The sequence below is a fragment of the Gammaproteobacteria bacterium genome (assembly GCA_013697705.1).
Taxonomy (GTDB): domain Bacteria; phylum Pseudomonadota; class Gammaproteobacteria; order UBA6002; family UBA6002; genus UBA6002.
In genome coordinates this window covers 57,672-98,427 of record JACCWJ010000008.1, presented here as the reverse complement: position 1 = coordinate 98,427, position 40,756 = coordinate 57,672, and the positions used below count along the sequence as shown (strand labels likewise).

44 protein-coding genes and 1 other RNA gene (1 of these 45 running past the window's edge) are annotated in these 40,756 nt (G+C 42.1%); 33 read left to right on the top strand and 12 right to left on the bottom strand.

Annotated elements, in window-relative coordinates:
* Positions 1 to 126: 126 nt before the first annotated feature.
* Both H0U71_02920 and H0U71_02915 read right to left on the bottom strand, forming a co-directional pair.
* Positions 127 to 1,452, bottom strand: a complete 1,326-nt coding sequence (locus H0U71_02920; protein MBA2654003.1) for an MFS transporter — start codon at positions 1,450 to 1,452, stop codon at positions 127 to 129.
* 83 nt (positions 1,453 to 1,535) lie between these two features.
* Positions 1,536 to 2,126: a hypothetical protein gene (locus H0U71_02915; protein MBA2654002.1), complete on the bottom strand. Its 591-nt coding sequence runs from the start codon at positions 2,124 to 2,126 to the stop codon at positions 1,536 to 1,538.
* A gap of 150 nt (positions 2,127 to 2,276) precedes the next feature.
* Here H0U71_02915 and H0U71_02910 point away from each other — a divergent pair, with 150 nt between their 5' ends.
* Both H0U71_02910 and ubiA read left to right on the top strand, forming a co-directional pair.
* Positions 2,277 to 2,855, top strand: a complete 579-nt coding sequence (locus tag H0U71_02910; protein ID MBA2654001.1) for a chorismate lyase — start codon at positions 2,277 to 2,279, stop codon at positions 2,853 to 2,855.
* A gap of 22 nt (positions 2,856 to 2,877) precedes the next feature.
* Entirely contained in the window at positions 2,878 to 3,702 is an 825-nt protein-coding gene (ubiA, locus tag H0U71_02905) for a 4-hydroxybenzoate octaprenyltransferase (protein ID MBA2654000.1), read from the top strand.
* Positions 3,703 to 4,346: 644 nt separating this feature from the next.
* On the opposite strand, the gene H0U71_02900 is transcribed toward ubiA, so the two are convergent.
* On the bottom strand, positions 4,347 to 6,686 hold the full coding sequence (locus H0U71_02900) for a penicillin-binding protein 1A (protein ID MBA2653999.1): 2,340 nt from the start codon (positions 6,684 to 6,686) through the stop codon (positions 4,347 to 4,349).
* 248 nt (positions 6,687 to 6,934) lie between these two features.
* On the opposite strand from H0U71_02900, the gene H0U71_02895 reads away from it, so the two are divergent.
* The 10 genes from H0U71_02895 (at position 6,935) to H0U71_02850 (ending at position 14,378) form a co-directional block, all read left to right on the top strand.
* A complete protein-coding gene (locus H0U71_02895) occupies positions 6,935 to 7,771 on the top strand; it encodes a hypothetical protein (protein MBA2653998.1) in 837 nt (278 codons plus the stop codon).
* Positions 7,765 to 8,274 carry a hypothetical protein gene (locus H0U71_02890; GenBank protein MBA2653997.1) on the top strand — a complete coding sequence of 170 codons (510 nt, stop codon included), beginning with the start codon at positions 7,765 to 7,767 and terminating at the stop codon, positions 8,272 to 8,274. Before H0U71_02895 ends, H0U71_02890 begins: the two co-directional genes overlap by 7 nt.
* Positions 8,271 to 8,762, top strand: coding sequence for a hypothetical protein (locus H0U71_02885; GenBank protein MBA2653996.1), 492 nt, complete (start codon positions 8,271 to 8,273; stop codon positions 8,760 to 8,762). Before H0U71_02890 ends, H0U71_02885 begins: the two co-directional genes overlap by 4 nt.
* An 8-nt stretch (positions 8,763 to 8,770) precedes the next feature.
* Positions 8,771 to 9,079 (top strand): hypothetical protein, encoded by a 309-nt coding sequence (locus tag H0U71_02880; protein ID MBA2653995.1) that lies wholly within the window; start codon positions 8,771 to 8,773, stop codon positions 9,077 to 9,079.
* Complete coding sequence (locus tag H0U71_02875) at positions 9,079 to 10,311, top strand: secretin and TonB N-terminal domain-containing protein (protein MBA2653994.1); 1,233 nt, start codon at positions 9,079 to 9,081, stop codon at positions 10,309 to 10,311. The genes H0U71_02880 and H0U71_02875 overlap by 1 nt, the downstream gene beginning before the upstream one ends.
* 38 nt (positions 10,312 to 10,349) lie before the next feature.
* Entirely contained in the window at positions 10,350 to 10,859 is a 510-nt protein-coding gene (gene aroK, locus H0U71_02870) for a shikimate kinase AroK (protein MBA2653993.1), read from the top strand.
* Positions 10,860 to 10,901: 42 nt separating this feature from the next.
* The gene (gene aroB, locus H0U71_02865) at positions 10,902 to 11,978 is read left to right on the top strand and encodes a 3-dehydroquinate synthase (GenBank protein ID MBA2653992.1); all 1,077 of its coding nucleotides are present in this window, start codon (positions 10,902 to 10,904) and stop codon (positions 11,976 to 11,978) included.
* 41 nt (positions 11,979 to 12,019) lie between these two features.
* The gene (locus tag H0U71_02860) at positions 12,020 to 13,024 is read left to right on the top strand and encodes an ATP-binding protein (protein ID MBA2653991.1); all 1,005 of its coding nucleotides are present in this window, start codon (positions 12,020 to 12,022) and stop codon (positions 13,022 to 13,024) included.
* A gap of 55 nt (positions 13,025 to 13,079) precedes the next feature.
* Positions 13,080 to 13,724: an alpha/beta hydrolase gene (locus H0U71_02855; GenBank protein MBA2653990.1), complete on the top strand. Its 645-nt coding sequence runs from the start codon at positions 13,080 to 13,082 to the stop codon at positions 13,722 to 13,724.
* A gap of 69 nt (positions 13,725 to 13,793) precedes the next feature.
* Positions 13,794 to 14,378 (top strand): hypothetical protein, encoded by a 585-nt coding sequence (locus H0U71_02850; GenBank protein ID MBA2653989.1) that lies wholly within the window; start codon positions 13,794 to 13,796, stop codon positions 14,376 to 14,378.
* A 5-nt stretch (positions 14,379 to 14,383) separates the two neighbouring features.
* Here the strand turns inward: H0U71_02850 and H0U71_02845 are convergent, their stop codons facing one another.
* Together H0U71_02845 and H0U71_02840 are read right to left on the bottom strand one after the other, a co-directional pair.
* Entirely contained in the window at positions 14,384 to 16,405 is a 2,022-nt protein-coding gene (locus tag H0U71_02845) for a hypothetical protein (protein MBA2653988.1), read from the bottom strand.
* A gap of 363 nt (positions 16,406 to 16,768) precedes the next feature.
* Positions 16,769 to 17,152, bottom strand: a complete 384-nt coding sequence (locus tag H0U71_02840; GenBank protein ID MBA2653987.1) for an HU family DNA-binding protein — start codon at positions 17,150 to 17,152, stop codon at positions 16,769 to 16,771.
* Between the two features lie 310 nt (positions 17,153 to 17,462).
* On the opposite strand from H0U71_02840, the gene rplM reads away from it, so the two are divergent.
* The 6 genes from rplM to H0U71_02810 all read left to right on the top strand — a co-directional run bounded on the left by rplM (position 17,463) and on the right by H0U71_02810 (position 20,990).
* A complete protein-coding gene (rplM, locus tag H0U71_02835) occupies positions 17,463 to 17,894 on the top strand; it encodes a 50S ribosomal protein L13 (protein MBA2653986.1) in 432 nt (143 codons plus the stop codon).
* Positions 17,895 to 17,907: 13 nt separating this feature from the next.
* Positions 17,908 to 18,354: a 30S ribosomal protein S9 gene (rpsI, locus tag H0U71_02830; protein MBA2653985.1), complete on the top strand. Its 447-nt coding sequence runs from the start codon at positions 17,908 to 17,910 to the stop codon at positions 18,352 to 18,354.
* 159 nt (positions 18,355 to 18,513) lie between these two features.
* The gene (gene sspA, locus H0U71_02825; GenBank protein MBA2653984.1) at positions 18,514 to 19,119 is read left to right on the top strand and encodes a stringent starvation protein A; all 606 of its coding nucleotides are present in this window, start codon (positions 18,514 to 18,516) and stop codon (positions 19,117 to 19,119) included.
* Positions 19,109 to 19,504 carry a ClpXP protease specificity-enhancing factor gene (locus H0U71_02820; protein ID MBA2653983.1) on the top strand — a complete coding sequence of 132 codons (396 nt, stop codon included), beginning with the start codon at positions 19,109 to 19,111 and terminating at the stop codon, positions 19,502 to 19,504. The genes sspA and H0U71_02820 overlap by 11 nt, the downstream gene beginning before the upstream one ends.
* A 5-nt stretch (positions 19,505 to 19,509) precedes the next feature.
* Entirely contained in the window at positions 19,510 to 20,268 is a 759-nt protein-coding gene (locus H0U71_02815) for an ABC transporter ATP-binding protein (protein MBA2653982.1), read from the top strand.
* Complete coding sequence (locus H0U71_02810; GenBank protein MBA2653981.1) at positions 20,262 to 20,990, top strand: ABC transporter permease subunit; 729 nt, start codon at positions 20,262 to 20,264, stop codon at positions 20,988 to 20,990. Before H0U71_02815 ends, H0U71_02810 begins: the two co-directional genes overlap by 7 nt.
* 21 nt (positions 20,991 to 21,011) lie before the next feature.
* Here H0U71_02810 and H0U71_02805 read toward each other — a convergent pair whose 3' ends face one another.
* Positions 21,012 to 21,875, bottom strand: a complete 864-nt coding sequence (locus tag H0U71_02805; GenBank protein ID MBA2653980.1) for a hypothetical protein — start codon at positions 21,873 to 21,875, stop codon at positions 21,012 to 21,014.
* A gap of 83 nt (positions 21,876 to 21,958) precedes the next feature.
* On the opposite strand from H0U71_02805, the gene H0U71_02800 reads away from it, so the two are divergent.
* Complete coding sequence (locus H0U71_02800) at positions 21,959 to 22,891, top strand: ABC transporter substrate-binding protein (protein ID MBA2653979.1); 933 nt, start codon at positions 21,959 to 21,961, stop codon at positions 22,889 to 22,891.
* A gap of 61 nt (positions 22,892 to 22,952) precedes the next feature.
* On the opposite strand, the gene H0U71_02795 is transcribed toward H0U71_02800, so the two are convergent.
* The 5 genes from H0U71_02795 to H0U71_02775 all read right to left on the bottom strand — a co-directional run bounded on the left by H0U71_02795 (position 22,953) and on the right by H0U71_02775 (position 25,879).
* Entirely contained in the window at positions 22,953 to 23,609 is a 657-nt protein-coding gene (locus H0U71_02795; GenBank protein MBA2653978.1) for a site-2 protease family protein, read from the bottom strand.
* 106 nt (positions 23,610 to 23,715) lie between these two features.
* Positions 23,716 to 24,282, bottom strand: a complete 567-nt coding sequence (locus H0U71_02790) for a BON domain-containing protein (GenBank protein MBA2653977.1) — start codon at positions 24,280 to 24,282, stop codon at positions 23,716 to 23,718.
* Between the two features lie 18 nt (positions 24,283 to 24,300).
* Entirely contained in the window at positions 24,301 to 24,882 is a 582-nt protein-coding gene (locus H0U71_02785) for a BON domain-containing protein (protein MBA2653976.1), read from the bottom strand.
* Complete coding sequence (locus tag H0U71_02780) at positions 24,857 to 25,477, bottom strand: phosphoheptose isomerase (protein MBA2653975.1); 621 nt, start codon at positions 25,475 to 25,477, stop codon at positions 24,857 to 24,859. Before H0U71_02780 ends, H0U71_02785 begins: the two co-directional genes overlap by 26 nt.
* Before the next feature lie 30 nt (positions 25,478 to 25,507).
* Positions 25,508 to 25,879 carry a YraN family protein gene (locus tag H0U71_02775; GenBank protein MBA2653974.1) on the bottom strand — a complete coding sequence of 124 codons (372 nt, stop codon included), beginning with the start codon at positions 25,877 to 25,879 and terminating at the stop codon, positions 25,508 to 25,510.
* Between the two features lie 19 nt (positions 25,880 to 25,898).
* Here H0U71_02775 and rsmI point away from each other — a divergent pair, with 19 nt between their 5' ends.
* Together rsmI and rnpB are read left to right on the top strand one after the other, a co-directional pair.
* The gene (gene rsmI, locus H0U71_02770) at positions 25,899 to 26,759 is read left to right on the top strand and encodes a 16S rRNA (cytidine(1402)-2'-O)-methyltransferase (GenBank protein MBA2653973.1); all 861 of its coding nucleotides are present in this window, start codon (positions 25,899 to 25,901) and stop codon (positions 26,757 to 26,759) included.
* 136 nt (positions 26,760 to 26,895) lie between these two features.
* An RNA gene (gene rnpB / locus H0U71_02765) (RNase P RNA component class A) lies at positions 26,896 to 27,237 on the top strand.
* A 243-nt stretch (positions 27,238 to 27,480) separates the two neighbouring features.
* Here the strand turns inward: rnpB and H0U71_02760 are convergent.
* Positions 27,481 to 27,714, bottom strand: coding sequence for a helix-turn-helix domain-containing protein (locus H0U71_02760; protein ID MBA2653972.1), 234 nt, complete (start codon positions 27,712 to 27,714; stop codon positions 27,481 to 27,483).
* A gap of 257 nt (positions 27,715 to 27,971) precedes the next feature.
* Here H0U71_02760 and mraZ point away from each other — a divergent pair, with 257 nt between their 5' ends.
* The 12 genes from mraZ to H0U71_02700 all read left to right on the top strand — a co-directional run.
* Entirely contained in the window at positions 27,972 to 28,427 is a 456-nt protein-coding gene (gene mraZ / locus H0U71_02755) for a division/cell wall cluster transcriptional repressor MraZ (GenBank protein MBA2653971.1), read from the top strand.
* Positions 28,428 to 28,429: 2 nt separating this feature from the next.
* A complete protein-coding gene (rsmH, locus tag H0U71_02750) occupies positions 28,430 to 29,356 on the top strand; it encodes a 16S rRNA (cytosine(1402)-N(4))-methyltransferase RsmH (GenBank protein MBA2653970.1) in 927 nt (308 codons plus the stop codon).
* Positions 29,353 to 29,685, top strand: a complete 333-nt coding sequence (gene ftsL, locus H0U71_02745; GenBank protein MBA2653969.1) for a cell division protein FtsL — start codon at positions 29,353 to 29,355, stop codon at positions 29,683 to 29,685. Before rsmH ends, ftsL begins: the two co-directional genes overlap by 4 nt.
* Positions 29,686 to 29,704: 19 nt before the next feature.
* A complete protein-coding gene (locus tag H0U71_02740; protein ID MBA2653968.1) occupies positions 29,705 to 31,414 on the top strand; it encodes a penicillin-binding protein 2 in 1,710 nt (569 codons plus the stop codon).
* Positions 31,401 to 32,894, top strand: a complete 1,494-nt coding sequence (locus tag H0U71_02735) for a UDP-N-acetylmuramoyl-L-alanyl-D-glutamate--2,6-diaminopimelate ligase (protein MBA2653967.1) — start codon at positions 31,401 to 31,403, stop codon at positions 32,892 to 32,894. Before H0U71_02740 ends, H0U71_02735 begins: the two co-directional genes overlap by 14 nt.
* A gap of 17 nt (positions 32,895 to 32,911) precedes the next feature.
* Entirely contained in the window at positions 32,912 to 34,255 is a 1,344-nt protein-coding gene (locus tag H0U71_02730; protein MBA2653966.1) for a UDP-N-acetylmuramoyl-tripeptide--D-alanyl-D-alanine ligase, read from the top strand.
* Positions 34,256 to 34,258: 3 nt separating this feature from the next.
* Complete coding sequence (locus tag H0U71_02725) at positions 34,259 to 35,341, top strand: phospho-N-acetylmuramoyl-pentapeptide-transferase (protein ID MBA2653965.1); 1,083 nt, start codon at positions 34,259 to 34,261, stop codon at positions 35,339 to 35,341.
* A gap of 9 nt (positions 35,342 to 35,350) precedes the next feature.
* On the top strand, positions 35,351 to 36,694 hold the full coding sequence (locus H0U71_02720; protein ID MBA2653964.1) for a UDP-N-acetylmuramoyl-L-alanine--D-glutamate ligase: 1,344 nt from the start codon (positions 35,351 to 35,353) through the stop codon (positions 36,692 to 36,694).
* 23 nt (positions 36,695 to 36,717) lie between these two features.
* The gene (gene ftsW / locus H0U71_02715) at positions 36,718 to 37,857 is read left to right on the top strand and encodes a putative lipid II flippase FtsW (protein MBA2653963.1); all 1,140 of its coding nucleotides are present in this window, start codon (positions 36,718 to 36,720) and stop codon (positions 37,855 to 37,857) included.
* A 98-nt stretch (positions 37,858 to 37,955) separates the two neighbouring features.
* Positions 37,956 to 39,389 (top strand): UDP-N-acetylmuramate--L-alanine ligase, encoded by a 1,434-nt coding sequence (murC, locus tag H0U71_02710; GenBank protein ID MBA2653962.1) that lies wholly within the window; start codon positions 37,956 to 37,958, stop codon positions 39,387 to 39,389.
* A gap of 5 nt (positions 39,390 to 39,394) precedes the next feature.
* Complete coding sequence (murB, locus tag H0U71_02705) at positions 39,395 to 40,309, top strand: UDP-N-acetylmuramate dehydrogenase (protein ID MBA2653961.1); 915 nt, start codon at positions 39,395 to 39,397, stop codon at positions 40,307 to 40,309.
* A protein-coding gene (locus H0U71_02700; protein MBA2653960.1) for a D-alanine--D-alanine ligase crosses the window boundary here: on the top strand, positions 40,296 to 40,756 show its beginning. The gene runs 493 nt beyond the window's last position; the window shows 461 of its 954 coding nt (coding positions 1–461); its start codon is at positions 40,296 to 40,298; its stop codon lies off the right edge, out of view. The genes murB and H0U71_02700 overlap by 14 nt, the downstream gene beginning before the upstream one ends.

Sequence of the window (40,756 nt, the reverse complement as noted above, 5' to 3'; positions counted from 1 at the left end):
GCCTGGATGTAGCGTAGCGAAATCCAGGGCTATTCAGTTTGATGCGGCTGCGATGATAAACTTCCTTCATACTTCCTCCCGCGACGACGTGGAAGGGCGGTCCGTCGCGGCTCCCTGAGCGATTTATCATTTCTGCAAATCATACGCCAGGTTTGAGGTCGGTTCACTGAATTGGGGTTGGCAGTGAGTTTCTTTCACTAAAAATATGCTGGCAAATATGCCAATCACAGAACAGATAGGAAGTAATATCAATGCGCTACGATAATTCTCAAGAGAATAAAAATGTAATCCATTGATAATGGTGCCATCCCAGAGATTATTTAGAATAAAGCCAACTAGGGGCTGGAATAAAAGGCCCCCCAAAATAACCGCCATATTATTGAATCCTACCGCGGTACCCGCTACTGAGATGTGATTATTGTCTTGAACCAAGCCAAATGACACGGCTTGGGAAGACGCCGCAGCCCCAAAAACAAAAAGCGCTAAATACATGAAAGGCCAAGGTAATCCCGGAACATAGAGGATGAATAATGACGAGATTAGGCCCAGTATAGAGCAAAGTAGGAGTGGCGTTCTACGATTAGCAATTTTATTCGACCACCAGCCTACCACCGGTCCGGCAACAGCAATTCCGATCCAAACAACTGCAATAGCGGTAGCCGCGGTAGCCACGCTGGTATTATAAAACAGCTTTAAATAAGGGATGCCCCAAAGATCAGCGAATATGGCAATTGGTGCCCAACATGCAAATGCATAGAGGCCAACTGTCCACGTTTGAGGATTCTTAACTACCTGGGATAAACGCTGTAGTTCATTAGGTTGATGCTCCGTATGGGCGGTTGAGTCTCTGTCGCCTTCCGGGCGATCGCGAATAATGACCCAAAACAGAATGGCAAATATTGCCCCTACGCCGGCTGACCAAAACATTGTGCTGCGCCAGCCTATGTGCTGAACCATGATAGCAACGGGTGCTTCGCCCACAATTGCGCCTATGCAACCCATCAGCTGGATCAAGCCTACAATTAATGCGAAGTAACGTGCAGCAAACCAGCGGGTTGCCAGAACTAACGCTCCCACGAAGGCAAAAGCAGAAACAAGGCCAATAAATAACCGAGCCATTGAAGCGACAATGGCGCTATTGGTGAGGCCAAACGCAAGTGCACCCACCGCGCATACCATCATGGATAATGACAATAATATTCGAGGACCATAGCGATCCAATAACAACCCCGCTGGAATTTGCATCGGAGTGTAGCCGTAATAGAAAAAAGCGCTTAAGACACCGAGGCCACCGGCATCTATCTGAAAGCTTCGCATCAGTTCATCAGTCATTGCGCTCGGCATTACACGAAGGAAAAATTCATAGACATAAAAAAAGGCCCCTACACCACAGATGAGGAAGGGTAGTAGGCCTGCTTTAGAATAACTCATTTGGCTCGTATTATTATTCATGAGCATCTCTTTTCTAAATTAAAACAGACGATTATATATCAATCTAACTATCCGCAGTAGTTATAAAAGCCTGCCCTCAAAAGTTAAGGCGAGGTAATCTTTTGCGGAAGGTTGGTAATAATTTTCCCCGCGGAATTTTTGTAAATGGCAACGCCACCAGGTTGGTGGATTTCGTATAAGGTGCGAGTTGAGCCGTCGGACATAATGACTTTATGATTACCATGGGTGGTAAGGTGCTTAATTTGTATTCCCCTGATGCCTGATGCGGGTAAGTTTTTTATGTAATAACCTTGGCCGTTGGGATTGAAATAAAGGATGTGGAGATATCGATAAATATCATCTTCCTGATTAAGGACGCCATCACCATTGGTATCAAAATCGCCAATTTCAAATTCCGCTAAGGCCATGAGCGGTTTGTCGAGAATGGTTTTTTGTACAATCCCTCGGAATAGCGGATTGGCGTAGTCAACGACAAGTAAAACATCTTCGCCTTTGAGGATTCTGTTAACATCCACCCCATGATCATAATCCATGTCAATGATACCCGCCCATCTTTCCTGTGGAGAGATACGGTAGACCGTATGTGGGCCCTGTAACTTTACATAAATTTCATAGACACCAATGATAATGAACATGAAAATTAGCATTGAAGCCGCTAGAGGTCTTAAGGGCATATTTTCCACTCCTATATCAATAAGTTAGTATATGCCGATTGTTGTATCAAGTAGACTAGCTATATTCGTTAAAGCACTCTTTTAGCTCGGTAAAAAATCGTGGGCTTCGCCCCTCGATCCTGATTATGAATACCTAAAGTATGGGTTTTTATGTTGCTTACACCAGTTTGGAAAAACCCAGCCTGCATTTCAAGGCTTGAGCTCGCACCTGCGGTGTGGAGCTGGTTAGTGTATTCGGGGTCTTTCACGAAAAAAATTCTCGCATTAAAGGGAGCTGAAGCGCGTTTTAATATTAAAATTCTGGGTGAACAATTAGAGCTGGCAAAAAAATCCTCGTATGAATTTTCAATTTTTAATTGTCACTATGTCTATAGTCGTGAAATTCAGATTTTTTTAGATGATTACCTCTTAATGTATGCCCGCAGTGTGATGCCACAAAATGTTGCGCCTTTCTATAAGCGTCAATTTCGAGGTTTGGGCGCGCGTCCGTTAGCAGAGATGTTGTTTTCGGCATTTCCTTTGCAGCGTAGTCCCTTTGAAATTGCTAAAATTCATCCTATGCAGCGAGAGTATGTACTGGCTAATGAGGCTAATGTCTCATCGCCCCGCTTTCTTTGGGCGCGCCGATCTGTTTTTTCTGCGGCTCAAGATTTACTATTGTTAACAGAAATTTTTTCGCCTTCATTAATAGAGCTAATATCCAATTGTGAAACACCTATACACAAATAATATAAAACCCTTCTTGCTATTAATGCGCTTAGATAAACCCATAGGCATTTTCTTGCTTCTCTGGCCAACTCTCTGGGCGCTTTGGATTGCAGCAGAAGGGCCGCCGCCCCTTAGGATACTTATCGTATTTATTCTGGGGGTGATCGTTATGCGAAGTGCCGGTTGCGTAGTCAATGATATTGCAGATAGACATGTTGACGGCGCGGTGGAGCGTACCAAATCTAGACCGCTGGTAGTGGGAACGCTTACGCTTAAGCAGGCGCTAGTATTGTTTCTAGTACTTTCGCTCGTAGGATTAGTTTTAGCACTGCAACTTAATAGCTATGCACTAAGCCTGGCGCCGATAGGGTTACTACTCGCTATCATCTATCCTTTTACTAAGCGAGTCACTCACCTGCCTCAATTGGTGTTAGGGGCGGCTTTTGCCTGGTCTATCCCTATGGCTTTCGCTGCCGTGAGTAATGATATGCCTGCTGTGGCATGGCTGCTCTTTGGTCTCGCTGTGTTATGGCCTTTCTGCTACGACAGTATTTACGCGCTAATGGATAAAGAGGATGACCTTAAGGTTGGAATAAAATCGACCGCAATACTTTTTGGTAAATGGAACATAGCCATCATCAGCGCATTACAAGTGACCCTTATTCTAGGGTGGTTAATGTTAGGGCTTAGTCTTAACTTCAATTGGTTTTATTATTTTGGTGTTCTTGGTGCAGCGATAATGATGGGATATCAGGGGGTATTAATGACGGCGCATACTCCTCAAAACTACTATCGCGCTTTTTACAATAACCATTGGGTCGGTTGTATTATTTTTGCAGGTATAATTTTTAACTATTTACATGTCTAATTTTAGGATCAATTAGCAATATTTCTTATTCTTTGAAAAGAAGCACCGGTGCAAATTGACAAGGCAAATAGAATAATTGTAGGATGAGCGCCAATGGAAATGTACTAATATCAAAACGGAACACTTCCTTAATAATATATTTAAAAGCTAAGCAATCAATCCGTATAACATTCCACTCGTTTTAGGTTCCCGCGCCAGGCGGGAATTTTTTTTCTGCAAAAAATTCCCCAACTACTACTTCCATATGGACTATAAACAGCTTCATTTTGAAGAAAGGCGGTAAGTGATCTCTATCTAAGGAAGGTAGGTGTTAGGTTGAGGGGTTTCTACCAACTACTACGCTGTGGAAATCCGCAGCAGCATTTCCCCAACTCTATGCTATGTAAGCCTGCAGCTCCATTTCCCCCTCTCCCGCGTAAATTACTATTTTAATTGGTCCGACCCGGTCACTTTCATTACCGATGTGACCGGGTCGGACCTGGAGCTGCTGGCTTCCATCGCTCAGAGTTTGGGGGAAATGGGGCTGCGGATTTTCATAGCACAGAGTTTGCGCATTATTTGGAGGGCAACAGGCTAAAGTAAATGAGAAGGTTTCATTGGGTTTTACGTTGAAATTCAGCCATAGGTCTAGAGGCTGAATCCAATTAAAATAACTCTTCTCCCTGTTCTCCGTCTTCGCTTTGTAAAGCAGGTTTATCCAGTTCTAGCGTAGTTGAGCTTTCGGTATCCGATTCGGATTTGTAATTCGGTGCATCGAGTTCTTCTGTAACGGGAGCGGATGCTTCATTATGGTCAGAGTTTTCTTCGCTACCACTTTCGGCCGGGAGATGGGCTTTATCAAATAATTCATAGTAACTATTTGGATCGTTGTCATCACTATTGTACCCCGTGCCTGCGTTCACTCTCGCCCGCACAATATTGGGCGGTTGGCTTAAGGTGTGCTCAGGTTTACCTTCCAGCGCTATGCGCATGAAATCTATCCATATAGGCAGCGCAGCATCTGCACCATATTCTGAAAGTGAGCGTTGCTGATCGAAGCCTACCCAAACCGTAGTCACTACATCACCATTGTAACCTGCAAACCAACCATCCATTTGATCATTGGTTGTGCCAGTTTTGCCGGCGATATCTTTTCGGTTTAGCGCTAACGCGCGATGACCAGTGCCTTGTCGAATTACATCTTGCAATACCGTATTCATTAAGTAAGCATTTTCAGAAGTAATGGCGCGTTCTAAAGAGGGGGCATCGGCCTGATAAAGTTCTTTATCATTATCATCAGTAATGCGATCAATAAAATAAGGTTTTATTCGATAGCCGCCATTGGCAAACGTTGCGAAACCCGAAGCAAGTTGCATTGGAGTAACGGAATTTGTTCCTAGTGCTAAGGTTAAGTTATGTGGCATATCTATAGGATCAAAGCCAAACTGGCTAGCATAATTTATGGCAAAAGAAACACCAATGGCTTGTAAGACGCGAATAGAAACCGTGTTTCTAGAGTGGACCAAGCCAAATCGGAGTCGGGTGGGTCCATAAAATTTCAAATTAGAATTTTGTGGGCGCCAGATTGTATTGGAGCCGGGAATATATTGTTCAATGGGGGCATCATTAATGATACTTGCGAGGGTGAAACCCTTTTCGAGTGCAGCAGAATAAATGAAAGGCTTAAAGCTGGAGCCTGGTTGGCGTTTAGCTTGGGTGGCTCTATTATAAGGACTTTGACGGAATGAAAATCCCCCTGTTAAGGCTAATATGCTGCCATTATTTGGATCGAGGGAAACAATCGCTGCTTCGGCTTTAGGCACTTGGGCTAACACCCAGCCTTCTGGTTTATGGGAAATTCTAACAAAATCTCCCCGTTTCAGATGGTGTTTATTCCAGCTGCCGCAATCGATGGCTACCTTGGTGCGATTGGTCAGCATGGCGGTGAGATAGCGATTAGAGTCAGAAAGAACCACCGCAGGTACCATGCCATTAATGGTGGGTGTGTTGCGTAGTTTCACTAACCATTGTGAGGGTTTATTGAAATGTTTTTCAGCTCCTCGAAAACCGTGCCGACGATCATAGCTCAGCAAACCATTTTTTAATGCAGTGTTAGCCCCATTTTGTAGGCGAGAGTCAATGGTAGTGTAGACTTTTAGTCCATTGGTGTAGGCGGCATCGCCATAAGCTTCCACCATGGCTGCGCGTACCATTTCTCCGACATAAGGGGCTTCTATTAAATTGGTTTTTTTATGGAGTTGCGCATTAAGCGGCATGATAACAGAGGTGTCGTATTCTTTTTGGGTAATATAGCCACTGGCGAGCATGCGTTCCAATACGTGATTACGTCTTTCAAGTGCTGCACGAGGATTGTCAATCGGGTTGTCGCGAGAGGGCGCTTGGGGCAAACCTGCTAACAGTGCAATTTCAGAAAGGTTCAATTCTTTTAGTGTCTTGCCAAAATAAACATCGGCGGCAGCGGCCACACCATAGGCTCTTTGCCCCAAATAGATTTTATTTAAATAAAGCTCTAATACCTTTTCTTTGCTTAAGGTAGCGTCTATTTTTAAGGCTAATAATATTTCATTCAGCTTACGACCAAAGGTTTTTTGTCGCGATAAAAAGAAGTTACGTGCGACTTGCATGGTAATGGTACTCGCGCCTTGAGACTTTCTGCCTGTTACGAGTAATTCTCTTGAGGCCCGTGCAAGACCAATGAGGTCGACGCCGGGATGCTCAAAATAACGTTGGTCTTCAGTGGCCAGAATGCCTTGGATAAGCTTTGTGGGGACTTGGTCTAACCCCACGGGTATGCGGTGGTTTTCTCCATATTCAGCAATGAGCTTGCCATCTTTGGTAAACACGCGAAGTGGGACTTGCAGCTGCATATTTCGTAAAGTGGTTACGTCAGGGAGTCCTAGATAAACGTAAAAGATGAGGCAGCCGAGAAGGAAAAAACCAGTGATGATAAGGCTGAAAATAGCGAGGAAGCCGTTTTTGAGCATTTTTTGTATTAAATTCATAGAAATAACTGCGGTGTGTTTTATTTATTTGTTATTGAGCGTTTAAATTAACGCCAACCGTTACAATTAATTCTGCACCATTAGCAGAAGCGGCGTATGTTAGCACAGATGTTAACTATTTGATATAAAGTGGTTGGTTAATTTTTAAACATAAAATACCGTATTTTTGACGAATTGTGGTCCCCAAAATTAACGCTAAAATGGCATAACATTTCATTGAGATTAAAGTTATGTTAAGAAAAGCGTTGCAGAAAAATAAAAAAGGAGTGGGGGTAGCCATAACCGAAACGCAATTTAATTTCTTGGTTGTGGAACAAGACCCTGCTGGAATAAATATTATTGAGGAAGGCTGTTTTCGTACAGAAGAGCTAGATAAAGCCATCCACTATCTCCAAACGCATTATAAGGACATTCCCTGCCATCTCGCATTGCCTAATCGTTTTTTGGTCTTGAAAATTTTAGAGTTTTCCAGTTATTTCAAGGAGAGAGATGTACGCAACCTCGTGCAATATAATGCAGAAGAATATTTCGCATGCCCTGCAGAAACTATGTTTTTTGATGTTGAGTTTTTATGTGCGTTACGTAAAAAGATACGTGTGCTAGCAGGTAAAAGAGACTATATCGACAAGTGGCAAAATATTTTTGTGCGTGCGGGCTTAAATATAAAGACGATTACTGCCGATATTTTAGCGGTAGAAAAGATCCTCACCTATTACGGGGTGATAGAGTCTGACAAAGTTTATGCGCTCTTCATCGTCACTGCCACTGAGTGTTTGCAAGCCATAATCATTGACTGTCATATGTGCATTTTAGCCAATAACTTAGTCATCAAAAACACACTCGAATCCTATCAAGAAGAAATGCTGACATTTTTTAGAAGGTATGAGTCGAGTAAGACATTTATGCAGCCGATTACAGATATAATCTTATTAGGATGTGAAGCAAGTCTATTTAAAAAAATTCACCACAATGTTTCCCTGCCCATAATTGGTGAAGAAAAATTGGGAGACATCGTTGCAATGCATCCTAATCGTCTTATACCGTTAGGAATGGTTTTGTCATGTTGAATTTGTTGCCCTGGCGAGAGACGCAGATTCAACGAGAGCAACGTTATGTCATCCTAATGTTAACAGTTGGAGTGGTGGTAACAGCAATTTTATTACTCGGTTATAGGGGGTGGGTCGGGCATAAACTGAGTAATCTCAAAAAAACAAATTTGATGTTAGAAAGGGATATCTGCCATCAACGACTAGAGGTGGTTTTTTTAAAAGATAAGTTAAAACTTGTTAGCGCTTGGGTAAAAAGATCTGGCCAATTTGAGAGGCAATACAAGCTGAAATATATCTTACAAGAAATTGCGCATACTTTCCCAGGTAATGCGTATCTGTTTTCGCTCGGTTTCAGGGAAAATGAAATAGTGATGCAAGGTTTTTTGCTAAGTGCCAATTCACAGTCGTTAAAAAATTTTCTTGATAATCTTCAAAAGAAACACTCGATAAAGATTGCGGTAAAAAATTTTTCAGTGTGCGATGTGCAAAAGACAGAATTTAAGATCGTAATACTGTTATGAAACTAACCTCTTTCTATTTTGAGTTGTCGAAGACGAATAAAATCTTGATCGTGACTGCTGTGATGTTGTTGCAGTTTTGGGGGCAATATTGGATGGAGGTGTCCACAAAAAAGATGCAATATTATCTGGAGCGAGAAGTCTGGATTAAAAAAACTTATACACTTAAAGGTTTGCGCCAGGAATTTTCTGAATTACAAAGAGAGTTGGCGAAAGGGTGGCGATTAAAAGAAGCTGAGCATCCGGCGACTGTCAATGCTAACAAAAGCACGTTGTTATTAAGTGCATTCAAATTAACTCATATGAGTGTGCTTGAGTTCACTTCAAGTTCCGTCAAGTTTAAGGTGGTTGCTGAGGGTGATTTTGGGGATTTTTTTGATTTTTTGGTTGCCATTAATAAAGACAAAATATTTCTTGCGACCAATTTCATCCTCCAAAAATCCAATAATCAAAATCGATTGTCTATCTTTATTAATCTTGTGACTTTGTAATGAGATATGTGAGTTGGTTGTCGGTCATCATTATTGCAATCTTGCCTGAAAATTGTTTAGCACTGCGTGATATTTTTAATGTGGATGAATGTAATTATGCAATTCATCCACTGTTAACTGTAGAGGTGGAAGATTTAGTTTTTTTGGGCTCAATTATACAATCCAACACGAGTCACGGTTTTGTGCGAGATCCGTTGGGTAATATTTCCCAGGTTTCATTAGGCCAGAAGATAGGCAGAAATGGTGCAAGAGTTATTAAGGTGCTCATTGATCAGATTGTTGTTGCAGATGATTTAAATTACGTGGTTATAAAATAGTGAAAAATAAATTTTTTTGGGCGGTGTTAATTACCGTTGCGTTACTTATGTCAATTGCCTTCTCTGCGACCAAAAGTGAGGTGAGGCAATCGCCTGATAAAATTGTGTCCCTCGATTTTAAAGTGATCCCTGTAAGAGAGTTGTTGCAGTTCATCGCTGAAACGATGGGGTATAACATTATCATGAGTGAGCACGTGACGGGCAACGTATCATTGCACTTTCATGATATTACTTGGCAGAATGCATTGAAAACAATTTTAGAAATGGCGGGGCTCGTCAAAAAACAAGAGGGAAATATATTGCTCATTGGAACGCCCCACGAATTTGCACTGAGACAGAAGATTTTATCCGAATCCTCGCCGTATAAGGTGGTAAAAGTGAAAATTCAGCACACAGATGCTGATTTTGTAAAAAACACGCTCAAAACTCAAACCGATCTATTCACTGCGAACTCAAAAATTAGCTTAAATCCGCGTGAGAATAGTTTGACTATCAAGGACACCACAGAAAATCTACCCTACTTAATTAATTATCTGCATGAAATTGATCAGCCAGAAAAACAGGTTTTAATTGCTGCCAAAATTATTAATATTGACGACAAAAAAATTCATGAGTTGGGGGTGTGTTTTAAACAAAACACAAGACCACATTCAGCACAAGGATTGAATATTTCAACTCCAGAGCTAAACATGAATAGCTTTCAATTTGCTATTGCATCAATTGGCCAGCAACAATTGTTAAATTTGCAAATCCATGCATTAGAAACAACGGGTCAGAGTAAAATAATTGCAGACCCCACTCTCATTACCCAGAATCGCAAACCTGCTGTCATCGAGGCGGGAGAAGAAATTCCCTACCAAGAAAGCACTTCTAGTGGGGCAACGAGTGTGACGTTTAAAAAAGCCGCGTTAAGCTTAAAAGTTACTCCAACAGTATTACCTGACGGGCGTATTGTTTTAGAGCTTGAAATTCATCAGAATAAAATTTCTCCCATCGCTGTTAATGGGACTCCAGCTATCCAGACGCAAGAGCTCAAAACCCAGGTGGTCATTCACGATGGGGAAACATTGATATTGGGTGGGATATTCGAAAAATCTGAAGCAGAGGCCACCCATGAAATTCCTGGCGTATGCAGGGTGCCGTTACTGGGGAGTTTGTTATCACAAAAAAATAAACATTTTGTACGGAAAGAGTTATTAATATTCGTTTCTCCACATATACTATCTAGCTAAGACTTAGGTAAATGGTAGTTAACCTCAAATTTGAAAATATGACCGACAAAACCAATATTTTTCTAATAGGCCCGATGGGTGCGGGCAAATCCTCAGTGGGCAAACTATTGGCTAAATGCTTGGATTATGATTTTTTCGATTCTGACCAGGTCATTGAGGAACAAACCGGAGCAGATATCCCCTGGATTTTTGATATTGAAGGCGAAGAAGGGTTTCGTCTTCGTGAAATAAAAGCGATCGAAACCATCACTCAAAAAAATCACATTGTATTGGCCACAGGGGGCGGTGTAGTGCTGAAAGAAGAAAATCGTCTGCATTTAAAGGCGAGCGGTCAAATTTTTTACTTATATGTCAGCTTAGAAGAACAATTACGCAGAACTTCCCGAAGCCGAACCCGACCCTTAATTCTAAATAAAAATGCCAGAGAAGCATTTGAGCGATTAAAAAATGAACGAGAACCTTTATATTTTGAAATAGCTGACCATGTAATTGACACTAATCATGGCTCTATAAAAGGTATAGTGGACAGTATCCTTGAAAAACTATAGTGCGTTATCTTGAAATAGATCTAGATTTTTCGGAATAAACTAATGCGAACATTAACTGTCGATTTACGGGGTCGATCTTATCCTATTTATATTGGCGAAAGCATTCTTTCCGCGCCGCTGTTAAGTCAGCATATTACGAATAGCCAAGTTTTTATAGTGACTAACACGACAGTGGCCCCTTTATATCTCAATACGTTAAAGCAGAGTTTGAGTGACTATGCCTGTGATGAATACATATTGCCCGATGGCGAAGAGCATAAAACCCTTGCCACACTCAGTTTATTATTTGATGCATTAATAATGAGAAAACACCGCCGCAATACAACGTTGATTGCATTGGGGGGCGGTGTGGTAGGCGATATTACCGGTTTTGCGGCAGCGTGTTATCAACGCGGTGTGGCGTATCTTCAAATTCCGACGACCCTGCTTAGTCAAGTCGATTCATCGATAGGTGGCAAAACCGCAGTGAACCATGTATTAGCAAAAAATATGATTGGCGCATTTTATCAGCCGAGCGCTGTTCTCATCGATATTGTTACGCTGCAGACGCTGCCCGATCGTGAGTTTTATGCCGGGCTTGCAGAAATAATTAAGGTTGCCCTTATCGCTGATGAGGGTTTTTTCGCTTGGCTTGAAATCAATATGCCCAATATCTTAAATAAAGAACGATCCGCCCTAATGTATGCTATCGAGAAGGCCTGCGCTATAAAGGTGAATATTGTTGAGGCGGATGAGAAAGAAGTCGGTGTTCGGGTTTTGCTTAATCTAGGGCATACGTTTGGGCATGCGTTAGAACATGCCTTGGGATATGGTGAGTGGTTGCATGGGGAAGCAGTTGCAACGGGGATAGTTTTGGCTGCGAGCTACTCTCTTAAGTTAGGCTTAATAGATACTGGTATTTTCAATCGCATTAAAAATATTTTGACAATGGCCAAATTACCGATAAGATTGCCCAATTCGCTATCAGCTGGCCAAATGATTGAGCCAATGAATGCTGATAAGAAAAAGGATACTCATCAATTGAAATTGGTGTTACTCCAAGGGATTGGTCAAGCGGTAATATGTTCGAATATAGATCTAAAACTTCTTGAAGCAACGATAATCGAAAATCAGCTCTAAATTAAATTTGCCATAAAATAGAGCGCTGTGGAGATTGGCGGATGCAAGAATTTGTCATTAATAATGAAAAAGGGTTTATAGACAAGGGTGAAAAACCCCTTGCTCCAGACTATTCTCTTCTACCTAGAACCAAAACATTATTAGCAAAATTAAATGATTTTAGGCGAGGGGATCAAGCAACTGCCATTATCACTGGCCCTATCGGCAGCGGCAAGAGTACGCTGATTAAATCTTTTCAATTAGAAAACCAAGCTATTTGTTACCTCATTCAAGCCGGATCAAAAATAAATATATTTAGTCTACTCGCTGAGCGTTTGTTAAATTTAGATTCTTCAGCCCCGCTTGCCAATGATTTTGATTCTTTACTGCATATTATGCGTAATGTATATCAGGAGTTTGTTTTAATCATTGATGACGCTGAAGCTTTATCTTTAGAAAATTTTAATACTATGGTGCTCGCATTTAATCGACAATCGGTTGCTAAACTGAAGCTTATAATAGTGGGCGAAACAATTCTAAATAAAAGAATAGACACCTTGCTTGAAAGAAATAATATCGCCAGTTCTTGTGCGTTGTTGTCTTTAGAGCCGCTTTCTTTCAAAGAAATGAAGCATTATCTGAAACAGTCGTTATTACAAACCTCTCCAAAAAAAATTAAACCCCTCTCAAAAAAGACACTAAAAAATATTTTTCAACTTTCCGAAGGCTATCCTGGAAGGATCAACCGTATTGCGTTGCACTTTACTTCTAAAGGAAGTTTGCATCAACGCCCTCTTATAAAGAAACGCCGATCGGTTGTCGATGTGATGTTGGGCATAGGAATAATCTGTTTGCTCGCAATTCTTACGTTTAAAATTTCTACCCTCGTGATGAGTGGCGAAGGACTCAATACCATCGCAAATCTTGCTGGCATTCAAAATTCAAAAGCGGCAGTTAACGGTGAAAATCTACCTAGTTATATTGCCTCAATTGAAAATTTACCTGAAGAACAGCTAACTCCCCCTGATGAGTCAGCAGGGCTTATTCTGCCTGAGCCACAGCGATGACTTCTGCTTGATAACTTGTATAATGATTTGCTATCCCTTATTTTGAAGGAAAAGCATGTCCCACACTCAAAAAATATTTATTCAAGGTGCTGCCGGTAACTTAGAAACCCTCATAGAGCCTCCTTTTATTTCTCCTGCGAAATTAGTGGGCATCATCTGCCACCCCCATCCATTGCATGAAGGCAATATGCAAAATAAGGTGGTCACCACGGTGGTTAAAGTATTTCAACGCCTGGAGATTACTCCTATACGCTTTAACTTTAGAGGGGTGGGTTTGAGTGAAGGGGTGCATGATTATGCTAAAGGCGAATTGGATGATCTGCGCTCAGTAATTCACTGGGCTAAGAGTAATTACCCCGACTGCCAATTAGTACTCGCTGGATTTTCTTTCGGATCTTATATTGCGACCAAGGTTGCTACTGAAGTGAACCCTGTGGCCTTAATAACTATTGCACCGCCCGTGCATCACAATGATTTTAAGAGTTTGCCATTGATTCAATTTCCCTGGGTAGTTGTACAAGGCGAAGCTGATGAAGTGGTTCCTCCAGATCAAGTATTCACTTGGATTGAGCAGCTTTCCATTAAACCGACCCTCATTAGCATGCCAAATGTAGGACATTTTTTTCATGGCGAACTGGTGACCCTTAGAGATTTACTGGTTGAAAAACTGACACCTTTATTGCCCCCTCGTGCAAGATAATGGGCAATGTATTTGTGTTCATAATTTGTACAGACTACAATTAAAAAAAGAAGTTTGAGGTAAGATAAAGTGCCAAAAGAATATGACTCATTAGATGAGTTTGCAAAATTAATCTGGGGCAAGCGTGCAGAAGGGTTGCCCGTGCCCGAATTAGATTTTCAGCGGGAGATTACACCCCAGGAACTTGAGAATATTCATCAAAAATACGCCTTCGTTCAAATTTTGAATCCGGAGGCGGCTGATGACGACTTTGCGGATATAAAAATTATTAGATCTAGCTCAGGCTGGTCAATTTTGAATTATAAGAACGCGATGTCTGCTTCTCCCGGAGAAATGTTATTTTACCAAGGCGACTATATTCAAAATGATGCGGCGATTCTAGAGCGTGTTTGTTCGGGGAGGGGCACGATAATATTACAAATCATGAATACAGGGGCCGATATGGTGCGTATAGCCAAGGAAGAAAATTGGCCGGCCATTCATATTGTAAATGGCCACCCCTTTATGAGCTGGGCAGTGTGGAAGGCTGCGCAAGACTTGCATCTACCGGTTACAGGGTACCAGCCTTCAAAATATGAAGAAGCTAAATATCAACGTATTCAGAGAGAATGCCCTACATTAATCATTCACGAGCCCAAGGCGGCTAAGCCTTGAGCTATTTAGGGCCTGTAATTTGAGGGGTTGTTGTCATCCTCGTTTAGATTCGGATTACTTGAGGTATCCTCTTCATTGTTTTGATGAGGATTATTTAAGGGGTCCTCTTCATTTTCTTCTTCTTCCTCCTCTGCTTCGGCTTGAACAGGATTAGAGTTGCGCACGCCGCTATTTCCATTTTGTACCCACCCTGGCCTTCGATCACTAACCTCCAATTCTTCCTGATTACCGGGGGGTATAATTGCCAGCTCTTTCACAGCGATCTTCAGTGTGCCTAATAACTTGCAATACAGATTAAAACTCGATTGATCGGTGAGCATAGGAGTAGGGACGCCTTGAATTTCGTTGTAGCCCGCAAATGCGGCATTTTTTTCATATATCTTCTTAAGATCTTTTGAAGAACCTGGGTCGAGTTGTCTGACTTTGCTCGCAGCGCGATTATAGTCGCTGTTGAATATAGCTAATATCTGAGTGGCTTCCTCTTGAGTCGAGGAGGCGAGCAAGGCTTTCATTTCATTTTTGGCTTCTGCGCCATGGTCTTTGCCACCCGGAAAAGGTTTAGGATTTTGCTTAATACTGATGTGGAATCGATCAAAAATTTTACTGAGAAGAACCGCTTTCTCCTCAACCGTTAAATTGATTTGGTTATGTTCATCCTTATAGAGTAAGGTCCGAGCGTCGCCATTATTTTGGGAGATGATATCAGCTACGTGTAGAGGATCTCTTTTTCCTTTCTCGTCTAATTTTAATTGTTGAATCGCGTGCTGAGTCAGAACCACTTCTTCTTTGGTTGATTCAGCTTCAAAAGTTTTAGTTTTATTTTCGTCAGTATTAGGAAAGTTTCTCACCAACCAACGAATATACTCTTGGCCATTCAATCTCATCCCTTTAATATCAAAAGATTTATCTTCAAGTAAGCGAGCGAGCGTCGCCACATCGGCCATGGGCATGGATCGAAGCATTTCAGCATGGGCGGGGCCATCGGGATGGATAAGATTAAAGACACGCGCCTTGTTGATCATTCTGCGATTGGGGTCTTGTGGTTGCTGTGCATTCTTAATGGTGTTTTTCTCAGCCATTTTTGCATCTTTATTGGCGGTATTGATTTTAATTATGGCGTTATATTCTGCTACCGCTTTTTCTCTATCATAATAGCTCGGGTAGGCAGCAGGATTGTGAATGGCATCCCGAGTGGCATCATCAAAAGTAACGTTAAGTACCCCTGCGGCGTGTGCGGCGCGCGCGGTGGCGAGTGCTTTTAGTGGCCCACCCGAAACAACGATGCTTTTATAACCCGCGGCCGCCATCGCTTTACCTAGAATTATCGGGTCGTCACTGACTAAGCTATCGCCTTCTAAATGAATATAATGCTGCTTTTTGGTAACTGGATCAGTTCCCGTTAAAGTATGGTTTTCTTGCGCATTTAATAAAGCCATGAAGCTGTTTGAGGTATCTTTGGCGCCTTCAGCTTTGGCATCAACAATATCATCGGGAAGTCCTTCCATGGCAGCTTTAAGCTCAAAAAAAGCACTCTTTGCGACGCTTTGGTCTTCTAGTGCTTTCGCTAAAAGCAGTTGCCGCGCATTTTGTAATTGTGCAAGAGCCTTAATTATATTAGTGGCTATAACCCCTTCAATCTTGTGTGTTGTTAAGGTTTTCTCAAAGAATTCTTTAGATTTATTTTGGTAGTCATTCAAGCCGTCAAAGGACTTACCCTGAGAGCCGAATTTCCAGCCTTTATTAGAATCGTCTAACATATAAATACTGGTAGAATCTGCAATTTTTTTATCTTCTCTGGCTTGCTCCTTAAGATCTGATTGCACTATCTCAGGAGCTGTATCGATTAATGAAAAAAGTTCACCTTCCAACTGCTCAACCTGCCCAAGAGTTGCCTTGCTAATTTCTTCTTTCTTGAGTTTAGGCGATATACTGGATTTCTCTCCTTGGGCCGCAGGAGGGGGGAGGGCATCACGTTTGGCGGCCATTTGATCAATCATTTCTTGCAGGGTGGGCTCGTTGGTTGGCATAAGTAACCTTCATTTAGTAGTTGATGTTTAATATTATATATATTTAATCTTAAAGAAACCTTACGTATTTACCTCTCATTCTATCCGTAAGTAAGCATTCCAAAGCCAAATTTTATACCGTAGCCTTGATGCAACGCAGTGAAATCAAGGACCCCAGTTATTCATCTCTGCACCTGCCTCCACCAAGCTATAGGCCACCCCAATTAAAATGATAAATGTAGGCCTATACAAAAGCCCGTGCTAACAAGACTTATTAATATTATAGCGGTATCTAAAGGAGGGGGCGTAGACATTAAAATACGAAGCGTTCAAGAGGTTAGGATTGCCCCGCGACGAGAGTCGCGGGTATCCTTTCAGAAGTCGCTATTCAACCATATCTTTTAATTTTTTGAGTGGTCGAATTTTCACGATATTACGTGCAGGTTTAGCTTGGAAGACAGTTTCTTCCTTAGTGAATGGATTGATGCCTTTGCGTGCTTTAGTAGCAGGTTTTCTGACTACGCGGCACTTCATTAAGCCTGGAACAACAAATTCGCCTGGACCGCGTTTGTTGCCGAGGTGCATTTCCATTAGGTCAGCTAAAGCAGACATAACATTGGTAACATCTTTTTTCTTAATGCCAGCATTTTCAGCGAGAAAATTTAAAACTTGAGATTTAGTGAAGGCTTCACTAACGCTGGATTTTTTCTTAGCAGGAGCTGGAGCGGCGGTTTTTTTGGCTGGTTTAATTGTTTTTGACTTAGCCATTGTTTTGCGTGTTGCTTTTGGCATTATCCTTTCCCTCTTAATTTAACTTGAAAATAAGCACATATTAACTTCACAAATCCTTGCGAGGTTAACTCCGAATAAATATATTTGCTGTAAATTCGAGGGGGACAATACCATTGTTGCAGTGGAAATGCACGTAAATTATAGGCTCAAAGCGTTTTATCTATATTAAAATAAGCGAGCTTACAAACAAGGCTTAAAACCATGGGTGATTCTCTGGAAGTTCTTGTATATTTAGCATCTTTACTGTAATATTTCCCCCTTTTCATTTCTTTGGAGCACCTATTAAATGAGTACATATAGTGCTAAGCCTGATTCGCTGCGACGTAGTTGGTATCTGGTAGATGCAACAAACAAAACATTAGGTCGTTTGACCTCTGAAATAGCGATAAGATTACAAGGCAAGCATAAGCCCGAATATACTCGCCACATAGATACAGGTGACTATATTATTGTTATAAACGCGGAAAAGATAACCGTTACCGGCAACAAGCCAAGTGATAAAGTTTACTATCATCACACCGGCTACCCAGGCGGAATCAAATCAACCACCTTTGAACAAATGATTGCAAAAACACCAGAGCGTGTTATTGAGATTGCAGTAAAAGGCATGTTACCCAAGGGTCCTTTGGGCAGAGAAATGTTCCGAAAACTAAAGGTTTACGCGGGCACTGAGCATCCGCATACTGCTCAGCAACCACAGCCACTAGACAATATTTAACGGGGTACAATTAATGGCACAAGCTAAAGCTAAAGCAAAAACTCAGAATTACGGTACCGGACGTCGTAAATCGGCGACCGCACGTGTATTTATTCGTCCTGGAAAAGGCGATATCACCGTCAATCATCTTCCTCTGGAAAAATATTTCGCTCGTGAAACCTCCCGAGTTATTGTGAAACAACCTCTGGTTGCAGTAGATGCAATGAGTAAATTTGACATCTACGTAACAGTGCGTGGTGGTGGCAGTACCGGTCAAGCTGGCGCAATTCGCCATGGATTAGCGCGGGCTCTGGTGGAGTACGATGAAGAAGGCGTAGAAAAAAGCGAAGAAATCAATGAAAATTCGTGGCGCCGTAAGTTGCGTGCCAAAGATTTATTAACACGAGATGCGCGAATTGTAGAACGTAAGAAAGTCGGTCTTAAAAAGGCGCGTAAGGCACCTCAGTTCTCTAAACGTTAATATCTTTTTAGCCTGCATGTTATGCGGGCTTACATTTCAGCTCTACTATTTTACCAAGGCCATTTTATAGAGCAGAATCGTCCCCGAGGACGTTTTTGCTCTTAGCTTTAATTAGCGCGGAAAGGAGTGATAATTTTGACTGTCCTTAAGCGATCTGTGATGACTTTATATTCAGGCCCACTTTGCCCTTATAGCCACCGTGTCAGAATAGTTTTGGCAGAAAAAGGCGTAAGTGTCGATATCTTAAATGTTGATGTGGATAATCCCCCAGAAGATTTAATTGAACTTAACCCTTATCAAAGTGTTCCTACTTTAGTTGATAGAGACTTAGTGTTGTATCAATCTAATATTATTATGGAATATTTAGACGAGCGTTTCCCTCACCCACCCCTGCTGCCTGTATATCCTGTGGCGCGTGCTAAAAGCCGTCTCATGATGTTTAGAATTGATAATGATTGGTATAAGCTTTTATTAGCGATTCTGGCTAAGGACAAAACAAGTGACGCGGCGCGCAAAGAACTTCGTGAAAATCTTGTTTCACTCGCCCCACTGTTTGGCACTATGCCTTACTTTATGAGCGAAGAATTTTCATTAGTTGATTGTTATTTAGCCCCTCTATTATGGCGTTTGCCGGCGCTTGATATTGAATTACCTAATTCTTCTGCGCCCATAAAAGCCTATGCAAAACGTCTTTTTCAACGCGAAGCGTTTCAGGCCAGTTTAACAGAATCAGAATGCGAGCTTAGAGAGCATCATGACCTCTAGTCGACCTTACCTTGTTAGGGCGCTTTATGAGTGGATTAATGATAATTATCTCACGCCCTATATCCTTGTTAATACTGACTTACCTGAAGTCTATGTGCCAAAAGAATATATCAATGATAATCAAATTGTGTTGAACGTCGCGCCGGATGCAATTCATCAATTAAGCATCACTAATACTGAGCTAGAGTTCCACGCTTCTTTTTCGGGCGTTTCGCGACATATTTATGCTCCAATGGATGCCATTGCTGCAATTTATGCGAAAGAAAATGGCGCGGGCATGTTTTTCGGCGAAGAGCCGGGCGGCGATACGCCTCCCGATAACAGTAAGTATGAAGCGCCTAAAGATAAATCGGGTAAGAAACCATTTCTTAAAATTGTCAAATAGCCCTAATGGCAATTGTTCCTGGCATTCAAATAAAAGACGCTTTTCTCGAGTACGATCATCATCTGTTATTTCAAGGCTTAAATCTCACGATTCCCGCTGCAAAATGGACCTGCTTACTCGCTCCGAGTGGCGCGGGGAAGACCAGTCTATTGAGATTTATCGCTGGATTGCAACCCAGTGCTAATTCGTTACATCCTGTCGTCGCGACAGATGGACAAACCCTTGAGGGCAGAATCGCTTATCTTGCGCAAAATGAACAACCATTGCCCTGGTTGACTGCGTTGGAGAATGTTGTCATAGGGATGGCGCTACGTGGAGAGAAAATTAGCGCTACTGCAAGTCAGCAGGCGGCTTCTCTACTTTCTCGTGTAGGATTAAAAAAACATGTCCACTCCCTGCCTCACATGCTTTCGGGGGGAATGAAGCAGAGGGTCCTCTTAGCGCGCACGCTTTTTGAAGACAAACCAGTGATTTTAATGGATGAACCTTTTGCAGCGCTAGATGTCATTACGCGTACCCATATCGGGGAGTTAGCCGCGGAATTACTCAAGGACCGCACCGTAGTGTTAGTCACCCATGATCCTTTGGAAGCATTAAGATTCGGTCACCGTATTTATGTCATGTCAGGCAAACCAGCTGAGATAAAAACAGAAATTAATTTATCAGATAATCCCCCACGCGAATTAACCAATCACCATTTATTATCCAGGCATGCTGAAATACTTGAAACATTAAGCCATGCAAAAGAGGTAATGGAATGTTGATGTGGCGAGGCTTACTTTCCCTGCTTATTTTAATCTTAATATGGCAAGTGTTAGTGATGGCATTTCATTTGCCAGTCTACATCCTGCCTAGCCCTTACGAAGTGCTACAAGCGTTAATAGTTCACGCCAGTCTCATTATGGCTAATGCCATTCCCACCGTCGTAGAGACCTTGACTGGGCTTTTACTGGGTATTTTGCTGGGAGCCATTATTGCGCTTGCACTGGCTCAGGTGGTTATTATTCGCTATTGGTTGCTACCGATTATTATTGCGGGCCAGGCCATTCCTACTTTTGCCATTGCACCTTTATTAGTGCTTTGGTTTGGTTATGGAATGACCTCCAAAATAATAACCGTGATGCTCATGCTTTTTTTCCCCGTCGCCAGTGCATTTTATGAAGGCCTAACGAGAACCAAATCTGAATGGTTGGATATGGCGAAAATTATGCAGGGAAAAAATTATTTGGTTTTATGGCATCTTCGCATACCCCATGCCTTGCCCAATTTAGCGGTCGGCATAAAAGTTGCGACCGCATTGGCGCCGATCGGAGCGGTGATAAGTGAATGGGTGGGAGCAAGTAAGGGATTGGGTTTTCTGATGTTAAATGCAAGTGCGCGTCTAGAAATTCCACTCATGTTTGCGTGTATCGCCGTCATTACACTATTTTCTTTATCCCTTTATGGAATTGTTAACAAAGTGCTAGCAACAACAATAAAGTGGTAAGTATGGCTTAAGGTGGAAAAATTAATCCAGTTCGGGAGGGTATTTAAAAATAAAACCATCAATATTTTTATCGACAAGTCGGCCTTCTTTGTAAGTGACCGATGAGGGCACTGCCCCATAAAAAGTTTTATCTGGGTATTTAGACTCTATCTTGTGAATATCCTGATTATAATCTGCTGCAATCACCACTTGTTCAGCAGTTGAATTAAGTAAGGTATCTATTTCAGTTTGAGCCTGAGCCACGGTGAGACGTTGGTTAGTGTTATTTTTATCTTTGTAGCGGAAATGCGCATTGATAATTCTCACAGGATAATGTTTATCCCCCCTCAAAAACTGCAGATCTATCGTTAGAGTGCGGCCCTCTTGGGTGGTGAGCCCAGGAATTAAAATAATAGCAGGTTGATTTGCCAGCTTCACTTTGTCATAGAGGATAAATAATCCAAAATTATTGCCCTCGCTTTTCTGATAATATGACTCGTCTATCACCCAGTTTTTATCGGGGAGTAATGCATCTTTGATAAGTTGGAAAAAAAATTGACGTGCCTTTTGATTCTCAGGTACTTCTTGTAGTGTCGCTATTGCTAAATGTGGATTGCCCTTTATTTCTTCGATGAGCGCTTTGGCGATACGAATCAATCTTGCAAAATATTCTTCACGGGTTTCTTTTTTTTGATAAGCATTGTTATGGCCATTGCCCCACGCCATTATATTCCAGTTTATAATGTGAGCTTGAGGTAGAATAGGTGTGGTCTGCGCGAGGTGATCTGAAAGTGTGTGTGACCAGTTTTCTTTTGCATATAAATTTATATTGCTAGGCCTTTGCAGTTTTTGTGTAATGGTGGTTGCAGATTTTGATGTTGAATGCCTTTTTTCAGGTGCAGACATGAGAGCCTTCGCATGAATAAATATTTTTTATTCTAACATGCCTTTTGCTGCTGTCATTGCTGAAATGAAATAATGAGTATAATTTGAAAAAAGTATTAATAGTGGTGCTGTTATTTTGTACGCTAACCAGCCATGCTAATCAAAAGATAGTCCTGGTATTAGATTGGTTTTTGAATCCAAATCACGCCCCTATTCTTATCGCGAAAGAACAGGGCTTTTTTGCTAAAAATGGCTTAGATGTTGCAATTATTACCCCTGCAGACCCCAATGATCCACCTAAGTGGATTGCTATAGGTAAGGGAGATATTGCTCTCGACTACCAGCCACATGTGTTAATGGCAGTGGCGCAAGGGTTGCCTCTAAAACAAGTCGGTACACTTATCGGTCGTCCATTAAATGCATTGATGGTTCTTAAAGCGAGCTCTATTAATAGAATTAGTGATTTGAAGGGCAAAACAATTGCTTATTCAGCCCCTGCGATTGATCCACTCATATTAAAAACCATGCTTAATAAAGAGGGATTGTCATTAAATGATGTAACACTCATCAATGTCCATTATGACTTAACGCAAGCATTGCTTTCAAAAAAAGTCGATGCCGCTATGGGCATAATGCGTAACTTTGAACTTATCCAGCTTAAAATGTTGGGGCAAGAAGGACGCGTCTTTTTCCCTGAAGACTATGGAGTGCCCCTCTATAGTGAATTAGTATTTATTACTAAACAATCAGAATCGGGTGATCGTTTTAATGCCTTTTTTGACGCCCTTAATAGTGCTAAAGACTATTTAAAAAAACATCCTGAGGAGAGCTGGCGGCTAATTGTAAAGCGCTATGATGAACTTAATAACCCACTGAATCATGCAGTTTGGCTCAATACCCTAGACGAGTTTCCAAATAAATTTCAGGAAATAAATATTAATCAGTGTAGAAAAATGGCCGAATTTTTAGATAAAACAACGAGTGGGGCGGTAGTGAAAAAAGTGTGCGCCGACAATGATCCTGACCCAATTCGTTAGCGACTTCCAGCGGTTAACTAAGATGAAAGAACGTTGGCAATGTCTCTATTTAACTGAGCAGTTATGATAAACCAAATAGCGATAAAATTATGCTGCGTAGATAAAGCATTGGTGTAAGGATCACCGGATTTAATAAACCTGAAAATAGCAATAATATAAGTATTAGCAATCCACTAAGCTCAAAGTGTTGAAACTTCTCGGAGAGGGAAGGGGGCAGCAGACTGTAAAGCACACGGCTGCCATCTAGCGGCGGAATAGGTATTAAGTTAAGCAGCATTAAAATCAGATTAATATTGATGCCTGCAAGACCCATGTAAGCGATGGCCTTGGCCCAGATCAAATGGTTGCCGAAGAAGACGTAATCTAACTTTGCTATAAGTGCCCAGAGTAAGATCATTATAAAGTTAGCCCCCGGTCCAGCGAGTGCGACGATTGCCATATCGCGGCGAGGATTTTTAAGTTTATTCCAGCTAATCGGTACAGGCTTTGCCCAGCCAAAAACGAAACCCGTTAGAGAGAGTAAAATTGCGGGGAGCACTATCGTTCCAAACCAATGTATATGCTTTAGCGGGTTTAAAGTAACTCGACCGAGTGATTTAGCAGTATCATCCCCGAGTTTATTGGCAACCCAGCCATGCGCCGCTTCGTGAACGGTAATGGCGAATATTACTGGAAGAGCCCAGACGGCAATCATTTGTGCGATAGTAAAATTTCCCATGCAAGTATAATAGTCTGCGTGACTTTAAATGCAATCTATTGTGGCTATGACTTGTTAGAGGCCGCTGACAGAGTGACCCCTTAAAATACTCAAGTAGATAAACTGATCAGCCACCTATTTCGGGCATTGTCATATAATAAAATACTTTTACAATTTGACAGACGCCCTCAGTTTGCTCCGCTAAAGTAACTGCCGCTTCTGCTTCATTACGGGTGACTATTCCGACTAAGTAAACAATATTTTTTTCTGTGACAACTTTTATTTTGTCAGCATAAATCTCACTGGAGGTAATTATTTTTGATTTTATTTTGGTGGTGATCCAGCTGTCTGCCAGTTGTTCCCGAGGGGTTGTGGGTTGGTCAGTGGTGGTGGCGTTATAAATTTTAGCGATATTAGGAATGTTCTGTAACGTATTCTCGATCTTACTTCTAATTTCTGCAGAGGGTACTTGACCCGTTAAAAGTACGATTCGATTAAAGCAGAGCAGGTTAAGATGTTTAATGGCTTCTTCAGGGTAGGTATGTTTAAGGGTATTCCAGCTTCGAATTGTAATGCAGCAATCACTCATTCCTTCCTGGAGATATTTATGTTTATAAACTACATTTGCCCCAGAAAGTGCAGTGTTTACGCAACCCACTAATAAAAAATATAATAGAAGTAGAGTCCAGCGCATATTTTAAAAATGCCTTAATTAGCCGGGACAGAATTCAAATAAAGTGACTACCTTGGTAACCCCGGTTACTTGACGAACTACATTGATAGCTGTTTCTGCCTGGCAATGTGTCACCAGTCCCATTAAATAGACAACAGTGCCTTCAGTGATGACTTTAATTTGTGTGGAATTTAAGCCTTTTTCTGCAAGCATCGCTGTTTTAACTTTAGTGGTAATCCACATATCGGTAGAGTGTCCTTTGCCGTCTAGTGGATCACCTATTACTATCTCATTGGTTATACGACGAATATTGGGTACCGCTTTTACTAATTCATAAGCCCTATCGCGGAGTTGCATATTCTCTGTTTCACCGACAAGGAGGACGACTCGATTGAAAGTGGCGACAGATATGTGGGAGCAATTTTTTAAGGCCGGTTCTGAATTTAATTGTATCAATGATTTACAGGTGATTTGTTTATCTTTCAAAATGGTTTGAAAAGACCGGCGGTCAGTTATCACAGAGCCGCCCGCTGTGGCGCCCGCAACAAAGACAGCGGGAAGGCAGCCGCTTAAAAATAATGTGATTAGAAGTAGGTTACATAGCAATACTTGTTTCATCATATTCTTCCTCATTGCTAAATAATGTTCGGTCTATTAAATCGCAAAGACAATGAATAATTAATAAGTGGGTTTCTTGAATTCGCGCTGTTGATTGGGCGGGAACTCTTATTTCCACGTCATTGCCTTGCAGTAAGGAGGCCATTTGGCCACCATCTTTTCCGGTTAAAGCGATTACATGGAGATTTCTGTCATGCGCTACTTGAACCGCTTTTACCATATTACCTGAATTGCCACTGGTAGAGATGGCAAAAAGAATATCGCCAGCTTGGCCTAAGCCTTTTATTTGTTTGGCAAAAATTTCATCATAATGATAGTCGTTTGCAATCGAGGTCAATGTGGATGTGTCAGTGGTCAGGGCAATCGCCGGTAAGCTAGGACGTTCTGTTTCAAATCGATTAATCATTTCAGATGAAAAATGTTGTGCATCGGCAGCAGAACCCCCATTGCCACAACTTAAAATTTTATGGTTGTCTAAAAGCGCTTGAACCATAAGTTGACCCGCGCTTGCAATAGCATTAGGTAATAATTCTGCGGAGAGAGATTTTATGGAAATGCTATCATGAAAATGTTGTTTTATCCGTTCGATCACGCTCATACCTGTTCTTGTCTTTCTGTAAGGGAGGTCTCATTCTACATGAAAAGCGGCTGGAATCCAGTCAATCTCGTCGATATCAGAATGGCTATTTATTGCAATTACATCGAATCTGCACTCTTTGCAGGTAGGATTTTTTTGTTGATATATCGATGCAGTAGTGATTATTCTTTTACGCTTTGTATATGTAATGCTTTCACAGCTACTAGCATACAGAGTGGACTTTCTAAAGCGTACTTCTACAAATACCAGTGTGTTAGGGGTTTCCATAATGAGATCAATTTCCCCGGCTTTAGTGCGAAAATTTTCTTTTACAAGTCGATAGCCTTTCTTTTGTAAGTAAGCACGCGCCATGTTTTGTGCTTTTAAGCCGCAAAGTTGTGTGGGAGAATAAATTTTATTCATATTATGCATGGAATTTGTTATGCAGGAAGTTGGTAAATTGTATGTGGTTGCGACGCCGATTGGAAACCTAGAGGATATTACTTTACGTGCGATTACGGTATTAAAACGCGTGCACCTCATTGCAGCTGAAGACACCCGCCAGAGTAAGAAATTATTGAATCACTATGGTATCGATACCCCCCTTTATTCATTACACGCGCACAATGAGCGCACTCACAGCACAAAAATAATTGAACAACTAAAGAGCGGCCATGATGTGGCCTATGTCACCGATGCGGGTACTCCCTTAATAAGTGATCCGGGAGCCTACTTAGTGCGGTTGGTAAGGCAGGAGGGCCTCACTATTGTTCCAATTCCCGGACCTTCGGCCCTCATTACTGCGCTCAGTGCCTCAGGATTTTCGACTCCGCATTTTTACTTTGGTGGTTTTTTGCCGAGCAAACAATCAAGTCGGAAACAAGCGCTAGTTGACCTTAAATTTTTGACTTGCAGCTTGGTTTTCTATGAATCGCCGCATCGAATTTTGGATGCGTTAACAGATATTTTGGAAGTGTTAGGTAATCGAGAATTGGTGATTGCCCGCGAGTTAACTAAAAAATACGAAACAATTAAATCCGGTTCGGTGGCAGCGGTATTTGATTTTCTCATGACTTCTTCCGAACAACGACTAGGTGAGTTTGTGGTGCTTGTCGCAGGGAATGCTGAGGAAAAAATCACAGATGCACGCGCCATTGATTCCATGTTGGAGATAATGTTGCCAGAATTACCTATAAAACAAGCCGCCATGTTAGTGAGTAAAATAATGGGTGCCAGCAAAAATGAAGTGTATGCGGCGGCACTTGAACTCAAAAAAAGCCCTAAATTTAGAGAAAATGAATGAAATAAGATGTGTTACGGGGGCTAGTATTCCATTTTCTGCTACACACGCGTACCGATGGGCCCGGACATATTTGTTATTTATGTTGCGGTCAGAAGTTTGTAGTATTAAATTTGCATAGGTACTATAATTTTAGGTTGGAGTGAGCTAGGCAGTCGCTGTTAATTCAGAGGAAAGTCCGGGCTCCATAGAGCAAGATGCCAGGTAACGCCTGGGAAGTGTAAGCTTACGGAAAGTGCCACAGAAAATATACCGCCATTTTTTGGTAAGGGTGAAATGGTGCGGTAAGAGCGCACCGCGCTGATGGCAACATCAGTGGCAGGGCAAACCCCATCTGGAGCAAGACCAAGTAGAGATCCCGCTTTTTGCAATACGCTGCTCGCGTTTGGATCTGGGTAGGTCGCATGAGGTATCACGGTGACGTGTGCCCAAGATAAATGACTGTCCACGACAGAACCCGGCTTATCGGCTAACTCCAACTTTATTATCTGTCACCATTTTATGGCTAATTTCACACGCTTCTTCAATCAGCTGACTAAGCGCCCACAGATAATTATGCACCGCTTGATTAACGTGATCAGAAACACCTCCCACCAGCGCAAATTGCGCTAATGCATTGGCCTTGTTAAGTCGTTCGTTCAGCGCATCGGTCAGTTCTCTATAATCAAAATTTGGATTCAAAATAAAAGGCGAGTGATTATTCATTTGTCGAAAGATCCTACGGTCAGTTAGTGGGTAGTCTAGCTTGGTCTTGCTCGAAATTGTTTTTTTGCAAGCTAAGATAGAGTTGGATCAGATTTAAATGGGTGACAGGTTTTGGGGAAAACCCTTTTTTTATGCGATAGATGGTTTTTTTGGAAATCCGTAAAGCGTCTGCTATCTGTTTAGAGCTGTAGCCAAAGTCAATAATGAGACTTTCGATGATCCCCCTCGCTGTGCCCGGAACCTTGCTATACATTATACCTACCTCTGCTTATTTACTAAATTTATATGAATTTAGTGAAAATTTAACCAAAAATACCCCTTACTCCGCAATGGCCATTAGAATCAGTTTCTGTGCGCTTTAGCTCACACCATTTCTTTCCTGGTTGGAATGAGGTTGGTTTCCCCTCAAAAATGGGCTGAATTACGATAAATACCGCGATTTCATTGCGCTTTATTGAGACTGCATGTCATAATGTGGAATAAAGTGGTTAAAAGTGGGTGGTTTTCCCGGTGTTTAGAGGTATTAATGCAGTCAATTTAGATAGTAAGGGTCGAATGTCGATTCCTACTCGTTATCGTCCGCAGCTTGAGGAAGTGAAGAGCCAGCTGGTGATTACGATCGATACTGAAGATGCATGTCTTTTGTTATACCCCTTAAATGAATGGGAGATGTTAGAAAATAAGCTTGAACGCCTGCCATCTTTTAATCGATGGGCAAGACGAGTGCAGCGATTATTAATCGGGCACGCCACAGAAGTAGAGCTAGACACTAATGGGCGCATCTTGGTCCCCGCCTTATTAAGAGATTATGCTGAGCTCGAAAAAGAAGTCATTTTGGTGGGGCAAGGAAGAAAATTTGAAATTTGGGCGGAACCGTTGTGGACTAAAAGTCGGGAAAATTGGATTGCAAGTGACCTCGAAGATGATAAGGACTTTCCCGCTGAATTACTGAATTTATCGATATAAGGATGAGTAATCTGCATAAGCCAGTGTTATTAACGGAAGTCATGCAGTATTTAGCCATAAAACCCGACGGTGTTTACGTAGACGCGACATTTGGTAGAGGGGGTCATTCACAAGAAATACTTAATCGATTGGATAAAAATGGAATTTTACTCGCCATCGATAAAGATCCCAGTGCTGTGCAATTCGGAAAAGAAAATTTTCACGAGGAATCATTTCAAATAAGACAAGGATCGTTTGCAATGTTGGAATCATTCATTGATGAATTAGGTCTACAAGGGAAGGTGGATGGCATCCTATTAGATTTAGGTGTGTCCTCGCCGCAATTAGACGAATCAGAGCGAGGATTTAGCTTTCTTCAAGATGGCCCGCTGGATATGCGCATGAATCCGAATGATTCTCCCGACGCAGCTAGTTGGTTAAACAGTGCTAGTGAAGAAGCCATCGCCCAGGTTTTGTGGGAGTACGGTGAAGAAAGGTTTTCGCGGCGAATTGCAAGAGCCATTGTGGAAGCTCGCAAGGAAGAGCCTTTTACCAGGACCAAAAGATTGTCTGAAATTGTTTCCAAAGCAAACCCCGCTTGGGAAAAACATAAACACCCTGCCACCCGATCTTTTCAGGCTATTAGAATTTATATTAATCATGAGTTAGATGAACTCAAATTGTGTTTGGAGCAGTCACTTTCTGCTTTAGGGGTAGGAGGAAGGTTGGCCGTGATTAGTTTTCATTCTTTAGAAGATCAGATCGTTAAGGCATTTATGCGAAAAAAACAGCAAGGGGGCGATTACCCCCGAAATCTGCCGGTTACCCAGGATATGTTCGCGCCGGAAGTGAAGCGTATTGCGTGGGGAATAACGGCTAAAGAACAAGAGGTTAATGAAAATCCTCGTTCCAGAAGTGCAATTTTAAGAGTGGTGGAGAAAATACAATGAATACAGCTGTGCGTTCGATATCGGAAAATAGATTCCAACCAACATTGCCCTCCATTCAAATTAAAAGACCGAAGTTAATCAATATGGTGTTGATTGGGATTTTGTTGTTATCCGCATTTTCAGTTATTTATATTAAAGATTTAAATCGAAGATTATTTATTCAGTATCAAGCGTTGCAAGCAACGCATGATAAGTTGTATCAAGATTGGGGTAAGCTTCTTTTAGAACAAAGTACTTGGTCCACCCAGGCTCGAGTGCAAAAGATTGCGCAATATCGCCTAGGCATGAATAGTCCTTCTTCGAAGGAAATCAAAATTTTGCGACGATAAGTGGATGCGTTAGAAAAAAATGAATAAAGATGCATCAAGCTTATGGCGTTATTTTTTTGTAGTTTTTGTGTTAATCGCAGCTACAGTATGTCTTTTTTGGCGCCTGATCGATTTAAATATATTGCAAAGAGGGTTCTTGCTGCAGCAAAGTAACGCCCGAATTTTGCGTACGGTGAGTATACCGACTTATCGAGGAATGATTACCGATCGCTACTTGCAACCTCTCGCAATTAGTGCTCAAGTCGATTCGATATGGGTAAACCCGCAACTCTTTGAGCCGACCTCCCTCCAGATAGAACAGCTTGCACAGTTACTAAAATTACCACCACAAAAAATCTTTGTTAAAACCCAGAAAAAATCCGGAAAAGAGTTTGTGTATTTGAAGCGAGGCGTGGCGCCTGCTGCAAGTGAAAAAATAGTTTCTTTGAAAATAGCAGGTGTATTTTGCCAGCATAATTATCACCGTTTTTATCCTCAAAGTGAGGTTGCGGCACATGTTATCGGCTTCACTAATGTCGATGATCAAGGCCAAGAAGGGCTCGAGTTGACGTATGATACCTGGCTACGCGGAATTCCTGGGAAAAAGAAAGTAATAAAAGATAGGCCGGGAAATATTATTACCGAGCTTGGGGTTATTCAAGCGCCTCGTCAAGGGCACAATTTAATCTTAAGTTTAGATAATCGTATTCAATATTTAGCTCACGAAACCTTAAGAGAAAGTATCGAAAAATTCTCAGCGAAATCGGGATCTATTGTTGTGCTAGATATTACCACCGGCGAAGTGTTGGCGATGGTAAATCAGCCCACTTTTAATCCAAATCATATTGAAAAAATGGGAGATGGTCGTTATCGAAATCGCGCCATGACCGATATGTTTGAGCCCGGGTCTACCATGAAAGCTTTTAGCATCGCGAGTGCTCTTGAGAGTGGTAAATATAATTTAAATTCAGTAATTGATACGGCACCGGGTTGGTTAAATGTTAATGGGAATGTGATACGTGATGAGCATAATTGTGGCGTGCTGAATCTCGTCAAAATTTTGCAAAAATCAAGCGATGTGGGCGTTGCAAAAATTACGTTGTCGCTACCCCCTGAGCATTTCATTGAACTATTGCGCAGGGTAGGTTTCGGTGAACGTACCAATTCAGCCTTTCCGGGCGAAGCTGCAGGCACGTTATCGCTTCGCACTAAGTGGCGACCTTTTGAGTTGGCAACTTTATCGTTTGGGTATGGGATTTCAGTCACAACCATTCAACTCGCCAAAGCCTATGCTATTATCGCGGATCATGGCCTGGAGCGCCCTATTTCATTGTTGAAAGTGGATAAGGTTCCTGCGGGGAGGCAAGTGCTGGAGAGAAAAATTGCTGAACAAATGATAACCATGTTAGAGGCGGTGGTGCAGGGCGGTACTGGATCGCTTGCAAAAGTCCCCGGCTTTCGTGTGGCAGGAAAAACAGGAACCGCTAATATTGCAGGTAAAAATGGGTATGATAAACAGCATTATGTATCCTCTTTCGTGGGAATAGCGCCCGTCTCTAATCCAAGATTGGTCGTGGCAGTAGTAATTAAAGATCCTCGCGGTGAGCAGCACTTAGGCGGCATGGTTGCGGCACCCATTTTTTCTAAAGTAATGTCTGGTGCTTTGCGACTTATGAATGTGGCACCGGACGATCTAACCAATGAATCAGAAAATGCAGCGATAGATAGTGGAGAGGATGGTGAAAATTAGTCAATTAACAGAGGGCCTGGCAGCGGTAACAACCGGTCAGGATCCACAAATCACCGGGCTTTGTAGCGATAGTAGAGAAATAAAGGAAGGAAATTGTTTTTTTGCGTTGCAAGGCTTGCGAGATGATGGTTGCAAATATATTGCGCAGGCAGTGCAAAAAGGTGCCAGTGCTATTATTACCGATGCATCAACTACCTTTCAAGAAGCCGGCCCTATCCCCATTTTTGCTATCAAACATTTATCTCGCCAGCTGGGGGAAATTGCCTCAAGGTTTTATCAGAGGCCTTCTGAGAAGCTTACGATGATTGGTGTCACGGGAACCAATGGAAAAACCTCTATCAGTCAATACATTGCTATGTCAATGAAGCTCGCGTCTAAAAATTGTGGCGTAATTGGCACCTTGGGTTATGGCTTCCCTGAAAATTTGATACCAACCACCCACACGACATGTGATGCTTTAATTTTGCAAAAGCAATTGTCTGAAATTTATCAGCAAAAAGCTGAGGCAGTTGCAATGGAGGTTTCCTCGCATGCGCTGGATCAATACCGAACAGAGGCGGTTGCTTTTGATATTGCGATTTTTACCAATCTGACGCGTGATCATTTGGATTATCATGGGTCAATGGAAAATTATGCCGCGGCAAAAAGAAAGTTATTTTATTCTCCTGGTTTAAAATATGCGGTTATCAATACAGATGATGCCTTTGGGGTAGAATTAGCGAATGAGCTCAGTGATAAATTAGAAGTGTATTGTTATGGCGTGGAAGAAAAAACCAAGCTCATTACAACTCAGGCTCACCACATTCATTTGAATAATAAGGGTATGACTGCAAAAGTGAACACTCCTTGGGGGGAGGGTCAGCTGCGCAGCAAGTTATTGGGTCGTTTTAATATCAACAATTTATTAGCGGTATTAACTACATTACAGCTTCTTGATATTCCGTTCGAAACCAGTTTGGATTGCCTGGCTCACATACAGACAGTGCCGGGAAGGATGCAAGTTTTTGGCGGAGGGAAGCTGCCCTTGGTTGTAGTGGATTACGCGCACACCCCTGATGCGTTAATGCAGGTTTTGACTGCCCTAAGAGAACATGCGCATGGCACTTTATGGTGTTTATTCGGGTGCGGAGGCGATCGTGATCGTGGTAAGAGACCTTTAATGGGCCAGATTGCAGAACGCTTTGCCGATCAACTTGTCATCACAGATGATAATCCGCGGACGGAAAATTCAGCCCAAATTGTGGCTGAAATAATGAATGGTTTATTGTGTCCGTGGGCGGCAGAAATAGAACATGACCGAGGAGCGGCTATAGCACATGTTATCAGTTGTGCACAACAAGGCGACGTGGTATTAGTAGCGGGCAAAGGGCATGAGGATTATCAAATCATTGGAACAGAGAAAATACCTTTCAGTGATAGTGAACAAATCCAGATACAATTACGCTTAAGACAGCGAGTTGAACAATCACAGAAAACATAATTAAGGCTTCGGTATTTATGATGTCTCTTAGTGAAGTTGCAAGTCTACTGAATGCAGAACTGCAAGGGGGAGATGCTAAAATCTCTTCTACTAGTATTAACACACGTGAATTAAGCCCCGGGCAATTATTTATTGCGCTCAAAGGAGAGCAATTTGACGGCCATGATTTCCTATTATCTGCGTGTGAAAAACAGGCCGCAGGGGTAATTATTTCGCAGCCCGTCCAGCTCCCAATTCCCACCATTGTCGTTCCAGATACTAAGACAGCGCTTGGAGAAATTGCCGCCTATCACAGAAAGAAATTTAGTCTTCCAATTATCGCTGTCACGGGAAGTTGCGGTAAGACTACTACCAAATCAATGATCGCTAGCATTTTAAACCAAATGGGTCCCACCTTAGCGCCGATAAAATCATTTAATAATGACATCGGAGTACCCTTAACCCTCTTGCAACTGACAGAGCAGCACCAATATGCGGTCATCGAAATGGGTGCAAATCATCCTCATGAAATTGCTTACCTCAGCAAACTAACAGAGCAAGATGTGGCTGTAATCACGAATGTAGCGCCAGCGCATTTAGCAGGATTTGGCACTATAGAAGGGGTGGCCAAAGCAAAAGAAGAAATTTATGAATCCTTATCTCCACAAGGAGTTGCCATTATAAATGCGGATGATCAATTTGCAGATCGCTTCAAAAAATTAATGATTAATAATACCCGGTTGACTTTTGGAATAAAGAACCATGCTGATGTGATAGCAAAAAATATCGTTCTAGATGAGGAAGGTAGGGCTAACTTTGAAGCGCATTACCCGGATGGAAAATTATCTATTTCATTACCTTGTATGGGCTTACATAATGTAATGAATGCCTTAGCCGCCATTGCAGCCACTTCTCTAGTCGGAGCTACTCCTCACGCTATCATCACTGGCTTAAACAGTATGGCTGAGGTGAGTAAAAGACTGGTCAAATATAAAGGTTTATCAGGATCTTTGATTATAGATGACTCTTATAATGCGAATCCGGTTGCGGTTGTTGCAGCGCTAGAAATACTTGCTCACAGTAAGGGCGAAAAGATTTTTGTTTTTGGTGACATGGGAGAATTAGGTCACCAAGAAGAAAAATTCCATATAGAAATTGGTGAACACGCGAAAAAATTGGGCGTCGATCAATTATATGCCTATGGCAAACTTTCGCAATTAACTGCAAATGCGTTTGGAGCGAATGGATGTTATTTTAATGATCAACAAAGTCTTATAAATGCTTTGAAACCTGCGCTACATTCTAATGCGGTTGTGCTTATAAAAGGGTCGCGATCCTCCAGAATGGAAAATATTGTACAAGCTATCATTCAGGAAATTTAACTCATGTTGTTATGGTTAACGCAATACTTAGAAAAACACCTGCACTTTTTTCACGTTTTTCAATATCTCACCTTTCGATCTATTTTAAGTACGCTAACTGCATTGACCATTTCTCTGCTTGTTGGTCCCGTTATGATTCGTAAACTTTCGCATTATCAAATTGGTCAGACGGTGAGAGATGACGGCCCACAAACGCATCTCAAAAAGAAAGGCACGCCTACGATGGGCGGCGCATTAATTTTAATTGCCATTGCAGCGAGTATTTTTTTATGGGGTGATCTTTCAAATGTCTATATTTGGATTGTCTTATTGGTGACATTAGGGTTTGGAGCGATTGGATGGGTAGATGATTATCGCAAGTTAATCCGTAAAAATACTAAAGGGTTACCTGCCAAATGGAAATTTTTGTGGCAAACGTTGGTGGGCGTCGGAGCGGCAATATTTTTATATCACATCGCTAAATTACCCGCCGAAACACGTTTAATCGTACCTTTCTTTAAAAATATTTATATTCCACTGGGCCTTTTTTACATACCTTTTGTGTACTTCGTAATCGTGGGAACCAGTAATGCAGTTAATTTAACAGATGGTTTAGATGGGCTCGCAATCTTACCCACGGTAATGGTGGCGGGAGCCTTAGGTATTTTTGCCTATGCGACGGGTAATGTCCAATTTGCAAATTATTTGGGTATTCCTTATATCCCTGGGGTCGGAGAGGTAGCCGTATTTTGTGCAGCCGTAGTCGGTGCCGGTTTGGGTTTTCTTTGGTTTAATACCTATCCCGCTCAAGTATTTATGGGCGATGTGGGTGCGTTGGGATTAGGCGCCGCTCTGGGTATAGTGGCGGTGGTTGTCCGTCAAGAACTTGTCTTGTTAATTATGGGTGGGGTTTTTGTGATGGAAACAGTTTCTGTCATTATGCAGGTGGCCTCTTTTAAATTAACGGGACGTAGAATTTTCAAAATGGCGCCTCTACATCATCACTTTGAATTGAAAGGTTGGCCAGAACCCAGAGTGATTGTGCGTTTTTGGATCATCACCTTTATTTTGGTGTTAAGTGGTTTGGCTACTTTAAAGCTGCGCTAAGGGAGGCTAATGATGAAAAATAGTGATTTAAAAGTCGTAGTGGGATTGGGTAAAACCGGGTTGTCATGTGTTCGTTATTTGTCAGCTCAGGGTTATCCTGTCGCTGTTACAGATAGCAGGTTAGACCCTCCTGAGCTCAAGGAGTTACAAGAAAATTTTCCTCATGTAGAAGTGCAACTAGGCGGTTTTAATGAAAAACTGTTAAGTGACGCTTCGGAGTTGGTGGTGAGTCCCGGTATTTCAATTAAAGAACCTGCCATCGCTAATCAGATCAAGCGTAATATTCCTGTTATTGGTGATATTGAGTTATTTGCACGCAATGTAAAAAGGCCTGTTATTGCAATCACAGGGTCCAATGGTAAAAGTACGGTGACCTCACTCATGGGTCATTTAGCCTCGAACGCAGGATATAAGGTCAAAGTAGGGGGCAATTTAGGCATCCCAGCCCTGGAGCTAATTGATGACACGAGTGACTTATATATTCTAGAGCTTTCAAGTTTCCAGCTAGAAACCACCCATTCACTGCGCTGCTGGTCCTCGGTCAATCTAAACATCAGTCCCGATCATATGGATCGGTATGCTCATTTACAGGAATATATTGACGCTAAGCTGCGTATTTATCGCCATTGTGATCACCCCGTGATTAATTTAGATGATTCACAAAGTTATGGCGCATTTAAATTTGACACCCCTCCCGTCGGTTTTACTTTAAAAGAGCCTCAAGAGAGGATGTTTGGGCTCAGAGCAGATAGGGGTGAAATGTATCTTGCTCAAGGCAAAAAGAATTTACTGCCTACAAAATCTGTTCCTTTAAAGGGTCATCACCAATATGCCAATGTGCTGGCGGGGTTAGCGCTAGGCTCTTCAGTCGGTATTTCTGTTGAAAGCATGTTGCAGTCGGTAACCACTTTTAAAGGATTGCCTCATCGTTGCCAATGGGTCGCCAATGTAAATGGGGTTAATTGGTACAACGATTCTAAAGCGACTAATGTGGGTTCTGCTCAAGCAGCCATTTTTGGCATAGGGCCAGAAATCAACGGTAAGTTAATTTTATTAGCGGGTGGCCAAGGAAAGAACGCTGATTTTTCAGAGCTTTACGGAGCTGTGCAGAAATATGTCAAAACAGTTATATTATATGGCCAAGATAAACAGCTTATTGCTGAGGCATTAGAAGGGAGTGCGCCCATTGTTGTCGCCGATGATTTACAAACAGCCGTTGAAGGGGCAGCAGAGCAGGCAAAAGCAGGCGACGTGGTGATACTTTCACCCGCTTGCGCTAGTTTCGATATGTTCCGTAATTTTGAGCATCGGGGTGAGGTATTTATGGAAATTGTCAGAGGGCTGGCTTCTTGAGTTTTTCTAAGACCAAATCAAGACTGCATTTAGATCCCTGGATTTTCACCGCAGGCCTTTCTCTTATTACCCTCGGTCTTTTGATGGTCACTTCGGCTTCAATGGTGATCTCCGAGCGTCAATTCAACTATCCCTTCCATTTCTTGTTTCACCAAGGGGCTTATTTAGTCTTAGGCGTAATCTTGGGGGTAGCCGCTTTTCGCGTTAGTTTAGAGCAGTGGCGCATAATAGGGACGTATCTTTTTGTTATTTGTTTATTGCTATTAATCCTGGTTTTAGTGCCGGGTATCGGGCACAAAGTCAATGGTAGCACCCGATGGCTGGGCTTTGGCCCTTTAACTTTACAAGTTTCTGAGCTGACTAAATTTAGCGTTATCCTCTACTTAGGAGGCTATTTAGTTCGAAGAGATGAAGAAATTAAAACAAGTTTATTTGGCTTTCTAAAGCCGCTTTTTTTGTTGGGCATCATTTCAATTTTATTATTATTAGAGCCCGATTTTGGTGCTACCACTGTTATCTTGCTTACGTCATTGGGCGTGATGTTTTTAGCAAAAGTCAGAATTTGGCAGTTTAGTGCCTTATTCCTCATGGTGGCGGTGGCCTTAGTGGTGCTTGCCGTATCTTCTCCATATCGATTGCAACGTATTACTACTTTTCTACATCCCTGGGAAAATCCCTATGATAGTGGTTATCAATTAACGCAGTCCCTTATTGCCTTTGGGCGAGGCGGATTATTTGGAGTGGGGTTGGGAAATAGTATCCAGAAACTTTTTTATTTGCCCGAAGCGCAAACTGATTTTTTATTCGCAGTACTCGCTGAAGAACTTGGATTTCTCGGTGAATGCTTAGTAATAGTGCTTTTCATAATGCTGGTTGGAAGGGCCATGCGTATTGGTAAACAGGCTATGCTACAAGAAAAATCCTTTGAGGCTTATGTGGCGTTTGGTTTTGGACTATGGTTAGGAATTCAAGCCTTAATTAATATGGGCGTAAGTTCAGGTCTTTTACCCACTAAGGGGTTGACGCTGCCTCTCATGAGTTATGGGGGAAACAGCTTGTTAATAAATTGTGTGGTGCTTGCCATCCTGCTTAGGATAAGCCATGATTGTCGCGCATCAAAAACACAGGTAATAAGAAAAAAAATTGTCCGCCATAAAGTGTAGCAATCCTGCGATTTGCTCTTCGCTTTAATAATTCAAATCTATTTATAACGGCGCATAAATTAATAATTTGTGAAAAATCTACTATATATAATACACAAATGATTATGCGCAATGGAGAACTTATGAACTTTAATCCCGATATGGATCATATCAAAAAAATACATTTTGTCGGTATTGGTGGCGCAGGGATGGGTGGTATTGCTGAGGTAATGATCAATCAAGGGTTCGAGGTTTCAGGTTCTGATCTTTGTGAAAATTCTGTGACAAAACACCTTGGAGATTTAGGTGTTAAAATTATTAAGGGACATATTAAAGAAAATGTTCAGGGTGTTGATCTGGTTGTTTTATCCAGTGCAATTCCCCAAGATAATCCCGAAGTCATTGCAGCTAAAGCAGAGGATATCCCGGTAATTCCCCGGGCTAAAATGTTAGCCGTATTAATGCAAACCAAATACGGTATTGCTATTTCCGGCACCCATGGAAAAACAACGACGACTAGCCTTGTCGCTAGCGTACTGGCACAAGCTGACTTACACCCCACCTTTGTTATTGGGGGGCTGCTTAAAAGTGTGGGTACGAATGCTCAACTAGGAACAGGGGAGTATTTTGTTGCTGAAGCCGATGAAAGTGACGCGTCTTTTTTATACCTCAAACCCAAAATTGCAGTAGTGACAAACATCGATGAAGATCATTTAAATACCTACAATGGCAACATGGATGACCTTTGTAAGTCATTCATTCAATTCGTTTCAGAGGTTCCCGCAGAAGGTCTCATCGTACTATGTGCGGATGATCCGCTTGCGCTTAGTTTACAGGGAAGTGTTACAGCACCCACCGTTACTTATGGCTTTAATGAAAAGGCAGATTTACAAATTACTTCATTTGAGCAGCGTGGTTTGCAAAGTCATTTTAGAGTGCGTAATAAACTTGATCAGACTGACATTGACATCATCTTAAATCTGGCCGGCAAACATAATGCGTTAAATGCAGTGGCAGCGCTAGCTATCGCAAATAAATTGCATGTACCAGATGAAATGATTAAACAAGCTTTCCAAAGTTTCATGGGGATTGGTCGACGCTTTCAAATGTACGGTGAATGCTGTATTCCCTCCGGGAAAGTACTGTTGATTGATGATTATGGCCACCATCCGCGAGAAATTGCAGCCACCTTAGATGCAATTCGATTAGTTTGGCCAACGCGACGTTTGGTAATGGCATACCAGCCCCATCGCTATACCCGAACCCAAGCCTTGATGCAGGATTTTGCCACAGTACTTTCTCTGTCCGATGTATTATTGCTCTTAGATGTTTACTCTGCAGGAGAGTCTCCCATTGAGGGAGCTGATGGCCCCTCTCTCTGTAAAGCTATTTCAAGTGTCGGTAGAATCACACCTTTTTTTGTTGCGAATATTGATGAGCTTCCCAAGGCAGCAAAAGATGTGCTGCAAGATGGAGACATCTTATTGCTCCAGGGAGCGGGCAGCATTGGTGCAATGGCTGCCAAAATGGCCACTATGACAACCCTCGAGTAAACAAGATGAACCGGGTGAAAGAAGACCTGAGGGGAGAGCTAAAAGAATACGAGCCGTTGGCAAGGTATACTTCATGGCGTGTTGGCGGAACCTCTCGACGTTTCTATAAACCTGCGGATATTCATGATCTAAGTATTTTCCTCTCTTCTCTACCTGAAAATGAAGAGCTAATGTGGCTCGGGCTGGGCAGTAATATCTTGATTCGAGATGGAGGATTCTCCGGGACAGTGATATTTACCCTGGGGTGTTTGAAGAATATTGATCTAATCAACACTAAAACCTTGGTCCGCGCTGAAGCGGGTGTCACTTGCGCCAAGCTGGCTAAGTTTTGTGCTAAGAATGGGTTTTCTGATAGTTGTTTCTTTGCTGGTATCCCCGGCACCGTGGGGGGCGCTTTAATGATGAATGCCGGCGCTTTTGGTGGCGTCACTTGGGATCATGTTGTAGCCGTGGAAACAATTGATCGGTTTGGCAAATTGCATGTCAGAAGCCCTGCAGAATACACCATACACTATAGAGAAATTAAGGCGCCTCCCGGCGAATGGTTTGTGGCGGGTCATTTTTCTTTCGGCCAAGATGACCCCGTTAAGCTGCAACAGCAAATCAAAGAATTACTCCACAAGCGATCTATTTCTCAGCCAATTGGAGTGCTAAGTTGTGGCTCGGTTTTTAGAAACCCTCCAGGCGATTTTGCAGCGCGATTGATTGATATAAGTGGCTTAAAAGGCACCTGCATAGGTGATGCTCGGATTTCAGAAAAGCACGCCAATTTTATCCTTAATAGTGGGAAGGCTACGGCGCAAGATATTGAGTCCCTTATAGAGTTAGCTGCCGATAAAGTAGAATCCATTCACGGTGTACGTTTAATCCCTGAAGTTCATATAATAGGTGAGACTAATTCTTATGATGACCAAATATAGCCGCGAAGATTTTGGAAAAGTGGTAGTTTTGATGGGTGGGGAATCTGCGGAACGAGAAATTTCACTCGTTTCCGGAAAAAATATTTACGACGCATTGCTGCGTTCCGGAATTGATGCGCACGCATTAGATGTAGAAGCCGACGTAATAGAAAAACTCATCTCGCTAAAGCCAGATCGCGCTTTTATAGCATTGCATGGTCCGGGCGGAGAGGATGGAGCCATACAAGGAGTGTTGGAATATTTGGGGATTCCCTATACGGGAAGTGATCTGGCTGCGTCAGCCGTTACAATGGATAAATCCCTTACCAAATTGATTTGGGAAAGTACGAATGTACCTACGCTTCGTTTTAAATTAGTCCGAGATCTTGAGGCAGCCATTAGCGTGATGCAAGAGTTTGGTCTCCCATTGTGTATCAAACCCACCAGTGATGGATCAAGTGTCGGTGT

Excerpts from the sequence above, each read along its gene's own strand:
- H0U71_02920 (MBA2654003.1), bottom strand. The coding sequence starts at position 1,452 with ATGAATAATAATACGAGCCAAATGAGTTATTCTAAAGCAGGCCTACTA.
- H0U71_02915 (MBA2654002.1), bottom strand. The coding sequence starts at position 2,126 with ATGCCCTTAAGACCTCTAGCGGCTTCAATGCTAATTTTCATGTTCATT.
- H0U71_02910 (MBA2654001.1), top strand. The coding sequence starts at position 2,277 with ATGTTGCTTACACCAGTTTGGAAAAACCCAGCCTGCATTTCAAGGCTT.
- ubiA (MBA2654000.1), top strand. The coding sequence starts at position 2,878 with ATGCGCTTAGATAAACCCATAGGCATTTTCTTGCTTCTCTGGCCAACT.
- H0U71_02900 (MBA2653999.1), bottom strand. The coding sequence starts at position 6,686 with ATGCTCAAAAACGGCTTCCTCGCTATTTTCAGCCTTATCATCACTGGT.
- H0U71_02895 (MBA2653998.1), top strand. The coding sequence starts at position 6,935 with ATGTTAAGAAAAGCGTTGCAGAAAAATAAAAAAGGAGTGGGGGTAGCC.
- H0U71_02890 (MBA2653997.1), top strand. The coding sequence starts at position 7,765 with ATGTTGAATTTGTTGCCCTGGCGAGAGACGCAGATTCAACGAGAGCAA.
- H0U71_02885 (MBA2653996.1), top strand. The coding sequence starts at position 8,271 with ATGAAACTAACCTCTTTCTATTTTGAGTTGTCGAAGACGAATAAAATC.
- aroK (MBA2653993.1), top strand. The coding sequence starts at position 10,350 with ATGACCGACAAAACCAATATTTTTCTAATAGGCCCGATGGGTGCGGGC.
- aroB (MBA2653992.1), top strand. The coding sequence starts at position 10,902 with ATGCGAACATTAACTGTCGATTTACGGGGTCGATCTTATCCTATTTAT.
- H0U71_02860 (MBA2653991.1), top strand. The coding sequence starts at position 12,020 with ATGCAAGAATTTGTCATTAATAATGAAAAAGGGTTTATAGACAAGGGT.
- H0U71_02855 (MBA2653990.1), top strand. The coding sequence starts at position 13,080 with ATGTCCCACACTCAAAAAATATTTATTCAAGGTGCTGCCGGTAACTTA.
- H0U71_02845 (MBA2653988.1), bottom strand. The coding sequence starts at position 16,405 with ATGCCAACCAACGAGCCCACCCTGCAAGAAATGATTGATCAAATGGCC.
- H0U71_02840 (MBA2653987.1), bottom strand. The coding sequence starts at position 17,152 with ATGGCTAAGTCAAAAACAATTAAACCAGCCAAAAAAACCGCCGCTCCA.
- rplM (MBA2653986.1), top strand. The coding sequence starts at position 17,463 with ATGAGTACATATAGTGCTAAGCCTGATTCGCTGCGACGTAGTTGGTAT.
- rpsI (MBA2653985.1), top strand. The coding sequence starts at position 17,908 with ATGGCACAAGCTAAAGCTAAAGCAAAAACTCAGAATTACGGTACCGGA.
- sspA (MBA2653984.1), top strand. The coding sequence starts at position 18,514 with ATGACTTTATATTCAGGCCCACTTTGCCCTTATAGCCACCGTGTCAGA.
- H0U71_02820 (MBA2653983.1), top strand. The coding sequence starts at position 19,109 with ATGACCTCTAGTCGACCTTACCTTGTTAGGGCGCTTTATGAGTGGATT.
- H0U71_02815 (MBA2653982.1), top strand. The coding sequence starts at position 19,510 with ATGGCAATTGTTCCTGGCATTCAAATAAAAGACGCTTTTCTCGAGTAC.
- H0U71_02810 (MBA2653981.1), top strand. The coding sequence starts at position 20,262 with ATGTTGATGTGGCGAGGCTTACTTTCCCTGCTTATTTTAATCTTAATA.
- H0U71_02805 (MBA2653980.1), bottom strand. The coding sequence starts at position 21,875 with ATGTCTGCACCTGAAAAAAGGCATTCAACATCAAAATCTGCAACCACC.
- H0U71_02795 (MBA2653978.1), bottom strand. The coding sequence starts at position 23,609 with ATGGGAAATTTTACTATCGCACAAATGATTGCCGTCTGGGCTCTTCCA.
- H0U71_02790 (MBA2653977.1), bottom strand. The coding sequence starts at position 24,282 with ATGCGCTGGACTCTACTTCTATTATATTTTTTATTAGTGGGTTGCGTA.
- H0U71_02785 (MBA2653976.1), bottom strand. The coding sequence starts at position 24,882 with ATGATGAAACAAGTATTGCTATGTAACCTACTTCTAATCACATTATTT.
- H0U71_02780 (MBA2653975.1), bottom strand. The coding sequence starts at position 25,477 with ATGAGCGTGATCGAACGGATAAAACAACATTTTCATGATAGCATTTCC.
- H0U71_02775 (MBA2653974.1), bottom strand. The coding sequence starts at position 25,879 with ATGAATAAAATTTATTCTCCCACACAACTTTGCGGCTTAAAAGCACAA.
- rsmI (MBA2653973.1), top strand. The coding sequence starts at position 25,899 with ATGCAGGAAGTTGGTAAATTGTATGTGGTTGCGACGCCGATTGGAAAC.
- H0U71_02760 (MBA2653972.1), bottom strand. The coding sequence starts at position 27,714 with ATGTATAGCAAGGTTCCGGGCACAGCGAGGGGGATCATCGAAAGTCTC.
- rsmH (MBA2653970.1), top strand. The coding sequence starts at position 28,430 with ATGAGTAATCTGCATAAGCCAGTGTTATTAACGGAAGTCATGCAGTAT.
- ftsL (MBA2653969.1), top strand. The coding sequence starts at position 29,353 with ATGAATACAGCTGTGCGTTCGATATCGGAAAATAGATTCCAACCAACA.
- H0U71_02740 (MBA2653968.1), top strand. The coding sequence starts at position 29,705 with ATGAATAAAGATGCATCAAGCTTATGGCGTTATTTTTTTGTAGTTTTT.
- H0U71_02735 (MBA2653967.1), top strand. The coding sequence starts at position 31,401 with ATGGTGAAAATTAGTCAATTAACAGAGGGCCTGGCAGCGGTAACAACC.
- H0U71_02730 (MBA2653966.1), top strand. The coding sequence starts at position 32,912 with ATGATGTCTCTTAGTGAAGTTGCAAGTCTACTGAATGCAGAACTGCAA.
- H0U71_02725 (MBA2653965.1), top strand. The coding sequence starts at position 34,259 with ATGTTGTTATGGTTAACGCAATACTTAGAAAAACACCTGCACTTTTTT.
- H0U71_02720 (MBA2653964.1), top strand. The coding sequence starts at position 35,351 with ATGATGAAAAATAGTGATTTAAAAGTCGTAGTGGGATTGGGTAAAACC.
- murC (MBA2653962.1), top strand. The coding sequence starts at position 37,956 with ATGATTATGCGCAATGGAGAACTTATGAACTTTAATCCCGATATGGAT.
- murB (MBA2653961.1), top strand. The coding sequence starts at position 39,395 with ATGAACCGGGTGAAAGAAGACCTGAGGGGAGAGCTAAAAGAATACGAG.